The 57,671-nt window shown below is 42.0% G+C and carries 49 protein-coding genes (2 of these 49 cut by a window edge); 19 read left to right on the forward strand and 30 right to left on the reverse strand.

Annotation, left to right across the window (positions count from 1 at the left end):
• The 3 genes from GO816_RS04175 to GO816_RS04185 all read left to right on the forward strand — a co-directional run.
• Positions 1-845, forward strand: the final stretch of a protein-coding gene (locus GO816_RS04175; protein WP_157540077.1) for a 2-oxoglutarate dehydrogenase E1 component. The gene continues 1,969 nt to the left of window position 1, outside the view; only the last 845 of its 2,814 coding nucleotides appear in the window; its start codon lies beyond the left edge, outside the window; the stop codon is at positions 843-845.
• Between the two features lie 124 nt (positions 846-969).
• Complete coding sequence (odhB, locus tag GO816_RS04180; RefSeq protein ID WP_157540078.1) at positions 970-2,583, forward strand: 2-oxoglutarate dehydrogenase complex dihydrolipoyllysine-residue succinyltransferase; 1,614 nt, start codon at positions 970-972, stop codon at positions 2,581-2,583.
• A 120-nt stretch (positions 2,584-2,703) separates the two neighbouring features.
• Positions 2,704-3,927, forward strand: a complete 1,224-nt coding sequence (locus GO816_RS04185) for a DUF4272 domain-containing protein (protein WP_157540079.1) — start codon at positions 2,704-2,706, stop codon at positions 3,925-3,927.
• A 117-nt stretch (positions 3,928-4,044) separates the two neighbouring features.
• Here GO816_RS04185 and GO816_RS04190 read toward each other — a convergent pair whose 3' ends face one another.
• Positions 4,045-5,556, reverse strand: a complete 1,512-nt coding sequence (locus GO816_RS04190; RefSeq protein WP_198171410.1) for an alpha/beta fold hydrolase — start codon at positions 5,554-5,556, stop codon at positions 4,045-4,047.
• Positions 5,557-5,712: 156 nt separating this feature from the next.
• On the opposite strand from GO816_RS04190, the gene GO816_RS04195 reads away from it, so the two are divergent.
• Entirely contained in the window at positions 5,713-6,123 is a 411-nt protein-coding gene (locus GO816_RS04195) for a nuclear transport factor 2 family protein (RefSeq protein ID WP_157540080.1), read from the forward strand.
• Positions 6,124-6,217: 94 nt separating this feature from the next.
• On the opposite strand, the gene GO816_RS04200 is transcribed toward GO816_RS04195, so the two are convergent.
• The 4 genes from GO816_RS04200 to GO816_RS04215 all read right to left on the reverse strand — a co-directional run bounded on the left by GO816_RS04200 (position 6,218) and on the right by GO816_RS04215 (position 10,278).
• Positions 6,218-7,291 (reverse strand): SDR family oxidoreductase, encoded by a 1,074-nt coding sequence (locus tag GO816_RS04200; protein WP_157540081.1) that lies wholly within the window; start codon positions 7,289-7,291, stop codon positions 6,218-6,220.
• Between the two features lie 93 nt (positions 7,292-7,384).
• Entirely contained in the window at positions 7,385-7,966 is a 582-nt protein-coding gene (locus GO816_RS04205) for a Crp/Fnr family transcriptional regulator (protein ID WP_157540082.1), read from the reverse strand.
• 98 nt (positions 7,967-8,064) lie between these two features.
• Positions 8,065-8,916 (reverse strand): tetratricopeptide repeat protein, encoded by an 852-nt coding sequence (locus GO816_RS04210; protein ID WP_157540083.1) that lies wholly within the window; start codon positions 8,914-8,916, stop codon positions 8,065-8,067.
• A 36-nt stretch (positions 8,917-8,952) separates the two neighbouring features.
• Complete coding sequence (locus GO816_RS04215) at positions 8,953-10,278, reverse strand: APC family permease (protein WP_157540084.1); 1,326 nt, start codon at positions 10,276-10,278, stop codon at positions 8,953-8,955.
• Positions 10,279-10,387: 109 nt separating this feature from the next.
• On the opposite strand from GO816_RS04215, the gene GO816_RS04220 reads away from it, so the two are divergent.
• From GO816_RS04220 to GO816_RS04230, 3 genes are all read left to right on the forward strand, one after another.
• Positions 10,388-11,050, forward strand: coding sequence for a hypothetical protein (locus GO816_RS04220; protein WP_157540085.1), 663 nt, complete (start codon positions 10,388-10,390; stop codon positions 11,048-11,050).
• Between the two features lie 165 nt (positions 11,051-11,215).
• The gene (locus GO816_RS04225; protein ID WP_157540086.1) at positions 11,216-13,096 is read left to right on the forward strand and encodes a DNA topoisomerase IV subunit B; all 1,881 of its coding nucleotides are present in this window, start codon (positions 11,216-11,218) and stop codon (positions 13,094-13,096) included.
• A gap of 188 nt (positions 13,097-13,284) precedes the next feature.
• Positions 13,285-14,430: a BamA/TamA family outer membrane protein gene (locus GO816_RS04230; protein ID WP_157540087.1), complete on the forward strand. Its 1,146-nt coding sequence runs from the start codon at positions 13,285-13,287 to the stop codon at positions 14,428-14,430.
• Between the two features lie 10 nt (positions 14,431-14,440).
• Here GO816_RS04230 and GO816_RS04235 read toward each other — a convergent pair whose 3' ends face one another.
• Entirely contained in the window at positions 14,441-16,129 is a 1,689-nt protein-coding gene (locus GO816_RS04235) for an RluA family pseudouridine synthase (protein WP_157540088.1), read from the reverse strand.
• A gap of 66 nt (positions 16,130-16,195) precedes the next feature.
• Complete coding sequence (locus tag GO816_RS04240) at positions 16,196-17,479, reverse strand: DASH family cryptochrome (protein WP_157540089.1); 1,284 nt, start codon at positions 17,477-17,479, stop codon at positions 16,196-16,198.
• Between the two features lie 197 nt (positions 17,480-17,676).
• On the opposite strand from GO816_RS04240, the gene GO816_RS04245 reads away from it, so the two are divergent.
• The 6 genes from GO816_RS04245 (at position 17,677) to GO816_RS04270 (ending at position 23,711) form a co-directional block, all read left to right on the forward strand.
• The gene (locus tag GO816_RS04245) at positions 17,677-18,330 is read left to right on the forward strand and encodes a TetR family transcriptional regulator C-terminal domain-containing protein (protein WP_157540090.1); all 654 of its coding nucleotides are present in this window, start codon (positions 17,677-17,679) and stop codon (positions 18,328-18,330) included.
• A gap of 106 nt (positions 18,331-18,436) precedes the next feature.
• Positions 18,437-19,099, forward strand: coding sequence for an HAD family hydrolase (locus tag GO816_RS04250; RefSeq protein WP_157540091.1), 663 nt, complete (start codon positions 18,437-18,439; stop codon positions 19,097-19,099).
• Between the two features lies 1 nt (position 19,100).
• Positions 19,101-20,426 carry an ABC1 kinase family protein gene (locus tag GO816_RS04255; protein WP_157540092.1) on the forward strand — a complete coding sequence of 442 codons (1,326 nt, stop codon included), beginning with the start codon at positions 19,101-19,103 and terminating at the stop codon, positions 20,424-20,426.
• A 164-nt stretch (positions 20,427-20,590) separates the two neighbouring features.
• Positions 20,591-21,484, forward strand: a complete 894-nt coding sequence (locus GO816_RS04260) for an NAD(P)H-binding protein (protein ID WP_157540093.1) — start codon at positions 20,591-20,593, stop codon at positions 21,482-21,484.
• Positions 21,485-21,502: 18 nt separating this feature from the next.
• Positions 21,503-22,411 (forward strand): TIGR01777 family oxidoreductase, encoded by a 909-nt coding sequence (locus GO816_RS04265; RefSeq protein ID WP_157540094.1) that lies wholly within the window; start codon positions 21,503-21,505, stop codon positions 22,409-22,411.
• Positions 22,404-23,711, forward strand: a complete 1,308-nt coding sequence (locus GO816_RS04270) for a cryptochrome/photolyase family protein (RefSeq protein WP_157540095.1) — start codon at positions 22,404-22,406, stop codon at positions 23,709-23,711. The genes GO816_RS04265 and GO816_RS04270 overlap by 8 nt, the downstream gene beginning before the upstream one ends.
• On the opposite strand, the gene GO816_RS04275 is transcribed toward GO816_RS04270, so the two are convergent.
• From GO816_RS04275 to ggt, 4 genes are all read right to left on the reverse strand, one after another.
• Positions 23,708-24,649: an FKBP-type peptidyl-prolyl cis-trans isomerase gene (locus GO816_RS04275; RefSeq protein ID WP_157540096.1), complete on the reverse strand. Its 942-nt coding sequence runs from the start codon at positions 24,647-24,649 to the stop codon at positions 23,708-23,710. The genes GO816_RS04270 and GO816_RS04275 overlap by 4 nt on opposite strands.
• 10 nt (positions 24,650-24,659) lie before the next feature.
• Entirely contained in the window at positions 24,660-25,247 is a 588-nt protein-coding gene (locus GO816_RS04280; protein WP_157540097.1) for an FKBP-type peptidyl-prolyl cis-trans isomerase, read from the reverse strand.
• Between the two features lie 43 nt (positions 25,248-25,290).
• Positions 25,291-25,674 carry a MarR family winged helix-turn-helix transcriptional regulator gene (locus tag GO816_RS04285; RefSeq protein WP_157540168.1) on the reverse strand — a complete coding sequence of 128 codons (384 nt, stop codon included), beginning with the start codon at positions 25,672-25,674 and terminating at the stop codon, positions 25,291-25,293.
• A 119-nt stretch (positions 25,675-25,793) separates the two neighbouring features.
• A complete protein-coding gene (gene ggt, locus GO816_RS04290) occupies positions 25,794-27,470 on the reverse strand; it encodes a gamma-glutamyltransferase (RefSeq protein ID WP_449406776.1) in 1,677 nt (558 codons plus the stop codon).
• 188 nt (positions 27,471-27,658) lie between these two features.
• Between ggt and GO816_RS04295 the strand changes: the two genes are divergently transcribed.
• On the forward strand, positions 27,659-28,150 hold the full coding sequence (locus tag GO816_RS04295) for a hypothetical protein (RefSeq protein ID WP_157540099.1): 492 nt from the start codon (positions 27,659-27,661) through the stop codon (positions 28,148-28,150).
• Between the two features lie 64 nt (positions 28,151-28,214).
• Here GO816_RS04295 and GO816_RS04300 read toward each other — a convergent pair whose 3' ends face one another.
• On the reverse strand, positions 28,215-31,973 hold the full coding sequence (locus GO816_RS04300) for a S8 family serine peptidase (RefSeq protein ID WP_157540100.1): 3,759 nt from the start codon (positions 31,971-31,973) through the stop codon (positions 28,215-28,217).
• Positions 31,974-32,091: 118 nt separating this feature from the next.
• On the opposite strand from GO816_RS04300, the gene GO816_RS04305 reads away from it, so the two are divergent.
• The gene (locus GO816_RS04305; RefSeq protein ID WP_157540101.1) at positions 32,092-32,562 is read left to right on the forward strand and encodes a hypothetical protein; all 471 of its coding nucleotides are present in this window, start codon (positions 32,092-32,094) and stop codon (positions 32,560-32,562) included.
• Positions 32,563-32,566: 4 nt separating this feature from the next.
• Here the strand turns inward: GO816_RS04305 and GO816_RS04310 are convergent, their stop codons facing one another.
• The 4 genes from GO816_RS04310 to GO816_RS04325 form a co-directional block, all read right to left on the reverse strand.
• Complete coding sequence (locus GO816_RS04310; protein ID WP_157540102.1) at positions 32,567-34,366, reverse strand: AsmA family protein; 1,800 nt, start codon at positions 34,364-34,366, stop codon at positions 32,567-32,569.
• 130 nt (positions 34,367-34,496) lie between these two features.
• On the reverse strand, positions 34,497-35,168 hold the full coding sequence (locus tag GO816_RS04315) for a DUF4136 domain-containing protein (RefSeq protein WP_157540103.1): 672 nt from the start codon (positions 35,166-35,168) through the stop codon (positions 34,497-34,499).
• An 86-nt stretch (positions 35,169-35,254) separates the two neighbouring features.
• Positions 35,255-35,860, reverse strand: coding sequence for a DUF4136 domain-containing protein (locus tag GO816_RS04320; RefSeq protein ID WP_157540104.1), 606 nt, complete (start codon positions 35,858-35,860; stop codon positions 35,255-35,257).
• A gap of 129 nt (positions 35,861-35,989) precedes the next feature.
• Positions 35,990-37,645: an NAD+ synthase gene (locus GO816_RS04325; RefSeq protein WP_157540105.1), complete on the reverse strand. Its 1,656-nt coding sequence runs from the start codon at positions 37,643-37,645 to the stop codon at positions 35,990-35,992.
• Positions 37,646-37,712: 67 nt separating this feature from the next.
• On the opposite strand from GO816_RS04325, the gene gldB reads away from it, so the two are divergent.
• Entirely contained in the window at positions 37,713-38,756 is a 1,044-nt protein-coding gene (gene gldB, locus GO816_RS04330; RefSeq protein ID WP_157540106.1) for a gliding motility lipoprotein GldB, read from the forward strand.
• A 136-nt stretch (positions 38,757-38,892) separates the two neighbouring features.
• Here gldB and GO816_RS04335 read toward each other — a convergent pair whose 3' ends face one another.
• From GO816_RS04335 to GO816_RS04380, 10 genes are all read right to left on the reverse strand, one after another.
• Positions 38,893-39,102: a hypothetical protein gene (locus tag GO816_RS04335; RefSeq protein ID WP_157540107.1), complete on the reverse strand. Its 210-nt coding sequence runs from the start codon at positions 39,100-39,102 to the stop codon at positions 38,893-38,895.
• A gap of 68 nt (positions 39,103-39,170) precedes the next feature.
• The gene (locus GO816_RS04340; RefSeq protein WP_157540108.1) at positions 39,171-40,061 is read right to left on the reverse strand and encodes a DUF4349 domain-containing protein; all 891 of its coding nucleotides are present in this window, start codon (positions 40,059-40,061) and stop codon (positions 39,171-39,173) included.
• 159 nt (positions 40,062-40,220) lie between these two features.
• A complete protein-coding gene (atpG, locus tag GO816_RS04345; protein WP_157540109.1) occupies positions 40,221-41,114 on the reverse strand; it encodes an ATP synthase F1 subunit gamma in 894 nt (297 codons plus the stop codon).
• An 87-nt stretch (positions 41,115-41,201) separates the two neighbouring features.
• Positions 41,202-42,776 (reverse strand): F0F1 ATP synthase subunit alpha, encoded by a 1,575-nt coding sequence (atpA, locus tag GO816_RS04350; protein WP_157540110.1) that lies wholly within the window; start codon positions 42,774-42,776, stop codon positions 41,202-41,204.
• A gap of 38 nt (positions 42,777-42,814) precedes the next feature.
• Entirely contained in the window at positions 42,815-43,360 is a 546-nt protein-coding gene (gene atpH, locus GO816_RS04355; protein ID WP_157540111.1) for an ATP synthase F1 subunit delta, read from the reverse strand.
• A gap of 78 nt (positions 43,361-43,438) precedes the next feature.
• Positions 43,439-43,948: a F0F1 ATP synthase subunit B gene (gene atpF / locus GO816_RS04360; RefSeq protein ID WP_157540112.1), complete on the reverse strand. Its 510-nt coding sequence runs from the start codon at positions 43,946-43,948 to the stop codon at positions 43,439-43,441.
• Positions 43,949-44,099: 151 nt separating this feature from the next.
• Positions 44,100-44,306, reverse strand: a complete 207-nt coding sequence (atpE, locus tag GO816_RS04365; RefSeq protein WP_157540113.1) for an ATP synthase F0 subunit C — start codon at positions 44,304-44,306, stop codon at positions 44,100-44,102.
• A 50-nt stretch (positions 44,307-44,356) separates the two neighbouring features.
• Complete coding sequence (gene atpB, locus GO816_RS04370; RefSeq protein WP_317163580.1) at positions 44,357-45,418, reverse strand: F0F1 ATP synthase subunit A; 1,062 nt, start codon at positions 45,416-45,418, stop codon at positions 44,357-44,359.
• Between the two features lie 33 nt (positions 45,419-45,451).
• Positions 45,452-45,832 (reverse strand): hypothetical protein, encoded by a 381-nt coding sequence (locus tag GO816_RS04375; RefSeq protein WP_157540115.1) that lies wholly within the window; start codon positions 45,830-45,832, stop codon positions 45,452-45,454.
• Positions 45,829-46,026, reverse strand: coding sequence for an AtpZ/AtpI family protein (locus GO816_RS04380; RefSeq protein ID WP_157540116.1), 198 nt, complete (start codon positions 46,024-46,026; stop codon positions 45,829-45,831). Before GO816_RS04380 ends, GO816_RS04375 begins: the two co-directional genes overlap by 4 nt.
• Before the next feature lie 120 nt (positions 46,027-46,146).
• On the opposite strand from GO816_RS04380, the gene porW reads away from it, so the two are divergent.
• The 3 genes from porW to uvrC all read left to right on the forward strand — a co-directional run bounded on the left by porW (position 46,147) and on the right by uvrC (position 53,205).
• A complete protein-coding gene (gene porW, locus GO816_RS04385; protein ID WP_157540117.1) occupies positions 46,147-48,966 on the forward strand; it encodes a type IX secretion system periplasmic lipoprotein PorW/SprE in 2,820 nt (939 codons plus the stop codon).
• A 3-nt stretch (positions 48,967-48,969) separates the two neighbouring features.
• Positions 48,970-51,210 carry a penicillin-binding protein 1A gene (locus GO816_RS04390; RefSeq protein ID WP_157540118.1) on the forward strand — a complete coding sequence of 747 codons (2,241 nt, stop codon included), beginning with the start codon at positions 48,970-48,972 and terminating at the stop codon, positions 51,208-51,210.
• Between the two features lie 171 nt (positions 51,211-51,381).
• Positions 51,382-53,205, forward strand: coding sequence for an excinuclease ABC subunit UvrC (uvrC, locus tag GO816_RS04395; protein ID WP_157540119.1), 1,824 nt, complete (start codon positions 51,382-51,384; stop codon positions 53,203-53,205).
• 128 nt (positions 53,206-53,333) lie between these two features.
• Here the strand turns inward: uvrC and porN are convergent, their stop codons facing one another.
• From porN to porK, 4 genes are all read right to left on the reverse strand, one after another.
• A complete protein-coding gene (gene porN, locus GO816_RS04400; protein ID WP_157540120.1) occupies positions 53,334-54,278 on the reverse strand; it encodes a type IX secretion system ring subunit PorN/GldN in 945 nt (314 codons plus the stop codon).
• A 15-nt stretch (positions 54,279-54,293) separates the two neighbouring features.
• Complete coding sequence (gene porM / locus GO816_RS04405; RefSeq protein WP_157540121.1) at positions 54,294-55,829, reverse strand: type IX secretion system motor protein PorM/GldM; 1,536 nt, start codon at positions 55,827-55,829, stop codon at positions 54,294-54,296.
• Between the two features lie 42 nt (positions 55,830-55,871).
• Complete coding sequence (gene porL / locus GO816_RS04410) at positions 55,872-56,672, reverse strand: type IX secretion system motor protein PorL/GldL (RefSeq protein ID WP_157540122.1); 801 nt, start codon at positions 56,670-56,672, stop codon at positions 55,872-55,874.
• 68 nt (positions 56,673-56,740) lie between these two features.
• Positions 56,741-57,671 carry the 3' portion of a T9SS ring complex lipoprotein PorK/GldK gene (gene porK, locus GO816_RS04415; RefSeq protein WP_157540123.1) on the reverse strand. 377 nt of this gene lie beyond the right edge of the window, so the window shows 931 of its 1,308 coding nt (coding positions 378-1,308); its start codon lies beyond the right edge, outside the window; the stop codon is at positions 56,741-56,743.

A 57,671-nucleotide genomic window follows, 5' to 3' on the forward strand; every position in this document is an offset into this window, starting at 1 on the left:
CACTGGCTAACCCTAACGCACTTACTATTTGGGAAGCACAATTTGGCGACTTTGTTAATGGTGCGCAAATTATCATTGACCAGTACCTTGTTAGTGCCGAAACTAAATGGCAACGTGGTAACGGCTTGGTAATGTTATTGCCTCACGGTTATGAAGGCCAGGGCCCTGAACACTCATCAGCACGTATTGAGCGCTTTATGGAGCTTTGTGCTGATAATAACATTCAGGTGGCTAACTGTACCACTCCGGCTAACTTCTTCCACATTTTACGCCGCCAGCTACACCGCGATTTCCGTAAGCCATTAGTGATTTTCTCACCAAAAAGCTTACTGCGTCATCCGGCCTGCGTGTCAAAAATTGAAGATTTCACCAGTGGTGGTTTCCATGAGCTTATTGATGATACTTACACTGCCGATACCCAAAAGGTAAAACGCGTACTTTTCTGCAGCGGTAAAATTTATTATGAGTTACTTGACAAACAGCAGGCAGATAAACGCAGTGACGTAGCCATTGTACGTATTGAGCAACTTTACCCTACCCCTGTATTAGAGATGGAGGCAATTAAAGCTAAGTACAGCAATGCTACTGACTTTATTTGGGTACAAGAGGAGCCTGAAAATATGGGTGCATGGCCTTACATGCTGCGCCGTTTCCGCAAGAGCGAGTTGCAGCTGGAAGTAATTTCACGCAAGGAAGCAGGAAGCCCGGCTACCGGTTATTCAAAACAACATGCATCGCAGCAGTTGTACATTATCTCTAAAGCTTTTGAAGCCCCGGTTAGCCAGGATCAAAAAGAGAAAGTAAAAAAATCGACCAAGAAAATGGCCGAAACTAATGCAGATTAATTAGTTGGTGAATGGTGAGTGATGAGTAGTGAATAGTTGAATACGTGCTTTGTTAGCCGTCGAAACCATTCTCTACTCACTTCTCACTACTCACTAAACTCACAAACTACAATATAAAAACAACATGAGTTTAGAGATCAAAGTTCCGCCGGTTGGCGAATCTATTACCGAGGTAACCTTGTCGCGCTGGATTAAACAAGACGGCGATGCGGTTGAAATGGACGAAGTAATTGCCGAATTAGAATCGGACAAGGCCACTTTTGAGCTTACTGCTGAAAGTGCCGGAACTTTAAAAACTGTTGCCGCCGAAGGTGATACCTTAGCTATTGGCGCCGTAGTAGCCAGTATAGAAGATGGTGGCGCACCTGCTGCCGCTGCACCAGCGCCTGTTGATAAAAGCACCGCTGCCGCTGCTGATGAAAGCGCCCCAGGCCAACGTGCCGAAAGACCGGAAGCTGCTCAGGCTGAGCAAGCTCCTGCTGCTGAAGCTAAAACTTTAGAAATTAAAGTTCCGGCGGTGGGTGAGTCAATCACCGAAGTAACCCTGTCACGCTGGATTAAAAAAGACGGCGAACAGGTTGAAATGGATGAAGCCATTGCCGAACTGGAATCAGATAAAGCTACTTTTGAATTAACTGCTGAAAGTGCAGGTACACTTAAAACCATTGCCAATGAAGGTGATACCTTAGCTATTGGTGCTGTGGTTTGCTCAATAACCGGCGGTGGTGCTGCCCCAGCTGCTACGCCTTCTCAACAAGGTTCACAGCAAGGCCAAACGCCGGCTACAAGCAATGCTCCTGGTAACGAGGGTGGTTATGGTGGCGGTAATTATGCTGCCGGCACGCCATCACCTGCTGCAGGTAAAATTCTTACAGAAAAAGGTATCAGCCCTCAAAGCGTAAGCGGAACAGGTGTTGGTGGCCGTATTACAAAAGACGATGCTGTTAACGCACAAGCCGGAGCTAAAAAGCCTGAGGCTGCTGCACCAGCTACAAAACCTACCGCACAACCTGCATCAGCTCCAGCTGCATCAGGTGCCCGTGAAGAGCGCAGAGAAAAAATGACCAACCTTCGTAAAACAGTAGCCAAACGTTTGGTAGCTGTTAAAAACGAAACCGCTATGCTAACCACCTTTAACGAGGTAGATATGCAGCCGGTTATGGAGCTACGCTCAAAATATAAAGACAAGTTTAAAGAGAAACACGGTGTTGGCTTAGGCTTTATGTCGTTCTTTACTAAAGCGGTTTGCGTTGCCCTTTCTGAGTGGCCTGCCGTTGGCGCCCGTATTGAAGGTGAAGAAATTGTTTACAGCAACTTTGCTGATATTTCTATAGCTGTATCGGCTCCAAAAGGCTTGGTGGTTCCTATCATCCGCAATGCTGATGCCATGAGCCTTGCCGAAATTGAGAAAGCTGTGGTAACTCTAGCCGGTAAAGCCCGTGAAAACAAGCTGACCATTGAAGACATGACCGGCGGTACTTTCACTATTACTAATGGCGGTATCTTTGGTTCAATGATGTCTACTCCAATCATCAATGCGCCGCAATCGGCTATTTTAGGTATGCACAACATTATTGAGCGCCCTGTAGCTGTAAACGGCCAGGTGGTTATACGCCCAATGATGTACCTTGCCCTGTCATACGATCACCGTATTGTTGACGGCCGCGAATCGGTAAGCTTCCTGGTACGTGTTAAACAACTACTGGAAGACCCTGCACGTTTGCTGTTAGGTGTTTAAGTTGATTTTACTGAGTTATTCAGTTATCAAAATATCGAAAGCCCGGTTTTTACCGGGCTTTTTTTGTTGAACATTTAAATATAATTTAGGTTATTGATGTAACTATAATTGCCTTATAACATGATTTGTACCTTATATGCCCATCACGTTGGGTTTGAAAAAATCACTGCTATCATCAGGGAAATTTATCCTGACGGAAAACTATCGGAAAGTGCAAACGGCACCGACCATTTTGCCGATTTAACCATTAAAGGGGGCTTATTCGGCTCGTCAAAAGTCATTAAAGTATCTTACCGGCAAAAGCCTAAGCCATCCTATCAAATTGCCGAAGGAGATGACAGCGCATTTACCAACAACCTAAAAGGTCTTTACAATTATGTGGCTTCGCTGCCATCATCAAAACCTGATGTGCAAGCCCTATTGTTGCGTAAGGTTCAAACTTTAAATTGTGAGTTTACCGTAAGTGAAGATAAAGGTGAAACCAAAGAATTTAAAACGCTGATTGAACGTTTTGCACTTGAATTTGATGCTATCATTTTTGCTCAGCCCGATACGTCAATCAGCCGGTCGAAAGGGCAGCACTTTTTAGATAAGAACCTGAATTTACTTATTGACGGGCAGGGAGCCTGTGAAGTTGATACGCTGAAAGTGGAAATAGAAACAGCTCATTTTGATGCTGATCAGTCAGAGGTTACCGACGAACAAAAAACACGCAAGGAAAACAGCGAAGCCATAGTTAAGGCAAAAGGCATTAAGGTAAATATCAATTTGCCCTGTATCGAATCTGAAGATGAGGTTGCATTCAGGACGGCACAAGAAGTAGCCACCCGTGTAAGCGTTTTATCGGTAGTAAACTATGTAGCTTTTAATACTATACCACCAAACGTTGCTATTGATTATTTAAAACAACATAACCTGTGGGAGTATGCTACCCCTAAAGAAAAAGATTTTCTGCTGCAACCTACCGCCGAAAAGCAAACCGTTGAAACCTGGAAAGCCGAAGATATTTACATACTAATGTGGGCCTTAGGTAAGGTGAATACACTTGATTTTCCTGAAAACCTTTGCAACTTGAATGATATTGCCGATGAAGACCAACCCGTTGGCGGTGACAGAGATCCGTATACATTTATTAATGCTGCCAGAATCAGCCGTTCGCCAAAAGAGATATTAGATGCCGCCGACCTGTATTACAGGCTGGACTGGGCTTGCGTTGATGCGAGGCTAAACATGCAGGAAATGGAACAAGTTCATCCGGGTGTAGTGTATGAGCGGCACTATGCATTAAACTGGCTCATATCATATCAGAATGCTGAATGGGATGATGTGAGTTGCGATACCTAAATAACTTTGTTTGTGCAATCAATGTACACTTGTATTTTGAAAGAATATTGTATTGCTGACGGCCGCTAATTGGTAAGCTTGCTGGGAGCGCACATAGTGCAAATGAAAAGCAACTCCTTAATACACAACAACGTCCGGGTTAGACACCTGCACCTTTTTATACGGATTGTTTAAAAACTCACGCATCATTACATTCCATGTTGAGCCTCCCACACCGTGACCTTTTTTTAAAAACAGGAAGCTTTGCGCGTGAGGCATATAATGTTGTAAGCGCTGTATATAAAGCGGACTACAATTAGGATCCATTTCACCGTCGGCCATGAGTACCGGTTTTAAAGAGTAGTACGGTTGCTTGGTAGATGGTGTAACCGGGGGCGTAGGCCAACAATCGCACATATCTTTAATTACATCATTAATGCGATAGCGGGTGAGATAAGGGTATATATTGTAAAGTTGCTTAATAACATCCTGGCTATGGTAAGTGGCCTGGTCGGCACAATAAACCGATATACGCATACCATCAGGAGCCTGGTACTTTCTAAACAGGGCATCTAAATAAGATTTCACATAAGGCTTGTGATTTCCGTTAATCATATCGGTTATGATAAATGCTACATCATTACGGCGCTGGTTGTCGGACATGGCATTCATTATTTCGGCCAACAGCTCATTTTTGGTATAGGCGATATTTACAGAATCGGTTGTGCCTTTTTCAAGATAACGTAAGTAGAAAGTTTTACGCGCAATGCCGTTAAAGTATTCAAAAAAACGCTCCTTAAGATTTCGATAGCTTTGCTTGTCGGTCGAATCTTGCTCTACGTACTTAAATAAAGTAGTAAGCGACTGGTTAAAGTTCATAGGTTCATCTTCGTCAATGGCAGCAAACATAGGCAATGGAGAATCAAGCACTAAAGAGCGTATTCGCGACGGGTCTTTCTGTAAAACTGCGGTCATTAGGCCGCCGCTATACGAGCCGCCGTAAAGATTTACCGAATCAATTTTAAGCATCTTCAACAGGTCATGAATGTCTAACACGGTTTCGTCGGTAGTGTAACCTGCCAAGTCGATACCTTTCATTTCAAGCGTACGACGATACTTTTTAACTCCAACCAGCACCATACTGTCTTTGTTCAGGTTCTTGCGATACGATTCTCGGATGGCATTATCCAGATCAAATACCCTTAAATATGGCCACGCGTAACGTGTACCTCTTTGTTCAAAGGCGATTAAATCACGGTCTTTTATCAAATCACCTCTTGCTGCATTAAATATCCAAGATAACGAACTATTACCGGGCCCACCTGATGTGAATAATAGCGGGTCTTTCTTCTTGAAAGGATTTTTACTCTCCAATACAATGAACGGGAGTTTTACCATTTTTGAAGTTGTCTTTGAACGGTTTTCGGGCACGATAAGGTAACCGCATTTGGTTCTGAAACTGCTATCAATTTTTGCGAAGGGTACAGAGTATTCGGCTTTTACTAAAGAAGGAGCAGTTTTTAAGAAATTACTGTCAATCATAAAACGACAGTTACAAGGCTCCACTTTTGGAATGTATTTTTTATGTTGTGCCGTTGATGCATTACAAACCACACTCAATATAATGCTCAACAATAACCTGTTCATCATATAATAAATTTAATTAAACAGACGCAACGCAGACCAATTAGTTGCAATACTTACGTCTGTTTTTTTAATACGGCAAAACTACCACACAAACCATAATAACTACCACAAATCGCACTACAACGCAGGCTATCTTTGTATAAATCAAATAAATGCTTTATGGATAAGAGATACCCACTGCCTCCCTTCAATTACGAAACCGCTGTTGAAAAGATACAATTAGCCGAAGATGCCTGGAATAGCCAGAACCCCGAAAGAATTGCTCAAGCTTATACCATTGATACAGAATGGCGCAACCGGTCGCAATTTGTGAACGGACGTGCGGAGGTTATCGAATTTTTAAGCGGTAAGTGGGAACGTGAGCTTAACTATAAATTGCGCAAGGAACTTTGGGCTTTCACCGATAACCGCATTGCAGTACGTTTCGAGTACGAATACCAGGACCTTAGTGGTAATTGGTTCAGGGCTTATGGCAACGAGAACTGGGAGTTTAACGAAGATGGACTAATGGCTAAACGTTATGCCAGCATAAATGATGTGCCCATTACTGAAGCCGACCGCAGGCTGTAATTGCCGTAAATAATTACATAAGAGATACACTATAATAAAAGAGATATAATGCAAAAGCCCGGCAAAACCGGGCTTTTAACGTTTACACTTATTCTTACGGAATCAATTTTAACTCCCTTAACAAGGCAAAAAGTTCAAAGAATGATTCGCGCGTGTCTTGATAATGGGTAAAGCCCAGTTTACGGCTTTTCGACATGTCGGTCATTACCTCTAACGGGCGGCCAAGATCAAGGTCGGTGTGCCAGGCTGATGCCAGGCGCAACAGGTCGGTTTCCTTTAAGCCATGCTTTTGGGCAATTCTGGTCCATACTTCGGCATCGTTTGCCATTTCGGTTTCAAGCGGGTGTATGGTACCGTCAAAACCTGCGGCTTCAATGCCAAACCAGTCAGCTATTTGTTGCCAAAGCCAATTCCAACGAAAAATGTCGCCATTGGCTACATTAAAGGCCTGATTGCGGGCGGCGTCAGTGGTTGAAGCCCATATCATGTGTTCGGCCAGTAAACGGGCGTCCGTAACGTCCGATAGGCCGTTCCATTGCGCAGCCGAGCCGGGGAAGCGGAATGCACGCCCTGTTTCTTTACAAACACTGGCGTAGGTGGCCAGGGTGGTACCCATATTCATGAGGTTGCCCAGGGCGTAGCCAATTACAGTATGCGGGCGGTGTATGCCCCAGGTAAAGCCGTCGCGGGCGGCTGCGGCATAAACCACGTCTTCCTGCGCGTAATAAAAATTATCTAAAGTCAAACGCGGATGCTCCTCACGCACGGGTGTTAATGGCAAGGTTCCGGCTTTGGCGTAAGCATCAAAAGGTCCCAGGTAATGTTTTAACCCGGTAACCAGCGCCACATGTTCAACGCTGCCCTTGGCCGATAGTACATCAAGCACATTACTCACCAAAAGACTGTTTACCCTAATGTTTTCCGCTTCGGTATCGTTACGCATCCAGGCGGTAAAATATACGTGGGTAGGCACAATATCGGCTAAAGCCGTGGCAAGGCTATCCTTATCTAAAAGGTTGGCCGCAACCGTAATTAAGCCATTGATGTTACCATTGGGCGTACGCGATAAACCGTAGGTGATGATATTTTTGCTTAAAAGTTTTTTAGCAAGATTGCTGCCTGTAATGCCACTGGCCCCCACAATCAATGCTTTTATTGTATTTGACATTTGTTAAAATTTATAACATCAAAGTTAAAGACAACAAATTGTTGCACACTTGACGCTGCTTAAGAAATACACTTGATCTATATCAAGTGTATGCTATTTGCGCATGGCAATATTTTTCCTGATCCTGCTCAGGGTTTCGGGGGCAATGCCAAGGTAGGAGGCAATGAGGTTTTGCGGTATGCGTTCAATCATATCGGGGTTTGATTGGCTTAACCTCAGGAATTTTTCCTCGGCCGTATCAGTTACCGAACTCATTAAGCGCCGTTCTTTAGTTACAAGACTGTTTTGGTAAAGTATCCTGAAGTAGCGATCCATCATAGGTATGGCCAATGTTATGGCTTCATAATTTTCACGCGATAGCAGCAGCACTTCCGAATCCTCAATTGCATCGATATTAAACACAGCCGGAACACCTGTAAGAAAACTGTTAAAGTCGGATATCCACCAGCCTTCCCAGCCAAAAATGCTCATGTGCTCGTCGCCTTTGTCATCAACGTTGTAAGTACGAAGCAATCCTTTAGATACAAAGGCCAGGTTTCTGCAAACGTTGCCTTCCTGCAATAGGTATTGGCGTTTTCTTAACCTTTTTGGTACAAAGTAATTTTGCATCAGGGCTTTCTCCTGCTCGTTCAGGGTGACCTTTTCACTGATATGCGATAGCAAAATATCAAACATGCGGATTTAGATATCTCCTACAAAGATAATGCTTGTGCATGAATAGTTGCCTGTTACACCCTGTCTTGAAAAGCTATGTGAAGCAATTTGAAGATAACTTACTGCTGCCTTTTTACAATTTCTGCAACGGGTGAACCTGCCGGTGCCCAATTGCGCGCGTTATCTAACCATGTTTTATACTGCCCTTCATCTCCTGAGCGCTTGTAAGCGGCCGATAGGTTAAGTGCCATTTCGCTTTTTGTGTCCATTTGCTTATCTGTACATTGTTCTATTCCTTGTTTGTAAATTCTTATGCAATTAGGATAATCGGCCTTTTGTAAATACGAATAGCCCAACTCGCGTATAAGCATAATATCCTTTGGGTTGTAAGTCAAACCGGCGTTTAATATGCTTATCGCATTATTAAGCTGTCCTAGTGCATTGTAGGCATAAGCCATTTCAAATTCAAGTCCTTCAGCATGGGGTTTAACCGCGTAAGCCTTATGTAAATACAAAAGCGCAACTTCACAATCGTTTACGGCATTATACGTCCAGCCCCAGCGTACGTTATGAGCAACGGTGTCGGTATAATTGTAATAAAACTTTAGCCATGATGGCTCGGCGGGCAGGTTAAGTTCTTTGTAACGTGATGTTGGTATTAAAGCAACGTTACCCCAGTTAGGAGCTATACGATATTTTATTGATGAGTTTTTTGATATAGTGGTATCGGCTATATATTTACCATCGGCACCAACAGTAAATGTTCCTTTGGCATCATACGTAAAGCCGGCCTGTGTATCAATATAAATGTATCCGTAAGAATACTCCTTATCCTTTTTACTTTTAAAGGCAATCCATTGCTTTTCGCACCGGGTATAGCGCTTATCAAATTGAAGTGTATCAACTCTGTTGGATTGCCCAAACACACCCGAAGTAAGCGTGGTAAGCAGCAGTAGAATAATAGGTTTCATGATGAGGTTTTGATAGCACAATATAGCAAGTTAACTTTAATCAATTGCCGCTTTTGCCCGCCACTTTGCTAAATAAAAAATCATTAACCCGGTTGCAAAGGCGCCAAGGCATACCAACATGGCCTTAGGCTGAGCCATAAATATACTGATGATCACAAACCAGTAAACTACAATAAAAACTAGCGGCACTAATGGATATAGTTTTATTGTATAAATGCCGGTACCATCAAGTTCGCGGGTGCGTTTGCGCAAAATGAATATAGCAATGGCACCAAAACTCAGCCCAAGACATTCAAAAAAAATGGCGTAATTGAGTACCTCGCCAAATGAACTTACCACAAGTAAGATGAGCAGTACAGTGGCTACAAAGAAGCTCATACCAAATACCTGCGTTTGGGTACGCGGGTTTACGCGCTTGAAAATGGCCGGCAGTACACCATCTTCGGCCATGGCATAATACATTCTGGGTACCGACATAATGTTTACATTAACATAAGCCAATACCGATATAAACATGAGTATTGAAGTAATCTTTGACCCAATTGGCCCAAAAACAACCGAAGCCATTTTAGCTGCAAGGCCGGTATTTTGCTGCAAGCCGCCCATTCCTAAAACCGAGTAGTAAGCGTAATTTACCGCCATATATACCAAAATTACGATGGCAATACCCGCAAAAATCCCCTTTGGTATATTTCGCTTGGCATCTATAACGTCTCCGCCAAAATTTATAGTTTGCTGGTAACCGGTAAAGGTAAAAAACACAGCAACCAGTGCAAGCCCGAATGATGCAACCGTACTACCCTGCGGCATAACCGCCTGGTTTACCCGCGCACTACCTTCACTTAAAAAAACGGCCAGGCAAAGCAACGCAATCATTGCAACCTTAAATACCGTGAGCAAATTTTGCGTACGTGCGCTGGTTTTAATGCCCATAAAGTTTATAAAGTAAACTATAAGCACCATTACAATAGTGCTTATTTTGTTACCTGTTTGGTTTTGCATGGCCGGCGGCAACACTAAAGGGTTAAGGTATTCGGCGCCTATAAGTGCAACTGCTGCTACTGATGCTGTGGTGGCAACAATGGCCACCCAGTTTATCATAAAAGCAAATGCAGGGTGATAACAGTATGAAAACAGTTTATAAAACCCTCCGGTGGTTGGGTAGCGTGCACCAATTTCGGCAAAGGTAAATGCACCGCAAAGGGTTACCACACCACCAACAACCCAGGCAGCAAAAAACAAGTTTACACTGCCGGTTCTTAGGGCTACCTCACCCGGTGTTTTAAATATGCCGGTACCTATAATCAGGCTAACCACAATCATGGTAATGTCAAAGCGGTTTAGCCGGGGTTTTATACTCATTGTAGTTTTAGCTTACAGTTTTATTTTTCAATTAATATTATACATTTGCTTCCGCATACGTGCGTATCTTTGTTCCGCAAAAATTTAACTCATTGCCGGTTTAACATTAATGAAACACATTGCCAAGCAAATTACTCAAATAATGCTACTTGCTTCAGGTTTGCTATGCCTGGGTATGGCTGCTGTAAATGCGCAGGTAAAAGGTGTTAAAAAAAACAAGCCTGCAGCACGCGTTACCGCAAGTACTCCCCTATCAAACTTTACCAAAGAGGCATTTGAGGCTGGCATTGAATTTCACCTGCCCGAAGCGTTCAAAGAAGTTTCAGCTGCAAATAACGAAAACTTTTCTTTTGATTACGGCATGGAACTGCCGGGAAAAGATTTTGAGGTTTGGATGCAGGTGCACTCCTTAAAGCAAAACTGGGCAAGCTACGAGCAGGTTAAAAACGTTACCGGAAAAACCCTTGCCAACCCCGATTCGGCTTACCTTGAAGCCGCCCGTGCCCACGCTGCAGCGCTGAGTGATGATACGAGGTTTTTTACACGTAATTTACCTCCAAGTATATTAAGCGAGTACAATGCCGATTCGGGCAAAACATATTTGCTTAACCTGGCCGATTTGCCTGACACCAAGCATTACAAATACGCCCTCATTATAGCTGTGCAAAAAGACCACACAGGCTATATGCTGGCTGTTTGCCTCACCAACGTTAAAGGTCCCGACTTTTTTAAAAACATAAACAAAGCGCGCGATTGTATGCGTTTTAAATAGCAGCGCAACCTTGCCCATTGCCAATAATTTTAGTATGTTTGATGATAACAAAAGTTGTTATTACAAGGATACATTGCCATTTGCGCATATTATTGAATACCATTTCGTTGCATACTGATGGTGTAAGTTAATCCTTTCCTGAGGTAGCAATTAAACAGTTTTTACATGGCAGAAGGCATCAATTATAGTGAAGATAGTATACGGTCGCTTGATTGGAAAGAGCACATAAGGCTCCGTCCGGGTATGTATATAGGTAAACTGGGCGATGGCTCGGCTTATGATGATGGCATATACGTACTACTGAAAGAGATTGTAGATAACTCAATAGATGAGTTTGTGATGGGTGCCGGCCGCAGTATTGACGTAAGCATGAACGATCATAAAGTATCGGTACGTGATTACGGCCGGGGCATTCCGCTTGGTAAGGTAGTTGATTGCGTATCTAAAATTAATACAGGCGGTAAGTATGACAGTAAAGCCTTCCAAAAATCGGTTGGTTTAAATGGTGTAGGTACCAAAGCCGTAAACGCGCTTTCTACATCATTCACCGTACAATCATACCGCGACGGCCGCACCAAAATAGCCGAGTTTACCAAAGGCGAACTTGTGCGCGATGAGGCCGAAAAGGAAACCACACAGCGCAACGGTACAGCTATCAATTTTTATCCTGATGATAGCATATTCCGTAATTACCGCTTTATACCGGAGTTTGTACAAAACATGATATGGAACTATGTGTTCCTGAACGCCGGTTTAACCATCAACTTTAACGGAGAAAAATACTTTTCGCAAAACGGACTTAAAGATCTGCTTGATCGTAAAACCGATGCCGATAACATTCGCTATCCCATCATACACCTTAAAGGTGAGGATATTGAAATAGCCATGACCCACGGCCAGCAGTACGGCGAGGAGTACTATTCATTTGTAAACGGTCAGCATACCACGCAGGGCGGTACTCACCAGGCAGCCTTTCGTGAGGCTGTGGTAAAAACCATCCGCGAGCATTTCAAAAAAGATTTTGATGCTGCAGATATCCGGGCATCTATTGTTGCGGCTATTGCCATAAAAGTACAGGAACCGGTATTTGAATCACAAACAAAAACTAAGCTGGGCTCGCAAAATATTGGCCCCGATGGTCCCACTGTTCGTACGTTCATTAATGATTTCCTTACAACACAGTTAGATAACTACCTGCACAAAAACCCGGCGACAGCCGATGCTTTGCTGAAACGTATTTTACAATCAGAGCGTGAACGCAAGGATATTGCCGGTATAAAAAAGCTAGCCAATGAGCGCGCAAAAAAAGCATCATTGCACAACCGCAAACTGCGCGACTGCAAGGTGCATTTTGATGACAACCATGAGCGTAAACAGGAAACAACCTTATTTATTACGGAGGGTGACTCGGCAAGTGGTTCTATTACCAAATCTCGCGATGTGGCTACACAGGCGGTATTCAGCTTAAAAGGTAAACCACTTAACTGTTTTGGCCTAACTAAAAAGGTTGTGTATGAAAACGAAGAGTTTAACCTTTTACAGCACGCATTAAATATTGAAGATGGAATTGATGGCCTGCGTTACAATAATATTGTAATAGCAACAGATGCCGACGTTGACGGCATGCACATCCGTTTACTGATCATGACTTTCTTTTTGCAGTTTTTCCCTGATGTGGTTAAAGCGGGTCACGTTTTTATATTACAAACGCCTTTATTCCGCGTACGTAATAAAAAGGAAACTATTTATTGCTACAGTGACGAAGAGCGCAGAAATGCTATTGCCAAATTAGGCAACAAGCCCGAGATTACACGCTTTAAAGGTTTGGGTGAAATATCCCCGGATGAGTTTGGCCTTTTCATTGGAAAGGATATGCGCCTCGATCCTGTGATTTTAAAAGATGCTAACATTAAAGGATTACTTGAATACTTTATGGGCAAAAACACGCCAACCCGCCAGCAACATATTGTGCAAAACCTGCGGGTAGAAAAAGACGATGCCACCGTGAATCCGCTGGTTTCGGAACCGGAAGCTTTGGTAGCTTAAACAACTATACGAGGGCCTGCTAATGCAGGCCCTTTTTTTATATCAGTATTACAGTTTATTTTTAGCCTTTAATGGATCGATTGGTAGATTTACAGATACTGTCAACCTTACAACATAAAGCGTCTGTATGCAAACTTTGCAAACAATAAAGGTAACTTTGCCTTTAATCAACCTGCGGCTTTGCATAAATGAGAAAATACGTTACCCTGATATTGTTAGGATTGCTTTGTGTTACCAACGCATATGCGCAACCTAAATTCATAAAAACAATTGCACCTAAGTTTGTACGCAAAATGCTGTTTGAAAAAGACAGCAGCCGCAGCGCAAGCTTCTTTTTACTGCCGGTAATTAGCTCCGCACCCGAAACAGGCCTGGAACTTGGTGCCTCAACCCTATACTCTTTTTATACCGATACCAGCAAAGTAACCCGCGTATCAAACGTATTTGCCTACGGCACATTTACTACCGAAGGACAACAACGCGTTAGCGTAAGCAGCAGTTACTGGACAGCGCAAAACCGCTATCATTATACGGGGCTTATAAGCTATGTAAACTTCCCTTTCAACTTTTATGGCATTGGCAACAACACAGAAAAAAGCAGCGAGCAACGCATAAGCGAAAAAAGGCTGCGCATAAATTTTAGCGGAGAAAAAAGATTAGGTAACTGGTACCTTGGTTATGTTGCCGGCGGCTACAACTTTACTTACCGCATAGATAACACGGGGAAACCATTTGAAGCACAGCTTACCTCTTATGACCGCAATGGCGGCGCAGGTATTTTTGCCGGGCCAAACATAACGTTTGATAACCGTAATAATAACACCTACACTACCAAAGGCATGGTAGTAAATGCTTATTTAAATGTAATGCACGGCTTATTTGCCGATAATAACTATAAGGGCAGTTTTTTTAACATAGAATACGCCCAATTTTTTAGCTTAAGCAAACGGTTTATTGTTGGCTTAAACATCCAAGAACAAAGCTTACTGGGCAACCAAACGCCGTTTTACCTTTTACCCGAACTTGGCAACGACGAAATGATGCGCGGATATTATAACGGGCGCTACCGCGATAAAAACCTACTTGCCGGCCAAACAGAATTACGCTATCGCATTAGTGACCGAATAGGCATTGCTGCATTTGCAGGGACGGGAACAGTTTTTCGTAACAAACTCGATTTGAAACAATTTAAGCCTAATTATGGAGGCGGCCTTCGCTATTTCTTTGATACGGAGAAAGGTTTAACCATGCGTATTGATTACGGAGTTGGACAGCAAGCTGCTGGAGAAAAACGTCAGCAAGGCTTTTATATGAGTTTAGGAGAAGCTTTTTAAAGTTCTCAATTTAAAATTCCTCTGCAAGTTCAAAAGCCATCACCTGTGAGGTTTGCGGATGCAAAAACTCCAGGTAAGATGCCTGTAAGTGCAACCGTTGGCTATTTATACCATACAGGTCGTCGCCTACAATAGGTGCGTTAAGCCCTAACTCATGTGCTGAATGCATACGTAACTGATGTGTACGGCCTGTTAAGGGCCAAAAATACACTTTTGTAGTGGTAGGGGTACGCAATACCACCTTCCATTTGGTGAGGCTGCGTTTACCGTACTTAAAGCATACTAACTGCCTTGGTCGGTTTTCCAAATCGCCACGCAATGGAAGGTCAATCTCACCTTCATCATCATTTAATACTTTTGATAACAGCGCTGTATAACGCTTTTTCACCGTACGCTTTAAAAACTGCGCCTGAATAAATTTGTGAGCTTCCTTTGTTTTAGCAACAACCAAAAGCCCCGATGTTCCCATATCAAGCCGGTGGATAATAAGCGGCTCAATATTACCCAGCATCACTTTCAGCCGGCTGTAAACCGAATCTTCTATATATACACCGGGTACCGATCTTAAATCGGCAGGTTTATTCACCACAACAAAATATTCATCTTGGTAAACTATAGTCAAATCAACACCGTGTACATTATTATGCAGCAATGGGTTCTCATCAATCTCCATTCCCTCAAGCATATGTCCTAGTATAGGCTTACACTTGCCGTTACACGCCGGGTAAAACTGCTTGTGCTGCCTTACCTCTGATTTGGGCGCTGCGCCCCACCAAAACTCTGCCATGGCCAAAGGCTTATAACCATTTAAAAAAGCATATTGTAACAGCTTGGGTGTTGCGCACTCGCCAGCCGCCGACGGCGGTTTTTGAAAGGCAGTTACACTAAAAATATCATGCAGGCTTTTGGTTTGCCCCGCTTTGTTTAAAAATGAGTACTGCTCAAATAACTGTTGTTGCAATGCGCCCGAACGTTCTTTGCGCTCATTTTTTAGTACTTCAACTTTGTCGTCAAATAATTTTATTTCATTTGCTGTATTTTTCAGCAAGCTTTCATTGCTTTGGAGTAAAAGAGCAAGCCTGTGTTTATCATGCAAGCTTTGCTTAATAAGGTCGGCCTCAAAGTATGTGTACGCATCAGCATCCAACTCACTTTGCTGTGCCACACGCAAAGCTTTACGCTTTGCTTTGTTTTCCTTAAGTTCGGTTTTTAAGGCTTTAACATTAGCCTCACAGTCAAGCTTCAGTTTGGCCTGGCTTTCTTTCAGGCGCAAGTAAAACTCATCAACTTCCAACGCTTCTATCTTGGCGTTTATCTCGTTGATGATTTCCTGACCTTTCAAAAAAAAGCTACCCTCGGCCAGCATATCAAATACCGGTGGAACGAATTTATGATGATGATTTGAACCGGCTAGTTTACCCGAAAAGGCTGATAAATATCCTATGTTGCCTTCAGCATCCTGCACTACCAGCACGCCAAACATTTTGCCTATGGCGTTGCCTTCTTTACTATCATCAAGGCCAAAGTTATGGTCAAAATCATTTTGTGTTTTTAGGTATTGCTGCAACTCAGCAGCGGCTATTTCGGTTAGCTTATGGGGTTTGTAAAAAAACGGAAAAGTAAAATGCTCAGGTAAGGCAATGCCTTCTATGTCGAGCTTATTGAAATAATTAATTTTGCCGTTGTTACCGAGTGTCAATTGCCTAAAAGTTTGCTGATGCAAAAATAACGGTTTACTGATTTTGTAAAAAGATACCGGAAGCCCTTAAGCTACAGGTTGGCTGTTAAGCCATAGCTTTACGTATTCACCTTTGGGGTCAAGTTCGGTATACGCTTTAGGACTGAAATACCTGTTCTCACGTGGATCATTACCCACTCCTGCAATATAAGCCCAATTACCCCAATTACTTGCAGGCGAGTAATCAATCAGTTTCTCTTCAAACCATTGTGCGCCGCGGGTCCAGTCAACTTTTAAATCTTTAACCAAATATGCTGCAACAGCCTGGCGGTGTGCATTGCCAATAAAACCCGTAGCATTAAGTTCATGCATACTGGCGTCAACAAAATGAACACCTGTATCACCGCTTTTCCATTGCTCAAAAAGTTCTTCCTGATTATCGGCCAGTTCGGGGGCTGCTCCTTTAAAGCCTTCCGGATTAAAGAACCGGTGACTATGCTTTTTAAACATGAAGCGGAAGTAATCACGCCACAGTAGTTCAAGCATCAATGGGTGATTATTGATTTCCTGACCGTGTTTTACAACCTCCCAGTATACCTGCCTGGGCGATACACACCCCAAAGCAAGCCACGGCGATAGCTTTGATGATGCACTATTACGTGTACTTTTGGTATTACGTGCTGCGCTGTAGTTAGCAAAAAACTGCTCAAGCTGATGCCAGGCAATGGTTTCGCCTCCTTTAAATGAGTAACCTGCCCTTACATCCGCTCCGGGTGCAGGTAAGCCTAAATCGTCAAGAGTTGGTATTTGACCTGCATCTGCCAACGCTGGCATATTTATCAACTCAGGAGTGGCTAAACAGGGCCTTACGTTACTGTCGCGCTCAACTTTTTTCTTAAACGTGTTAAAGCTGTCAGGTATGTCCTTAATCGGAAAAGGTAAATCTTCTTTATGGTAAAGCGTATGGCCTATGAAATGCTTAAGGTTCAATTTCATTTTCCATAGCGCTGCTTCAACTTCTTCTGAAATGTTGGTTTCTTCTAATGCTACTTCTCTATGATGATAAACCTCATTTACCTCGTATTGCACAGCAAGCTGCGGTATAACCTCCGCAGGATTGCCATGGGCAATCAACAAATCGGCACCTAACTTTTGGAGGTTATGCCTTAAATCGGCAACACTTTCAATTAAGAACTGCGCACGGTGACTTCCCGTTTTTTGTCCGCCACCTGGTGTAACTGTAAAGTAATGGGGGTCAAAAACGTATACAGGTACTATTTTATCTGCCTTACGTGTGGCTTCGAGCAATATTTCATTGTCATGCACACGTAAATCATTTCTAAACCAAACCAGTATCGTTCTTTCGCTCATTGTTTATAACCAATCCAAATTAACAAACAAAAATGCTAATTTTCTAATTTATACAGCATAGTTACGGCATTATTTGACACCTTACCAACACTTGTGCATAACCTTAATCACATTCTAATTATTTGATTTTAAACCAGCCTCACACTATTTGGTTAATTATAACGTACATTTATATAAATCATCATATCAGATACACTATGGCTACTACCGAAAGCATTCAGAACGCCTATATTGATTATGTACTTACCGAGGGCCATGAGCCAAAATCGGTTTACCTGTTCGCCAAAAACAATGACATGAGCGAGGAGGAATTTTATCGCTTTTTTGGCTCATTTGAAGCAGTTGAACAAAGCATATGGGCAGATTATGCCCGCAAAACCATAACCGAAATAAAAACCCAGGAAATATGGCCGCAATACTCGGCGCGTGAGAAAGCTCTATCGTTTTTCTACAGCTTTTTTGAATTGCTTAAAAGCAGCCGCAGCTTTGCCGTATACAGCATCAGGAAGCATCCGCGTGGCATATCGTCACCAAGGGTACTTGATACGTTTAAAAATTTATTTGAGGGCTTTGCCGATGAAATTTTGCGCGATGGGCTGGATAGCGGCGAACTCACCGACCGTAAGTTTTTTGCCAAACGATATAAAGACGGGTTATGGATGCAATTTGGCTTTGTGCTGAATTTCTGGATCAATGATAATTCGGCAGGTTTCGAGAAAACTGATGAAGCTATTGAAAAAGGTGTGAACGTTACATTCGATCTATTTCAGCGTTCACCTATTGACAACCTTATCGACTACGGAAAATTTCTGGTAAAAAACGGAAATTTTAAGGAGAAAATGGGATTATAAAAGCCAGCATCAGCTTATTTAAAAAGGGAAATTAGCCCTTTAAATTGTAAATTTTAATTCAATATATTGAATAGCCTTACCACAAGGGTAAGGCCCGGAGGAACACATGTACGCTGCTATTTTTGATATGGACGGTACTCTTGTTGATAACAACCCATATCATTTCAAAACCTGGAAAAACCTGTTTGAACAATACAATCGCGTTGAGGTAACGCCCGAGCTGTATAATGAAAAATTAAGCGGCGTACCCGGAATGGTTATTATGCGTGAGTTTTTTGCTGATGACTATACCGAGGAGCATATGAAAGAAATGTTTGATGCCAAAACACTGCAATACAAGCAGGATTACGCACCATACGTGGCCCCGGTAAACGGTTTAGAACGTTTTTTAACCGAATTAAAACATGCAGGCGTAAAGCTGGCTGTAGCATCATCGGCAACGGCTTCAAATATTGATTTCATATTAAGCAAGCTGCCTTTCAAACACCTGTTTGACGTTATTATTGACGGCCCGCGTGTAAGCAAAGCAAAGCCAAACCCACAAATATTTTTGAAAGCAGCCGAAGACCTAGGTGTAAGGCCCGAAAATTGCGTAGTATTTGAAGATTCGCTTTCGGGTGTTAAAGCAGGTAATGCTGCAGGCATGAAAGTAATTGGTATTACTACCAGTCATACGGGTGAAGAGCTGCAACCTGTGCATAGGGTAATTACCGATTACAGCGAAATAACCGAGCGCGATATAGCAGCTTTATTTGAAGTTAACGATTAATATGAGCGAAGAGAAAGCCAGAGAGCAGAATAGTATACCTACCAGTAAAGTTGAACGGTCGGCAAAGTTTGTTAAAACCGGTTTTAAGGTTGGCGGTAACTATATTAAGCATTATTCAAAAAAACTCTTCAATCCAAACCTTGATAAAACCGAACTTAACGAAGATAATGCTGCAGATATTTATGCATCGTTAAGTGAACTTAAAGGCAGTGCGCTTAAGGTAGCACAAATGCTTAGCATGGATAAAAACATCCTGCCAAAAGCTTACGTTGATAAATTCTCGCAATCACAATACAATGCCCCGCCGCTGTCCGGACCATTGATTGTACAAACGTTCAGAAAATACTTTGGCAAATCGCCCGAGCAAATATATGATAAGTTTAACCTGCGTTCTACTAATGCGGCATCGATAGGTCAGGTTCATCAGGCTGAGCTTAACGGCCAAAAACTGGCAGTAAAAATACAGTATCCAGGTGTAGGCGATTCCATTTCTTCTGACCTTAAACTGGTTAAGCCATTTGCTTTCCGGCTGTTAGGCATGAGCGAAAAAGAACTCGATGTTTACATGCGCGAGGTGGAGGAACGTCTTTTAGAAGAAACTGATTATGAACTGGAAGTCCGCCGTTCGGTTGAGTTTTCAAATGCTTGTGCCAATCTTCAAAATATAGTATTTCCAACTTATTACCCTCAACTATCCAGCAAGCGTATAATTACCATGAGCTGGATTGACGGTAAACACCTTAAGGAGTTTTTGCAAACTAACCCGTCACAAGAGTTGCGTAACCAAATTGGCCAGGCCTTGTGGGATTTTTATAACTTTCAGCAACATGAATTGCGTGCTGTACATGCCGATCCGCATCCTGGTAACTTTTTAATAACTCCTGAAGGTGATTTAGGCATCATTGACTTCGGCTGTATCAAAGAAATGCCCGAAGATTTTTACGATCCCTTTTTCTCTCTCACATCAACAAACCTGCTTGATAACAAAGAGGAAACTATTAAAGCGTTCCGCAAGCTTGAAATGATTTTACCGGGGGATAACGCTCAGCAAATTGAGTTTTACTACAGCATTTATCACCAGATGATAAGCTTGTTTGCAAAGCCCTACATGGTCGGCACGTTTGATTTTGGCGAAACCGGATTTTTTGATGAGCTATACGGCTTTGGCGAGCAACTATCCCGTATGCCCGAGTTTAAACAAGCGCGTGGAGTTAAGCATTTTATCTATGTAAACCGTACCAACTTTGGTTTATATAATATTTTGCACGAGCTTAAAGCGCAGGTAAAAACTGATACTTACAAACCACACGTGGTACTTGAACATTAGTGGTAATCAAATTGACAAACAGCCTAATTTAGTTAAATAACATTTCAGCTTAACCAGCATGCTGAGTTATGTATTTCAACCGTTATTAATATTTCTCTAAGCAGATTTTAACATAAACCTACAATTTTAAAACCCCATCAATACTTTGTTGTTTCTTTACATTGATGAAGGTACTGCTAACGGGCGCTAACGGTTATATTGGTGCAAGATTGATTCCGGCATTGCTGGCTGAAGGCCATGAGGTAGTATGTTTGGTACGTGACAAGGCCTTATTTGAGAAGCAAACTGATTATGCTACACAGGTAACCATAATTACCGGCGATTTACTTCGCAACCGGGGTATGGAATCATTACCAACCGACATACAGGTAGCTTATTACCTTGTAAACGCATTACCACAAACTTCGGGTTTTGCGGGCTTGGAAGCCCTGTCTGCCGAAAACTTTATCAAAGCGGTTAATCAAACTCATTGTAAGCAAATTATCTCGCTTAGCGAAATCGATGACCATTTAACGGAAGCCGGCTTATCGCGCCTGCATGTTGAAGATATCTTGCGCCAGGCAGATGCAGCAATCACCATCCTGAAATCGACAATGATTATTGGTGAAGGCAGTATTGCGCTTGAATTAATGGAAGGCCTTACCAAAAAGTCGCCTGTATTAATTGCGCAAAAATGGGCTAAAGCGCAAGAAGAACCTATTGCAACAAGCAACGTTGTTGAATACCTTTCTGGTTGCTTACTTAATGAAGATACATTTAATGCCGAATTCCACATCAGCGGGCCAGAGGTACTAACGTTTAAACAAATGTTATTGCTGCACGGTGAGGTTTGCCGTAAACGAAAGGTAAGCATTATGACAATGCCTCAAGTGTCGGCAGCGCTATCTTCATACTGGCTTAATTACTTAACGCCTATAAGTTATTCGCATGCAAAAACATTGGTTGAAAACTTAAAGTATGACTTGGTATCGCGCGATGATGCCATTAAAAACATAATACCGCTTAAACTGAAAACCTTACGGGAAGCACTGCTTGAGACCATGCCGGTGAACAATTAAGATTTATATTTTTGGCTGATGCAAAAACATGTTTTAATTACGGGAGGCACCGGACTTATTGGACAGCAATTAACACAGCAACTATTAAACAAAGGTTACACAGTTAGCCACTTAAGCCGTAAGCCAGGTAACCATAAAAATGTAGCTACTTTTTTATGGGATTTACAAAAAAACGAAATAGATAAGCGCAGCGTAGATGGTGTTGACACCATTGTGCACCTTGCCGGAACCGGAATTGCAGATAAACGTTGGACGGAAAAGCGCAAAGCCGAAATTTTGGAAAGCAGGACCAAATCTATTGGTTTGATTTATGACCTACTGAAATCAAAGCCCAACCACTCCGTAAAACATGTTATATCGGCATCAGGTGTTGGCTATTACAGTGACAGAGGTGATCGGATTTTAACCGAAGATGATACACCCGCACATGACTTTTTAGGAAAATGCTGCGTTGAATGGGAAAATGCGGTTGATGATGGAAAACAATTAGGTATAAATGTTACCAAGTTTCGCACGGGCGTTGTACTCACTAAAAAGGAAGGTGCCTTGCCACAATTGGCTCTACCAGTTAAACTGGGAGTTGGCTCGCCGTTGGGAAGCGGTAATCAATGGGTATCATGGCTGCACCTACAGGATGCTGTAGGAATGTACCTTGATGCAATTGAAGGCAAATTACAACCTGGCACATACAATATGGCCGCGCCAAACCCTGTAACCAACAAAGAGCTTACCAAAGCCGTTGCCTGGCAATTAAAAAGGCCACTATGGGCGCCAAATGTTCCAGCCTTTATTATAAAACTACTTTTTGGCGAACTCTCAACCCTGGTTTTAGGCAGTACACGAGTTTCGACAAACAAAATTGAAGAGGCAGGCTATAAGTTTAAGTTTGCCCATTTAGCTGATGCTTTAAAAGATATTTATGGATAATAATACGCCGGTAACCATATTTTGGTTTCGCCGCGATTTGCGGTTGCATGATAACGCTGGTTTGTACAGGGCACTAAAAGCCAAAAACCCTGTATTATGCCTTTTTATTTTTGACCGCGATATTTTAGATAAACTGGAAGATAAAGACGACGCGCGCGTAACCTTTATTTACAACACCATTGAACAGCTTAACAAAGAGCTTGGCGAACATAAAAGTAGTTTATTAGTTAAGTATGATAAGCCCGAAAAAGCGTGGGAAGACATACTTGAACATTACAATGTAGCCGCCGTTTATACCAACCGCGATTACGAACCTTACGCAAAAGAACGTGATGGTAAAATAGGCGACATGCTTAAAAAGCATGACATTCCTTTTAAAACGTTTAAAGACCAGATAATATTTGAGCGTGAAGAAGTTGTAAAGGATGACAAGAAGCCTTACACCGTATTCACTCCTTATAAAAAACGCTGGTTAAAAACCGTTAACGATTTTTACCTCAAACCATACCCGACTGAAAAGTACTTCAAAAACCTCGCAAAAGTCGACGGACTGGAAATACCATCGCTAAAAAGCATGGGGTTTGTGAAAAGTGAACTGGAAATACCCGGAACCGAGTATGAAGACATTATTGATGATTACTCAAAAAACCGCGACATCCCATCAAAAAAAGGCACATCACATATAGGCATTCACTTAAGGTTTGGAACTATAAGCATAAGGGATGCGGTACGTACGTCATTTAAAAGGGAGCAAACCTGGATGGGTGAGTTAATATGGCGCGAATTTTATATGATGGCACTTGACTTTTTTCCAGATACGGCACACTCCGCCTATAGGCCTGCCTATGACAGAATTCAATGGCGTAATAACGAAGAAGAGTTTGAAGCTTGGTGCGAGGGTAAAACGGGCTACCCGTTGGTTGATGCCGGCATGCGCGAATTGAACACTACAGGGTTTATGCACAACCGCGTGCGTATGGTTACTGCCAGCTTTTTAATTAAGCATTTACTTATTGACTGGCGCTGGGGCGAACATTACTTTGCACGCAAATTACTTGACTACGAAGGATCAACAAATGTGGGCAGCTGGCAATGGGTAGCCGGATCGGGTACGGATGTAATGCCGTATTTCAGGGTTTTTAATCCTGAAGCACAGCTTAAGAAATTTGATCCGAAAATGGAGTATGTAAAAAAATGGGTTCCGGAGTATGGAACTGACCAATATCCGGAGCCCATTGTTGATAACAAAGAAGGTAAGGAGCGCGCCTTGAAAACTTACAAAGAAGCCGTTAAGGGTTAATTATTTTTAACTGTTAACAATTTAACTTCAAAGCGTAAGCATTGGAACGGAGCAACTGTTACAACGCCATTATCTACTCGTCCGCCAGTACCATAGGCAATGCCTGATGGCAGAAATAATGATATCTGCCCTCCGGCTTTAATCTTTTGTAAACCTTCGCCAAAGCCTTTTACTACACCATCAACGTTAAATTCAGTTCCTGCTTCAGAAGCATTTGAGCTGTTATCAAATTGGATGTTGTTCAAGTACGTTCCGGTGTACTGCGTAGTAACGGTTGATGTTGGAGTAACTACAACTTTACCCGTGTCAGGCTGTGTTCTTTTCCAAAACAAGCCTGAAGCTTCGCGCGTGTAGGTGCTTATATCTATTCCATTTGCAGTGGCATAGGTTTTTATACAAGCCTCATCATACACAGCAAGCTGCCTGTCATCCAAAACATTTACGTAATACTCAAGCGATGTATTACCCTTGATACGAGTTGCCCCAGTACCGTACCCACTTTGACCAAAAGCAAGCCGCGATGGTATAATAAATCTTGCACGTGTGCCTTTATACTTTGCTAGGTTACGGATAGCCAGCATAAGTCCTTTAGGCAAATCAACCCCAGTTGAACCTAAGAACCTGTAGCTATGATTAGCTATTGTATCACTTGAATTATAACTACCATCCAATGATTTTACTGAGTACACGTATGCAATCTGAGTAGAGTAATCAAGTGGAACAAGGTTTTTTGTAGGCTGAGACAGAATCTCATAATATATACCGGTAGTGTCACCATCGGTTAAATCGCGCTTCATGTTGGTTAAGTTGTTAGACTTAAGGTAACCCTCAATCTGCTGCTGGTCATAAGCTTTTATATCAATATCATTGCGTTCCTTACGACATGCACTTAATGCCACTACAGCCAATATTAAAAGCGTCGGATAAAATTTTCTCATTTATATCAAATCAATTCGTTACGTCAAAAACCTCAATTTCAAAATCAAGTACAGCATTTGCCGGTAAGCCAAGCACTGGTTGCTCATAAGGGCCATAACCGTAGGCTGATGAAACAAACAGCCTTACTTTACCACCTTTACCTACTTTGCGCAAACCAACCTGCCATCCTCTTATTACCTGCCCTAACACATACGATGGATGTATTTCACCGGTTTGTACAAAAAAGCGCGGCTTATCTAACTCTTTGCCTGTGTAGCCAACAGTTACGGTAGTTGAATTACTGTACAGCGGCGCAGTAGTACCTTCGCGCTCAACAACGTACCAAACACCAATGGTATCGGGCCTGCCAAGTATATTCTCTACGCGCTTTGCTTTTATGTTATTAGCAGCCAGATAGTTTTTAATCAAATTGCTATCAATAGCAACCTGGTCTTCATTAATTACGGCCGGATCATCAACCTTGTTACAGGCACTTAAAAAAAAGCAAATAAGTAAAGGGCAACAAATTAGTAATAACAGCTTGCTCATTACCGGTTTTATAAACGGCAAATTTACCTTTTTAATGAATAAAAACGGCAGGTTAACAATTTTTAACATTTGGAGAGAGATTATAACTTGCTTTAACGCAAATATTAACGCGTTATTCGGGATTATAATCTAAAGTGAGATCATTAATTTTTTTAAGTGCGTTGCTGAGTAACAGCTTTTCCTTTTCGGTTATGTGATCGTTTAGATAGGCATTAAACTGTTTAACCACGTTACGAGCCATCCTTCGTTTCTCTTTTCCCAGCTCGGTAAGGTAAATTTTAACCGACCGCTTATCACCCTCGTTTGATTGCCTGTAAATAAGGTCCATCTTTTCGAGTTGGCTTAGCATACGCGATAAGCTTGTAGATTTTAAGCCCAGCAACGCCGCTACCTGTGATACTGTAGTTCCCTCCTTCTCATCAATATTGATAAGCACATAGCCAATAGATTGCGTGATACCAGATGGGGCTACCAACTGATTGTAACGATTGGCCATATTTTGCCATACAATCTTTAAAAGGTAATCAATGGTTTCGTGATGATGTTTCACAGCAAACCAAAGGTAATTAAAAATGTAGCCGGCACAAATAAATGTAAAAGCTTGCCTAATTAAGATTACCAGCCTGCTTTGGTATCATCACCACGTGGATCTGCCCCACCGGCAAACCCGTCGAGGGTTACTACAATCATATCAACGCGTCCAATGTTGCCACGCGTTTTGAACTTATACCCCTTTCGTTGTAAAATATCAATCACCGGGTGCTTCAAGGCATCGTTTTCTGTTTGTATTTCATCGGGCAGCCACTGATGATGAAAACGCTTGGATGTAACCGCCTGCTGCGCATCCTGGTTAAATTCAACAACGTTCAGTATAGTTTCAAATACCGATGTAATGATAGTTGAGCCACCCGGCGTACCTACCACCATAAACAACTTTCCATCCTTTTCAATGATGGTAGGCGTCATGGATGATAACATACGCTTGCCGGGCTGTATGCTGTTAGCCTTTCCTCCCACTAAACCATACATGTTAGGCACTCCCGGCTTTGAACTAAAATCGTCCATCTCATTATTAAGCAGGAAACCGGCACCTTTAACAAATATTTTATTACCAAAAGAACCATTCAAAGTGGTGGTAATTGACACGGCGTTACCGTAAGCATCTACTATTGAAAAGTGAGTGGTTTGATCACTTTCGTATCCAGCAAAACTGCCCGGCTGAATAGCGCTGCTTGGTGTTGCTGCACTCCAGTTAAAACTACGCATCCTTTTATCAACATAAGCAGTGTTGAGCAAACTATCAACCGGAACCTTAAAGAAATCCGGATCGCCTAAGTACTTTGACCTGTCGGCGTATACACGTCGTTCGGCTTCTGTAACAAGTTGAACAGTTGAATCATTGTTATGCCCCCAACGGCTTAAAGGATACTTTTCTACACTATGCAATAATTGCAACAGTGCGATACCACCGCTTGAGGGCGGAGGCATGGTAATTACCTTAAAGCTTTTATAGTTACCGGTGATTGCTTTACGCCAAACAGAACGGTAATTATTCAAATCTGCCTGAGTAATAAGACCATTACCGGCTTTCATTTCATTAAGTATGTGTTTTGCAACTATGCCATTATAAAAGCCTGCACGTTTTTTATCACGTATTTGAATAAGCGTATTTGCCAGGTCGGGCAAAAAAAGCGTATCGCCTGCTTTCCAAGCTCTGGCTTTGGCAAAGTAATTTACTCCCTTCTCGTTAAGCTTATTAAATTGAGCCTGGCTGCTATTTATATCATTGGCCAGGTGCCGTGTTACTACAAAACCTTTGCTGGCCAAATCAATAGCGGGCTGAACCAAATCAGCCCATTTTAGCTTACCATATTTTTGATGTGCCTGCACCATGCCATCAACTGAACCCGGAACACCTGCGGCCTGATGTGTGTATAAACTTTTATCGGGTATGATATTACCGCTGGCATCAACATACATATTGGCCGATGCTGCGGCTGGTGCCTTTTCCCTGTAATCAAGCGTATTGGTTTCTCCACCTGCCGAACGGTATACCATGAAACCTCCACCACCAATGTTGCCCGCCTGCGGGAGGGTAACCGCTAAAGCAAATTGCACCGCAACTGCTGCATCAACAGCATTACCACCTTTTTTTAAAATGTTTAGTCCAACGGTTGCCGCATCAGGATAAGCACAAACAACCATTCCTTTGCGGTATTGCGCCTGCGCTACGTTAACAAATAGCATAAAAGCTATAACAACAAACTTACTCCAGCGGCCCTTTATGAACATAAACATTAGTTTTTATTTTCATCTAAATTAACACAATATCATTAAACCCTACAAAGCTACCCAGGTCAAAAAACTTCAAATTTTATCGTTGATATTCATTTACATACAGGCATACAAAAGTTATCTATATCTACAAATGGCATAAAATCTCAAATTTGCCGTTACTATTAATAATTAATTTACATCGAATGAAAAAAACAGCTCTACTTATCGCCTTCATTGCCTGCATTGTGCTTTCTCAGCAGTCGGCCAAAGCCCAATCATATAAATCGGCGGTTGGCCTTAAATTCGGAGGGTACGAAAACGGCCTATCGGGTAAATATTTTTTGAATGAAACAAACGCAATTGAAGGCGTTTTAGGCATACGCAAAAACGGCATTGTGATAACCGGCTTATACCAATTTTATCAAAATGCTTTCGACGTTGCACAATTAAGATGGTACTACGGCGCAGGTGCACACATTGGCGGCATGGGCGATGGCAGATATAAACGCTTTGGGGGCGACGATGAGTATTACAACGGCGGCATACTTTTGGGTGCCGATGCAGTGCTGGGATTGGAATATGTTATTCCGGAAAGCCCGATTGCACTAAGTGTTGATTTAAACCCGCGTTTGGAACTTGGCAGAGGACCATTCTTTGACCTTGCTCCCGGCTTAGGTATTAAGTACACTTTTTAACAAACATCAAAACATAAAGCAGCAATGGCCGGTAAGAATTTACCGGCCATTGCTTTTTGTCACTTTACTTAACAACAATTATTTTGGCAGAATATACTTTTTGCCCAAGGATAACCCTGAGCACATAAGTTCCGGCGGCAAAATTGTTTACCCTTATAACGTTGTTATAAAACCCGGCCTGAATATTTGCTTTGCTACTATACACTTCCTGCCCCTGAGTACTTATTAAGGATAGAGTTAAATCAGCAGCTTCGGGCGCAACAAAACTCACGTTTAAATCAGTTGCAGTTGGTACAGGATAAGCAGTAAGCTTTATTTCGGTTGGTGTATTAACCACCGCATCAGCCTTAATATAGGTATAAACCGGCGAAACTGCCGTACAGCCGGTAACCTGCACGTTACGTAGCTGATAGTTTCCACTTTGTTGTGGTATAAAGGTTGGTGATGTAGCTCCCTGAATAATAACACCATTTAAATACCACTGGTTGTTACTTGCCTGATTGGATTGTAAGGTGGTACCGTTTTGTGTAATTACCGGACCAGTTACCTGTACCGGCACACGATTAGCCGACGGACAACCATTGCTTCCAATCTTCACATCATAAAAGAAGTAGTAAAAACTACGGTACGCAGTAGTATCTGACGGGTTTGAGGCCAAGGTTGCGTTGTTTCCACGTATGCTGAACACGTCGTTTCCAAACGGATAGCCGTTTACACCCGCATTGCTACGGTAGAGTGTAGCGCCATTGGTGTAGCTTACGTTCAGGCGGTAAGTTCCCGGCTGGGGCAAAACAAGGTTCAGGTTATAAACCCGACCCTGGTCGGTAATGTCATCATTTTGGGCACCGCTTCCAGCAACCGAGCGTGTTGCCGTTACCGCAATGTTGCTTCTCGCCACTTCTTCGCCATTTGCATTGGTAGCTACCACACTAATATTGCCGGCGTTACCTACATATAAACGGGCACTTTGTATAACAATTGGTATTTTGGTGAACACCGTAACCGATTGTCCGAATTGATTGTACCCGCCTCCGGTGAATGCATACTTGGTAGCAGGGCCAACACTGGCACTGTAATCATTAAGTGCTGCATAATAGGTGTTGTTAACCGGTGCGGTTTTGGTGAACGCACTAGTACCCGCCGCTATTGGTGTACCGCCGGTTGGTACGGTGTACCACAGCACTGATCCCTCCCCGCTTCCGCTTAGCAAATACTGTTGTGTATCATCACAATAAACAGCCGACAAGTTTGTAGGAACAGGTATAGAGCCGATTACAATGTTAGCTGTGACGGTGTTATTAATTGCAACCTGGTCGTTTGCTAAGCTTGTAGTTGCTGTAATGGTATATGATGCGCCTGCAGTTGCGTTAAAGGTTCCGTTTAACACAAAATCATCTTCGGCTTGTGGAGCAAGTGTTTGCGTGTAAGTTTCGTTGAAAGTGATTACCTGTCCGCCGTTAGCCGGAGTTATGGTAACCGTTACCGGTATATTACTTACAGCAGTTGTACCATAATTTTTTAGCCTTACACTAACGTTTGACACGCCTGCGCAACCTCCGCCTACTGAATTATTTGTAACTCTCAAAGCGCCGACATCCCGGCTTGCACCGGTAAACTGCACCCTGTAGTCCTGCGTTTCGCCTTTGTTGTAACTGCCACATGGGTTTATGGTGGCTGTGTTATCTGTTTCAGTCATCACCACCCGCATAAGGCTGTAGTTTCCAGGTACAACCGTTGCCGGAACGGTAACATTTCCATTGAATGTTGATGTTCCGTTTATTACATTGGTTGTAGCAGCAAGTTCGGCTGTGGGGTCAAACGTACCGTCGCCATTCCAGTCAATAAATACCTTTGCTATTTTATTGAAGTTGGCACCACAAGTGCCTAAGGTTATACTTAATGGGTAGGTTACACCTTGCTCCAACTGTACAACTTGTGCGGTAAAGTCAGAATAAGTGGTGCAGCCCGCAGCAGGGGTATTATTAATATTTGATAGCGTAACATTATTAATGCGCGAGTCGGCGTTTGAAGTTGGTGCTGATGTGCAATAAGCAGTGCCTCCTACGCCTGTAACTATCATTGAATAGGGCTGATTACCTGTTTGTAATGTACCTTTATGCGTAACCCTAATGGTATAGGTTTTACCAGGTATAGCATTATCAAGATAAACCTGTTCAACATTGTCGCGCACGTTGTCGCCACGGGTTGCTGCATTTGCCGGCGTAAGCCAATTTAGCACCCAGGGGCTGTAAGTTGTGGTGCCATCGCTAATGCGTATGTCCAAATCATTAACCAGCTTTGGCGTCCGGTCGTTAAGCGTACCATCAGCAGCAACGGTTGCCTGCGGGTCGGTCCAGGCAATGGTGGCAATCAGCGGTCCGTTACCCGATGCTACCACCGTAATAGTTTCGGTTTGGCCTTGCTGCAGTGTTCGTTCGCTCATCTGGCTTTTAGTGCCTTTATCAGTTATAGCCTGTGCTGCCTTGCGGGCATCAAGCACTCCCCAGCCAAAGGTGTAATCGGGGCCAACGTTCCCAGCATCGAAAGCGGTATGGCAAACCAATCCTTTCAACGTTGCCGAACGCATGAAACTGCCGCTGTTTTTTTGCGCATAATACTCCTGCAAAAGATACAAGGAGCCTGTTACGTTTGGTGTTGCCATAGAGGTACCCGAAAGCGTAACGTAAGAAGTGTTGCTGCTGTTACCTGTAGATAACACCTGGTCTCCATCGCCACAAACATCAGGCTTAATGCGCCCGTCGTCCGTAGGGCCAATTGAACTAAACGATGTAACGCTTACCCCCTGCCGTGATGACGGGCCGTAAGGCAATTGGTTGATGGCTCCAACCGTAAGCACATTTTTAGCGTTGGAGAAACCGGGAATAATATCATAGCCGTTATTGCTGCTAATGTTTGCAGGCCGCGGACCTTTACTAATCATTGTTGGATCGGTACGGCTGGTAAAACCATAATAATTTGAACCAACTGCCGGGCCATTGTAACTGCGGTTATTACCAGAGGCCGATACAATTAAATAATATGGCGCATTTACAGCTACCTGATCCAACGCACGCGACTCGCTGTCATAAAAACCAAACTTGTAATCCTCATTATCTCCCGGTAATCCATACCACTCCCAACGCGCTTCATCATCGTTGTAATTCCACCCGGCTATGGTACCGTATGAATGGTTTGATAACAACAAGCCCGACGCCGCTGCGGTTATTTCGGCAATATCACTGTTGAAATCATATGATTGCAGGGTATTGGCACCAAATGACATGCCCTTGGCAGGTGCATAAACACCCCGGGCTATCATAGTGCCCGCCACGTGTGTTGAGTGCTGAGATACCGTTGCAGTTGGATTACGCAGGGTTATGGCTTTACCTGAAAACTCCTGGTGAGTGGTGAGCACCGAGCCGCCATCCCAAATAGCAAGTTTGCCATTCAAAGCCGTACTTGATCCTGATAGGTTTAAACCAAGATCGCCGCCGGTTTGTATACTATTGGTGCGTGTTGTAGCCGCAGCTATTACATTGCTGTAAGTTTTATAAAATACCGGAAAGCCAAGTGTGTTTATACGTTGTAAGGCAATTTCGGTACCGTCTTTACTTGTACGGCGTGTAACCCAATTGCGTTGTGGTGCCTGTAATAAAGCTTTTTGCAGCCCGGCAGCATAAGTTTCCTGAATTTGGACCGCCAACTGATCAAGCTGGGCTTTTTTTTCGGCTGTTACCAGCGGCTTTTGTGCCACTACATTAACTGTCCACAGCAAGGTAATTATACCTGCCCAAAAACTTTTGTGAAATTTACTCCGGTGCATATAATTGAAGCGATTATGGCTAACCGCCTATAAATTTCGACTAATTTAAATATTATCCTATAACATTTGCTGTTAAAAATATTGGCATTTAATTTATTATATTGCTTAAAACTTATACATGAGAAATCACTGGTATAAAACGCATAAACATGTAGTATTAGCGGTATTATGCTTTATACTAACAACATCATGCGTGCTTTCAAAACGTATGGTAGTTAAGCAGGGAATTAGCGGCACAGTAACACAAGTAACCGGCAACCAAATGCCATTGAAGGGCAAACCACAGAGTGCCGGCAAGCCAATAGTGGCCAATGTGTATGTTTTTGAAAATGTAAGCCTGAAAAACGCAGAGGGACAGATGCCGCTTTTTGCTAAAATTAATGCCAAAGAAATTGCCCATGTAAAAACTGACAGCGCCGGCAAATTTCAATTATCACTTCCGGTTGGAAAATACTCTTTGTTTGTTAAACTGCATAACCGATACTTTGCCGGCGAAACAGACGGCTATGGCAACATCAACCCAATTGAGGTGCAACTGAATAAAGTAAGTAACCGAAATATTGTGGTGAATATTGGTGCGGCCTACTAAAGCGTTAATTTTTATTTTTCAGCTTTTCAAGCTTCTTTCGGAATTCTTTATCTTCCTTTTCTTTTTGTTTGCGCGCCTTTTTATCAGCTTTTTCTTTCTCTTTCAAGCGCTTTTCCATATCCTGTTCATCCTGCTTGGGCGCCTTGCCCATAGCACTGGCTTTTATGCCGTTGAGTAAGGTAAACCATACGGTTTTAAAAAAGGGAAAGTTTGAAGGTCGTATAAACTTTAACGTAGCAACACGTGCAGCTTCTCCGGCTTTCTCGGGGTTATTGCTTTTCAATATCAATGAATTTGCAAAAAAGCTTAACAATGACTTTTGCTTGTAACCCTTTTCATTGTCTTGCTTTAACAGCTTTACTTTTAAATCATTATAGAGAAATTTCAAACTTCCGGCCGAAACCTTTTGAGTACTGCTAACCTTAAAATCAAGCGACTTCAAATTGCCCGATGTTATTTGAACCATACCCAATGGCATTACTGCCGGGTTAACTGCTTTTAAATCAAGCGCACCAAGGTGCCCTCTGTATGCATACTTGTAATCGGCATCGTTCAAATTAAAATCAAACCATAAATTGAATGAAGCTTTGCCCATAAATTGCGAATGCACATAGGCTTTACAAATATTATTTTTGCTAAGCGCATTTTTGTTATTGGTAATATTCAAAACGCGGGCTGTAATGTTAGTGAAAGCAATTGAGCCCGTTTTTTTTGATTGCTTGTGATACTCTTTGTATTTAACGTTAATGTTTTTGAGATAGACGGTATCAATTTTCACACGCTGCTTTATTTGCCTTACAGCCCAATGAGGAAAAGTAACCAGCCTATCGGTTACAGGTACAACTCCATTAGGATTGCTAAACACCTCAAACCTGCCTTGTGTTATTACTATACTTGAAGCACTAAAGCTATTCTGCTTATAATATTGCTCCAGGTTAATTTTGTTGAATACAACAGTATCCAGCTTTAAATCAAACCTGTCCTCTTTGCTCTTTTTAAAATACTGTGCCGATGGAAGAGGTTGTAAAATTATGCCGGTAGCTATAAGTTTTGAGGCTTGAGTGTGCAGGGTGAGCGACTGCAATTTATAGCTGTATAAGCCACCAGCCGATTTGCCTTCATAGTTTTTAATGCCTGCGCTTATATTTTTGCAAAACAAGGTACGGCTCGTATCTGACTGTGTGGCCGAATCGATCAAAAGTTCTGCTGCTTTTATATCGATATGTTTTATTACCGATGCAGACGGGCTTTTACCTGTATGGTCGGCATAATTAAATTGCACATCATTTAATTCTATGCCGCCTATATTAATGAGCTTTATATCATCTTTAATTTTTTGGTAAAGGGTGCGCTTATCCTTTTCTTTGGTGCCGGTTTTATTGCTGAGCTTATCAAGCTTGACAATTGCATCATCAATAGAAATTTGCTGCACGCTTACTTCTTTACTAAAAATGTATTTGAGGGCTTTAGCACCACTTACGGATACACGTGCGGCCTCAACAGTATACAAGCTTGCCGGAGCATTATTTTGGTCTTTTAATATTTCGTAAACATGGGTATCAGCCTTAAAAGTAATACCTGTAAGGCTAATGCTTCCAGTAAACACATTCAGCTGAACATCCTTTAAATTAATTTTATAAAGATTATTAGTTGCCTTACTTACCGACTTTTTTAACTTGCTTATAAGCATAGGTTTTAAAAAAGTATTTGCACCTAGTGTAGCAATAAGCAGCAGTGAAGCTAAAACAGCCAGAACAATCAGAACAACCTTAAAAACTTTACTTTTAAAAAAGGGAACTGCCATTACAATTGATTATGCACCTCAGCACCAAAAACGGCAGCTTGCAGCGGTATTAGCTCATCAATACAAGATCTTTAAACAAAAAAAGTTTGCCTTACAGACAAACTTTAAAAATTGCATTCGATAGCGATACTTATGACTTAACCGGCAGTCGTTTAAAAATGTCTTCAACTACCTTTGGTAACTCGGCAATGGCCTTTTGCGGATCACGACTTAACTCACCGCTACCGTAACCAATCCAAACAGGCTCCTGAGTACGTGCGTCAATTAACTCAATTGCCAGTACGCCTTCTTTAAAATGCTCCTGGCTTGGATAAGCGTATCCGCCTCCCCAGCCGCCCCAGCCACCATAAAACATCGGACTAAAGCGACCTCGCCAGCCCCAACCCCAGCCCCATCCAGGACCCCAGCCCCAACCGCCATAGTAAGGCGTGTAGTAACTTGTACGGGTACCCCTGTCAACAAGTGAATTAAAGCGTACCAACAAATCGGCGCCACCTTCTTTTAAGGTTAAGCCTTTAGCCTGTAAACTGGCTGCAGTGGCATCTTTAATTTTTTGGTAAGCAGCAGGGTTGTTAAAGTAACGGTTGTTGTTAACATAATTTAAGCGGGCACCCAAGTTGCGTTTATTACTTATAACGCTATCTGGCTTACGCGGCTTTAATTGTGGTGCAAACGCAAATGATTTATACTGCGTTAAACTGATATCATCGTGCCCGGCAGTATAGTAACGATAACCGGTAGAACAAGCTGAAAATGCGGATACCATAACCAACACCAGCCCAATATATAGTAACCTCTTCATGTATATAATTTATTAGTATTAGTTAGACAGGCGCAAGCCCAAAGGTTTAATGATTAAAGATTTTTTTTGCGCCCATAATCTGCAACTTATTTTACCTTATTAAGAGGCAGCTTTTTAATTATACCTTCCACTATTTTTGGTATATCCTCGATAGTGCGGGCAGCATTTTCAACCTCTCCTACACCATAGCCACGCCATATTACCTTGCGCGATTTACGGTTAATAAGGTCAATTATTAAAGTACCTTCTTTGTAAGGTATGCGCTCCACATCATTTCCTACATAAACCGGGTAGGGAGCACTATATGCGTAGTAGTAAGCCAGCCTGCCACGGTATAGCGCTGCCCGCGGATAATACCCGCCACCCACGTAATTGTATACAGGCTGGTCATACACACGTTCTTTGGTATCAACCATAACGCTGTACCGCACCAAAAGATCGGGATTTTTACTTTTTAACCGTAATCCGCGGCTTTCCAGCTGCTCGGTTGCCGACTCGTGAATTCGCTGATCAGCAAGCTCGTTATTATAAGCCACATTGCGCGTTTGCTTAACAGGCGGAAGCCAGGCAAAACTGCTGTAACGGCTCAATGTAGCTTCGTTACCACCAACCGAATAGTAGTTATAGCTTGAGCAGGCCGCTATAAGTGCTACAATGGAGAACGCAAGGGCTATGGTCAATATCTTCTTCATACTTAAGTGATTGTCTTAAGTATAAGCTGATACATGAGCAAATTGTTTAGATGAGCTATCTCTAAGACAATTTACATTCCCTTAACTACAAAAGCTTCGCAGAAAAAATCTATCTGTCGGTAAGTACGATTAAGACAGGTATTTTCCAACTATAGGCATACGGCGTCCCATGCCAAATGCTTTAGGCGACACACGTAAAATTGGTGGTGTTTGGTAACGTTTATGCTCAGCGGTGTTAACCAGTTTTATTACCCTACGAACAACAGCTTCATCATAACCTAATGCAATGATCTCTCCTGATGACAAGCGATTCTCTACGTACTGCATCAGTATGGTATCAAGCATATCGTATTCAGGCAATGAGTCGCTGTCTTTTTGATCGGGCCTTAACTCTGCCGATGGCGGCTTAACAATTGAATTCTGCGGTATAATTTCGGTATTGCGGTTAATGTAATTGGCTAACTGGTAAACCTGCGTTTTATAAACATCGCCAAGTACCGAGATGCCACCGCACATATCACCGTACAAAGTACCGTAACCTACAGCCGACTCGCTTTTATTGGAAGTGTTAAGCAAAATGTAGCCAAATTTGTTACACATAGCCATTAGCACAACAGCACGGCTGCGCGCCTGCAGGTTTTCTTCGGCAATATTAAATGGCAAACCCTCAAATTGAGGATGCAAAGCTGTTTCAAAAGCATCGGTTATCGATTTAATTTCAACCAGCTCCGATTTACAACCCAAATTTTTAACCAGGTCTTCTGCATCTTGAATTGAATGGCCGGTTGAATATTTTGATGGTAACAGTACTGCCATTACGTTTTCTGCGCCCAAAGCCTCAGCGGCTAAAGCGCAAACCACTGCCGAATCAATACCGCCTGATAAGCCCAGTATTGCTTGTTTAAAGCCCGACTTATAAAAGTAATCCCTGATGCCTAACAGTAATCCCTGATGTATTTGTTCAATATCACTCTGCCGCTCATCCATTACAGTTGCAGGCTGCTGCGGAGTAACTGTTGCATCATCATTTAACGTGTAATAAGTAATGGCTTCCTCAAAATAAGGCATCTCATCAACCAGCGAGCCGTTCTTGTCAAAAACAAGAGAGCCGCCGTCAAAAATGATTTCGGTTTGTGCACCAACCTGGTTTACGTATAACAGCGGCAATCCATATCGTTTTGCATTGTCGCCTAAAATGGCAATGCGCTCTTCATCATGATTGTAAGCAAAAGGTGATGCGGCAATATTGATCATTACGTCAGGCTTCTGCTCAATCAGCACATCCATAGGACGCGTAACGTATAGGGGATTCTCAATTGTGTTCCACAAGTCTTCACATATAGTTAACGCAATGCGTTTGCCCTTGTAGTCCACACAGGCAAATTCAGTTTCGGGTTCAAAGTACCTGTACTCATCAAACACATCATAGTTTGGTAGCAACGCCTTATTCACAATTTGCTGCACTTTACCATCATATATAAAGTAGGCAGAGTTATGTAAATCTTTGCCTCCTTTATTTTTTCTTTTATTTGGTGTGGGAATGCCTATAATACAGGCAATATCGGTACAGGCCGCAGCAATTTGCTGTGCCGATTGCTCGCACAAATCAATGAATTCTTTGAATTCCAGAAAATCGCGTGCAGGATAGCCGCCAATGCATAATTCGGCAAATACTACAACATCAGCGCCAGCATTACGGGCGCTATCTAATGCAGATAGTATTTTGTTGGTATTAGCTTCAAAGTTGCCAATATGATAGTTTAGCTGAGCCAGTGCAATTTTCATAATCAGATATTATAAACGGTATACTCAATAATATGAACTCAAAAGCAATATTTTTGTTGATACATTTATGAGAATACTCTACTCCAGCAAATTAAATCATTTTTGTGCTCTTTTTTTTATTGCAGTCCTACTTAGCGCATGTAAATCTGATAAAAAGAAGATTGATGTAAGCAACATCGATTTGGAAGTGCGCATTGAGCGCTTTGATCATGATTTTGATCAAATGCGGTCGAAACCAATGGTGCAGCAGGCAGCCGTTTTGCAGCAAAAATACGGGCCGTTTTACGCCGACTTTATTGAGCGCATACTGGAAGCTGGTAGTATTGCCGATACCAACTACCTTGCCAACATACGCCAGATTATTAATGGTAAACCGTACCTAGATCTTAAGCACGAGGTTGATTCGGTATTCCCCGATTTGAATAAGCAGAATGAAGCACTTACCGATGCCTTCAAACGTATAAAGTATTATTTTCCAAACAAGCAGTTGCCTAAAGTGTATGCCTACTTCTCGGGTTTCCAGGCGCAAACTACCTTGGGTAATGGCTACATAGGTATTGGGCTCGATCAATTTTTGGGTTCAAAGTCAAAATTCTACCCGGCGTTGGTAAATACTTATCCTCAATATATATCGCGCAGGTTTACGCCTGAAAATATTGCACCGCGTGTAATTGAGGGTATTATCAGGGAAGATATGTTCCCCGAAAAAGATGCCGATAAATCATTACTGGCAAAAATGGTTTACGAAGGCAAGATGATGTACTTAATGGATGTATTACTGCCCGACGTAGCCGACAGTGTAAAAATAGGTTACACTACAAAACAAATGGAATGGAGTAAGGCATTTGAAAGTAACATATGGGGATATTTTTTAGAAGAAAAATTACTGTACGAAACTGACTATCAAAAACTCCAGAAATATTTGAATGAAGCTCCCTTTACGCCGGGCTTGGGCGAAAAAAATGAATCGGCTCCTAAGCTGGCTATTTATACAGGGTGGCAAATTGTAAAGCAGTACATGATAAAACATCCTGATACTACCGTACAACAGTTATTGGCCCTTAATAATGCGCAAAAGATCCTTGATGAGGCCAGCTATCATCCTAAATAAATCACCAATGTGCCCTTTGGAGCTTGAAAACCTCATGCAGCAAGACAATAGCCGACTGCTATTCGTTAAATATTCCCATAAAAAAAGAGCTTACCGGCAATCAGTAAGCTCTTTTTTTTATATACTGGAATTAATATTAATCTCTTGCGCCTAATATTGCAAAAACACCTTTTAACGAAATGATGATACCAATTACCAAAATGATGTTTGAGATGCTGGTGAATATAAAACCGTGACCAAAAATTTCATCAAGGAAACGGAAAAATACACCTACTATACCAATAATGGTAGCTACTGATAAGATAACGTAAATGTTTACAGCATTAGCTTTTTGCATCGAACTCATGGTAATTGCTATTAGTTAGCGCAAAAATATAAATGTTTAACTAAAATGCAGCATTTGTTTACACATTTTTAAGCTGCGTTTGCAGATAAGGTTGGTTTTCGCTTGTATGCACGGTATACCAGTAAACCACCTATACCCAGCACAACAAATACCCATAAATGCATTAAGCCTATAAACAAGGATGCAAACAATTCCCATCCATCTGTTATGGCAAGCCATAAGCGGTTAACAATTGGTAATTGATAAGCACCTGTATTATTGTTGGCAATAATCTCCTGACTAATGGTGTTACTTTGATAAAGGCTTAATTCAACAACACTATATTTAATTGAATTATCAATACGAGCGTTAGCTACTTTCTCATCTGCCATGTCATCCTTAAGTTTTAACATAGCGTCAGTCTCTTTCACCGTCGGTTTCCACTTATCCTGTTTATGATCTATTATCATCCTGTTTTGATGCTTCAATTGATTGGAAAGGTAATCCAGAGTTTTATCTTCTATATCCATTTTACGCACATTGATGTAAACTCCTAAGCGGCTTACATCATTTAAAAATGACTCAAGGTTTTGAGGGGGCACCTGTACGGTTATGTCAGCTGTTAATGTAAAAGCAGCTATGTGTTTCAGTGAGTCAATATCGTTTGTTCGCATGTCTTCATCATTAGTAACAGTTGACTCCATGTTATAATGAGTAATCATACCACCATGTGTACGCGCAATTGTTCCAACCTTCTCTCCCGATGCTTGCACGTTGCTTACTTTAAAACGCATTTGGGCAGTTTTCACAATTTTTCTTCCGGCTTGCTCATTACTGCTAATTAATGTTTCGCTATTATCCGAAATTGTATCTGCCGAAGCTGAACTTTGGTCGGATGAGCTAGATTTATCCATTCCGCCTTTACAAGCTCCAAAAAGGCAAAGCACGGCCAGGAGCACCAATAAGTTACTCATTTTCATAACATTAAAATTTAAATGATTTTATTATTGATACCGCTTACCCACCAAAAGTAACCTATGTTATTTGCTTGTGACAGCTTTGTTACATTAATAAACAAGAGCGTAAAACAAAAAAAGCCGGACAGGCGCCCGGCTATTAGCATATATTCAAGTTTATAATTATCCGTTTGAAAGGGCAGCGGCACCGCTTACAATCTCTGTAAGCTCGGTGGTAATAGCCGCCTGGCGTGCCTGGTTATATGAAAGTTTTAAAGCTTTCAATAGGTCACCGGCATTATCAGTTGCCTTATCCATTGCAGTCATACGTGCTCCATGCTCAGATGCGTTAGAATCTAATACGGCACGGTACAACTGAATTTTAATGTTTTTTGGAATTAACTGCTCAACAATTGCCTTTTTTGATGGCTCTAAAATGTAATCAGTTTGATCGGCAGTGCTTTTGGTAGCTTTGGTGTCAGCTTCGGCTTTAGGTACAGGCAACAATTGCTCGGTAACAAGCACCTGCATTGCAGCATTGCGGAAGTGGTTATAAACCAATTCAACACGGTCATACTTACCATCAACAAAACCCTGCATTATAGCCTCAGTAATTTTTGATACGTTTAAGAAGTCAAGATTACTGTAAACTTCATTATTATCACCAATTACATTGTATTTGCGTTTGGTGTAATAATCCTGTGCTTTACGGCCTATGGCTACTATTGAAACGTTACCTGCCTGCAACTGCTCGCTGTACTTTTCGGCAATGATGTTGTTAGCGGTTTTAATGGCATTGGTATTGAAAGCACCTGCCAAACCACGGTTTGAGGTAACAACAACAACCAGTACACGAACCGGTTCGCGCTCCTGCAAATATGGTGAAGCGCCATCCTCAATACTTGCCGAAAGGTTTGCCAGCATTTCCTTAAGCTTGGTAGCATAAGGGCGTAACTGCACAATAGCGTTGGTAGCTCTCTTCAGCTTAGCTGCCGAAACCATTTTCATGGCCTTGGTAATTTGCTGTGTTGAGTTTACCGATGCAATACGGTTTCTTACTTCTTTTAAATTAGCCATGCTTTGTGAGTAGAAAGTATCGAGTAAAAAGTAGTAAGACTGCTTCCTGCTACTTTTTACTTTTTACTAAGTACTTAGTACTAAATATTAATATTTTGCTGTAAGTTCTTTAGCTACGGTTTCCAGTACGCTGGTTAAGCTATCGTCAAATTTACCCGCTTTAAGTGCTTTTAACACCTCAGGATGACGTAACTCCATTTGGCTGGTAAACTCGTTTTCGAATTCACGTACTTTGTTTACAGGTACATTACGCATTAAGCCTTTTGTACCTAAGTAAATAACAGCCACTTGTTTTTCAACCGATACCGGAGAAAACTGACCTTGTTTCAAAATCTCTACGTTACGTGCGCCTTTGTCCAATACGTTTTTAGTAGCGGCATCAAGGTCTGAACCGAATTTAGAGAAAGCCTCTAACTCGCGGTATTGAGCCTGATCAAGCTTTAAGGTACCGGCAACTTTCTTCATTGATTTGATTTGCGCGTTACCACCTACACGTGATACCGAAATACCTACGTTGATAGCCGGACGTACACCTGCGTTAAACAAATTCGATTCTAAGAAGATCTGACCATCAGTAATTGAAATTACGTTGGTTGGAATATAAGCAGAAACGTCACCAGCTTGAGTTTCGATAATTGGAAGCGCAGTTAATGAACCACCACCTTTTACCAAATGCTTGATTGATTCAGGTAAGTCGTTCATGTCTTTAGCAATCTCATCGTTGGCGTTGATTTTAGCGGCACGCTCTAATAAACGGCTGTGCAGGTAAAATACGTCACCTGGGTAAGCCTCACGGCCCGGTGGACGACGAAGTAATAATGATACCTCACGGTAAGCAACAGCTTGTTTAGACAAATCATCATAAACAATCAACGCCGGACGACCGGTATCACGGAAGTACTCACCAATAGCAGCACCGGCAAACGGAGCAAAGAACTGCATTGGAGCAGGTTCTGCAGCACTTGCAGCAACTACAATAGAGTAAGGCATAGCGCCGTTCTCTTCAAGGGTGCGTACAATGTTAGCAACCGTAGATGCTTTTTGACCGCAAGCTACGTATATACAAATTACAGGCTCGCCTGCAGCATAAAATTCTTTTTGGTTGATGATGGTATCAATACAAACCGCAGTTTTACCAATCTGACGGTCGCCAATTACCAACTCACGCTGACCACGACCAATTGGAATCATTGCATCGATAGCTTTGATACCGGTTTGTAATGGCTCGTTAACCGGCTGACGGTAAATTACACCCGGAGCTTTACGCTCTAAAGGCATATCATAAGTTTCGCCGGCAATAGGGCCTTTACCGTCAATTGGCTCACCTAAAGTGTTTACCACACGGCCAAGCATACCCTCACCTACTTTAATAGAGGCAATTTTGCTGGTACGTTTAATAGTATCACCTTCTTTAACACCTTCAGAAGAACCTAGCAATACCACACCTACGTTGTCTTCTTCAAGGTTAAGTACTATACCTTGCAAGCCGTTGTCAAATTCAGCCAACTCGCCGTACTGTACTTTTGTTAAGCCATAAACACGGGCAATACCATCACCTACCTGGAGTACGGTACCCACTTCTTCTAATTCAGATTCTGACTTAAAGCCCGACAACTGCTCACGCAGGATGGCCGATACTTCGTCTGGTCTAACCTCTACCATTTTAATTTTTTATTTTAGTATAAGTGTGTGTAATAATATTAAATCACCTTTTGGGTGAAATCCTTTTTCAAGTTTTTAAGGCTGGTTGCCACCGATGTATCAATCTGGCGGTCACCTACTTTTAAAACAAAGCCGCCAATAAGGGCTGGGTCAACTTTCTCTTTCAAAATCACCTCGCCGCCGGCTAAGGCTTTAACCTCGTTAATAATCTGTAGCCTGTTAGCTTCAGAAAGCGCAGTAGCAGAAGTTACGGTTGCCTTTACAATGTTCTTTTTCAAGTTGTATTGGTTTATAAACTCACCAGCAGTTGGATAAAGTAAGTCTGCACGGCTTTTATTAACCATTATCTTAAAAAAGGCATCAGTCGAAACATCTACCTTACCTGAAAATATGCCTTGCAGCACTTTCAGTTTTTTATCATGCGAAATAATAGGATTGCGTAAAACAGCCTGTAACTGGGTATTGGCCTTCAATGTTTCCACAAAAAAGGTCATATCCTGTTTAATAGCTTCCAAATTATTTTTCTCCTCAGCCAAATCAATTAACGATTTAGCGTAACGGGATGCAACTGTTATTTCAGACATATTGTTTAGTGGTGAATGGTTGAATGCAGAGTGGTTAATTGTTAAAGACTAACCGCCTACCATTTACTATTCACAAACTTATTTAATTTTAACTTCTTTTAATAAGTCGGCTACAAGTTCGTCTTGAGCATTTTTGTTGTCAAACTCTCTGCGTAATACCTTCTCGGCAATTTCAATAGAAAGCGTAGCCACCTGATTCTTAACATCAGCCATGGCAATTGCCTTAAGGCTGTTAATTTCAAGTTTGGCATTTTCTATCATCTTGTTACCTTCAATGTTTGCTACATTTTTAGCTTCGGCAACAATCTGATCTTTTAAAATCTTAGCTTCACGTAAAATCAAATCACGCTCAGCACGGGCTTCTTTAAGTAATTGCTCATTCTCGTTAGTTAAACGGGCCATTTCCTCTTTGGCGGCTTCCGCTTTAAGTAACGCGTCTTCAATTGAACGCTCACGATCGCTGATAGCGCTCATGATAGGTTTCCAGGCAAATTTAGCCAACAGGATAAGTAAGATGATGAACGCAACAGCAGCCCATACTACAAATCCTAAATGATCATTTAATAAACCTTCAAATAATTGTTCCATTTATATGAATATTGTTAGATAAACCAACACTTTATTTAACTTACAAATCCCTAGTTATAGACGCATAATCGCGAAAATTTAAAAGGGTTAAAAAACCTTACCTGCCGCCAACCGCTGCAAGTAAGGCTTTAGCTTTTGAGGCTGGGAAAAATTATTTACCCAACAATGCAACTACCACACCGAACAGAGCAACACCTTCGATAAGTGCAGCTGCGATGATCATTGCAGTTTGAATTTTAGAAGAAGCTTCAGGTTGACGAGCAATACCTTCCATGGCTTTGCCACCTACCTGACCGATACCGATACCAGCACCGATAACCGCTAAACCTGCACCTAATGCAGCAATACTTCCAGTCATGTTTGTTTAATTTAAAGTTAAATATAGTGTATAATTATTTACAAAAATTATTAATGATGATGCTCTTCAACAGCAGTACCGATAAACAGGGCGGTAAGCATGGTAAAGATGAAAGCCTGAAGAAATGCTACCAACAACTCCAACACATCCATAAATAATACGAACAGGATAGATACCGGCGCAATCCACAGTGTTTTAAAGATGAATATCAATGATATCAAACTCAACACAATGATGTGACCTGCCGAAATGTTAGCATACAAACGAATCATTAATGCAAACGGGCGCGATATAACACCAATTAGCTCCACCGGAATCATGATTGGGTATAACCAAACAGGTACCGGTGGCATAAATATGTGTTTCCAGTAATATTTGTTGGCACTAAAGTTAACCACAAGTAATACAATGAATGAAAACACAAAAGTGAAAAGGATATTACCGGTAACGTTAGCGCCACCCGGGAATATTGGCACCAAACCTAACAGGTTGTTAATCCATATAAAAAAGAATATGGTTAACAAAACCGGCATGTAACGCTCGTAACGGTAGCCAATGTTAGGGCGTGCAATTTCGTCACGCACAAACATAATTACAGGCTCGATGATTGACTGTAAACCTTTAGGCGCTTTACCCACACGTTTTTTGTATGATGCAGCAACACTAAAGAAGATGATGAACAGCAGTGTACCTGCAATCCACATAGCTAATACGTTTTTTGTAATCGAAAAATCGTAAATATGGCTTGATGCCTCTTTATCTACTTCTCCTTCGGCATTTACTACACGAATTTTGTCATCGATAAGCTTGTAAGTATAGTACTTACCCTGGTAAGCTTCATGACCGTGATGAAACCCTGCTCCTGAGAAAAACTCAGTTCCTTTGTCGGTAAATAAAATTATCGGTAGAGGCAACGAGGTTTCACCCCATAAATGCCAATAGTGTGAATCGGCAATGTGTTCAAGTATGGCAGTAGTAGGATTAAAGGCTTCCTGTTCTGCATTTTTGGCCTCAGCAGTGTGTTCTTCGTGCTGTATAGCAAAAGTTTTACACGTGGTTAGTGTAAAAAAGACACCTAAAATTAAGCTAAGGAAAAGTTTTTTTGAGTTCAAAATGTGCCTAAAATCCATCAATTTGTGAGATTTTTACTTTTTGTTTTGGACGCGCAAGTTACTCAACAAACTGTAAATTTCAAAGGCCGTATAAAATAAATACAGATAAAAATAGTTGAGTACAAAAACAATGTCATTTACCTTGTATTTACGCATATAAATAAGGGCAATTGTCATGCAGAAAATAAGCTTTAAAGTGGTGGCTCCTAAAAATATTTGTCCACCCAAAGTATCGTTTTGCTTTTGCCCCCAAATCACACCAAGGCATATCAAAAAGGTAAGCGACGAAAAAAACTGGAATATCAGCCAAAAGCCGGGTATAAGCAATTTTCCCTGCCCGGCATAATCAGCTATGGCAGGTGGTAGCGCAATTAACAAAGTACATATGCCAAAGGCAATAAAAAACCTTTTCAATCTTTAAGCGATTTAACAACCAGGTAAAGTGATATAAAAACACCAGCTAACGATAGTATGGCCGTTACCCAAAGTGTAGTGTGACCGCCGCGCTTATCAAGCTCATAACCGGCAAAGGTAAGTACGCCTATAATAAGTATCATTTGAAAAGCAATACCAGAGTATTTTATATAACTATTTACAGGTTTACTCATGAGTATGTTGCTATATATATTTTAACGAGGGTGCTTTTGTAAACTGAGTGCAAATTTACAAAACGGGTTACAGAGTATTTAGTAAATTAGCATGGCTTTTTAAAAACCATTACATTTAAGTTGAAGCGTAACTATATATATCTATATTCTTCTGTTTTACTAACGTTATTGCTGGCTGCCGGCTGCTCGCTTGAGAAAGAGAGTGGCTTTAACCGCCGGATGCAGAACCTGACAGCACGCTACAATATATTATTTAATGCTAACGAAATACTGCGAATTAAACAGGAAAGCTACGCTGCCTCATTCATTGATGATTATGATCGCGTATTAAATGTATACCAAGACACTGCATCGCGCCTTGCCACGGGCGAGAAAGATTTGGACGAAGTTGTAATAAAAGCAAACAACATCATTAGCCTTAAAGAGCAAAGCAATTATATTGATGACGCTTATTTGCTACTGGCTAAGGCCGCACACCTGCGGGGCGATTACTACAACGCGGTTGAATACAGTGGTTATATTATAAGATCGTTTAGTAAAAACGCCCAAATTGTACAGCAAGCCCGTGCCTGGCAAATACGTTCATTACTTTACCTTAATCAAACACGGCAGGCTAAGGCTGTTTTAGACACTGCTGTGAATAACATTAACGATAAGCAAAAGGCTGAGGCAGGTATGATATACGCCGCCGCCACGCAGCTTTACATTAATACCGAAAATTACGCCGAAGCTGTTGAAATGGTAAAAAACGCCATCCCCTTGGCCCAAAACAGGCAGCAGCGTTTACGCTGGACTTTTATTTTAGCACAGTTGCAGGAACTGACCCGCCAACCTGCTGATGCTTATGAAAACTATTCGCGTATTGTTAAAAGCAATGCGCCATTTGTAATGGCATTTAATGCCCAGCTTAACCGCATTCGCATTGATGACAGTAAAAACGGCCGGAACCTGAGCCGGGCCGACCGCTTAAAAAGCTTACTACGCAACGAGAACAACGAAGAGTTTAAAGATCAGATTTATTATCAGCTTGGCGAACTGGCTATAAGCTCAAATGAAACTGATGAAGCCATAAAAAATTACGGACTATCGGTAAAAAACAGTTTCAGGAACCAAAACCAAAAAGGGTTGAGCTATTTACGCCTTGCCGACATCAGCTTTAAAACCAAAGGCGATTATGTTGCCGCCCGGAAATATTACGATAGTACGCTTGTTAGTCTTTCGCCCAACTATCCGGGTTATGAAACAATCAAAACCAAGGCCGATAATCTTCAGCTTATTGCCGATAAATTGCAGATAATTGCCCGCGAAGACACCTTACAGGCCCTGGCAAAATTAGATACTGCTACACGCAGAATAAGAATTGAGGAAATGGCCCGGCAGGAAGAGGCAAAGCAAGCCGCAACTGCTACAGAAGTTAACACAAGCAATGCCGCCCTTGCAAACAACCTTAACAACAATTTTGCAGCTGTTGATATGAATAACGGTGCAGTGTCTAACAGCACCGATGCCAGCGGCTTTTATTTTGATAACACCGGAGCAATAAGCCAGGGCTTTACCGACTTTAAACGCAAGTGGGGAAACCGTAGGCTTGAAGACAACTGGCGCCGAAGCGTACGCAACAACAGCAACCTTACGGTTAATACCACAAATACATCACAAAACGTAGATGCAGGTGTAATAACGCCAAACATGCAAAAAAGCACTGCAGATGTAGTAACATCAGGCGTAAAGCAGGATTTGCTGCAAAACCTGCCCCTTACACCGCAACTGCTCGAAAGTTCAAATCAGCGTATATATAATGCCTATGTTGACTTAGCTGTTTTTTACCGTGATGTACTTAACGATAAACCAGAGGCTATTGCAACGTTTGAGCAACTGTTAAAACGTTTTCCGGATGATAAAAACCTTGCAGCAAACTATTACAACCTTTACCGTTTATATGCTACTGAAAATGCTGCCCGATCAGACGAGTATAAAGCTTTGATTTTAAGTAAATATCCAACCAGCACCTTTGCCAAAGTAATTACCGACCCTGACTACGCCCAGCGGCTGGATAATAAAGATGCTGAACTGAATGCATTTTACAACCAGCTTTATGATTTATATACACAAAGGCAATATCAGCAGGTAATAACCCGCTCTGATGAATTACTGCGCCAATACGCCGACAGCCGCATATCACCGCAACTGGCTTATTTACGTGCCCTTGCAGCCGGCCATCAGCAAAAGGTTACCCCTTTCCGTAGCGAACTTGTTCAAATTACCAGCCGCTATCCTAACGATGCCTTAATTACACCTTTGGTAAGACAACACCTTATATATATAGATGCAAACCAGGCCGAAATGGCAACCCGCCGTTTTGCCGTAATAGACAGCGATCCGAACGCCCCGTCATTCATCCCAGAGCCGGTTATTCAACCTAAACCACAACAACCTGCTTTAGCTGCCAATAACCTGCCAACTAAACAACCCGAAGCAAAAACCAACAAGCCAACCGTTGTTGAAAAAGCACCTCAACCGGCTAAGCCAACCGTTACAGCAACCGCTACGCCTAAAGCGCCGGTTGCTCCGCCATCAATTTTCAGTAATCGTGATAGCAGCAACTATCTTTTTGTAATTAATGTAAGCAGTGGTACAACTAACTTATCGTCTTCGCGTTTTGGAGTTGGGCAGTTCAACCGTACAGCCTATCAGGGCAGTGCTGTAAAACACCAGCTTAAGCCGGTGGGAGATGATAACCAGCTAATATATGTAGGACGATTTACAGGCATAGACGAGGTAAAGGAATATGCACGTAAAATTGTACCGTTATTACCGCAAATAATGAAGGTGCCTGCCGATAAATACAGCTTTTTTATCATCACTCAAGAAAATCTGGATAAATTAGCCGACCGAAAATTATTGGATAGCTATATTGAATACTATCAAAAAAACTTTTAACTGATGTTTGTAAAACTTACTCAACACGAAATAAAACGATATAACTGGATGATATGGAAAGTGGCCATTGCTTTCCTGCTTTTTATTGCACTGATATTTACGTTAACCGCGTTTGGTGTGTTTGGCAGCTTACCATCGTTCCGCGACCTGGAGAACCCGAAGAGCAATCAGGCATCAGAGATCATTTCATCCGACAAAAAGGTACTGGGCAAATACTTTGTGCAAAATCGCTCGAGCGTTACGTACAATCAAATTTCGCCTAATGTGATTAATGCATTAATTGCTACTGAAGACAATCGCTTCCTAAAGCATTCGGGTATTGATTTTGGCCGTACTTTTACCATTATTTTTTACAACTTAATAGGTAAAAAGCAGGGCGGCAGTACCATTACGCAACAGCTGGCATTAAATCTTTTCTCTGAACGCTCACGCAACTTCACTACGCGTATACGCCAAAAACTACAAGAGTGGGTAATAGCCGTGCAACTAGAGCGCCGCTATACCAAAGAGGAGATATTGACCATGTATCTTAATACGGTTGATTTTGGCGCATATAATACTTTTGGTATCAGCTCGGCTGCTGCTACGTATTTTAATACCACTCCTGACAAATTAACTCCCGATCAGGCCGCCCTGCTAATAGGTATGATTAACGGCCCGGGCATATACTCACCTATCCGCCATCCCGATAACGCAGTTAAGCGCCGCAATTTTGTTTTACGCCGCATGGCCGAAGAGAACTTTTTAAGCGACGGACAAGCTGAAGAATTTAAGGCAAAACCTATGGGCTTAAACTTTCACCCTACCGACCATAATGAAGGTTTGGCTACTTACTTCCGTTCGGTACTTAAAAAGGATGTACAAAAAATATTGAATGAGCAGGACCTGCATAAATCTGACGGTACCTCTTATGACCTTGACCGCGACGGTTTGAAAATATACACCACCGTTAACTACACCATGCAACAGTATGCTGAAGCAGCGCAAAAAGAATACATGAAGCAGTTGCAGGTGCAATTTAATCAGCATTGGAGAGGACGCAGCCTATGGAAAGGCATCCCTGATTTTAAGGCACGGCTTAACGAGGGCATGAAGCGTTCTGACCGTTATAGGGCGCTCAATCAGCAAGGAAAATCAGAAGAGGAAATATTGGAAGATTTCAATACGCCTGCACAAATGAACCTGTTTACCTGGCATGGCGATATTGATACCACCATGAAGCCGATTGACTCTATCGTTTATAGCAAATTGTTACTTCGTAACGCCATGATGAGCATGGACCCTAATACTGGCTTTGTAAAGGCCTGGGTTGGGGGTATTGATTACGAGCATTTTAAATATGACCAGGTAAAAATGGGTACCCGCCAGGTAGGTTCAACTGCAAAACCGTTTACTTATGCCGTAGCTATTGAGCAGGCTGCATTTTCACCTTGTATGCAGGTAAATAACGTACCCGATACTATTTACGGTTACGGTAAACCATGGTGTCCGCGCTCTAACCCATCTGAAACCGTTCAGGGTATGATTACTTTACGCAAAGCCTTAGCCCGTTCGCAAAACTGGGTTACCGCTCACGTAATGAAAGAAGTTGGCCCCGAGCCGGTAATGCAGCTTATTAAAAAAATGGGTGTTACCAGCAAAGTTGATCCCTATCCTACTATATGCCTAGGTGTATTTGATGCCTCTGTATTTGACATGACCGGAGCATACAGTGCATTTGCTAACGAGGGCTTGTGGACCGAGCCAACTTATCTGCTACGCATTGAAGATAAAAACGGCAATTTACTTTACGAGCATAAACCACGCGTAGTACAGGCCATGAACCCGCAAGCTGCTTACGTAATGACCTATATGCTAAAAGGTGTGGTTGATGAAGGTACAGGCTGGCGACTACGTAGTAAGTATGGCTTGCGTAACCCTATTGGAGGAAAAACCGGTACAACCCAAAATAACTCTGATGGCTGGTTTATTGGCATAACACCTCAACTGGTTACAGGCGTGTGGACAGGCTGTGAAGACCGTTCTATCCACTTTCGAAGTACTAACCTGGGTGAGGGAGCTAACACTGCGCTGCCTATATTTGCCCTATACATGAAAAAGGTGTACGCCGATGCATCGTTAGGCATCAAACAAAATGTTGACTTTGCGCAGCCGAAAGGCGGCGTAGGTATAACGTTGGATTGTAACGCTTATAACCAGCAGCAGCAAGGCACGGCCGAGGTTGATAATAAACTGGGCTTCTAAATCGGCTTCAAATATTTCAAGCTAAAAAATCAGTAATGCCGAAACATGTTTCGGCATTACTGATTTTATATAATAGCAGCCTAAACAAAACCGTTATATTCATTATTAATAATTAATAAACCTTGCTCCGCCGCTAATGTGTTGTGGGCGGATGGGTTGGGCTTTAGAACTATGTTCGATTACCGCGAAGCATTAAAGAAAATTCCACATAAACCCGGCGTATACCAGTACTGGGATGCCGAAAACCAATTGATTTATATTGGCAAGGCTAAAGACCTGCGTAACCGCGTTTCATCATATTTTGTAAAAGATCTCCAGCAAAATTCAAAAACCCGGATGCTGGTATCCAAAATACGTAATATAACCTTCACCATTGTTGATACCGAGGTTGATGCCTGGTTGCTTGAAAACAGCCTGATAAAAAAGCACAAGCCTAAGTACAATATTGATTTAAAGGATGATAAAACGTACCCATGGATAGTAATTAAAAAAGAAAACTACCCACGCATCTACTGGACAAGAAATATCATTCGCGATGGTTCAAAGTACCTGGGGCCTTATCCATCGGTTAGTATGATGCACACTATTTTGGGTGTAATACGCGAAACTTACCCGCTACGCACTTGTAACCTTGCCTTAACGCCTCAAAATATCAACGCCGGTAAATTCAAGGTGTGTTTAGAGTACCAATTAGGCAATTGCAAAGGTCCTTGTCAAAACTTTCAAACCGAAGAAGACTATAATAACAGTATTGAAGAAATACAGGATATATTGGGCGGCAAAATAGGCAACGTTGTTCGTAAGCTCAAAACTGATATTGAGGCAGCTGCAATGGATATGGATTTTGAGCAGGCGCACCGGCTTAAACGTAAGTATGACTTGCTCGAAAACTATCAGCATAAATCAACAGTTGTAAATTCATCAATTACCGATGTAGATGTGTTTAGTATTGCCAGTGATGAAAAGTATGCGTTTGTAAACTACCTTAAGGTGATGAACGGCACTATTATACAAACCCAAACCCTGGAAATGAAAAAGCGGCTGGAAGAAAGCGATGAGGAGTTGCTTACCATTGCTATATCTGAATTCAGGGTACGCTATAACAGCAAGTCGAGAGAAATTATTGTACCGTTTGATATTGAGCTTGATGACGAGAAGATAAAGTTTACTGTACCTAAGCTTGGAGAGAAAAAGAAGTTGCTTGATCTATCGCAAAAGAACGTACATTTTTTCAGGCGCGATAAAATGGAGCAGTATGAAAAGTTAAACCCTGATGTACGTACCGACAGGTTGCTTACGCAAATGATGAAGGATTTGCGCATGAACCAATTGCCGCGCCATATTGAATGTTTTGATAATTCGAACTTTCAGGGTAAGCATCCGGTATCGGCTATTGTTGTTTTTAAGGATGCCAAACCATCTAAAAAAGACTATCGCTTTTTTAATGTTAAAACGGTTGAAGGGCCTAATGACTTTGCTACCATGGAGGAAGCGGTACACCGTCGTTACCGCCGCATGCTTGATGAAGGGACCGAATTACCACAACTGGTAATTATTGACGGTGGCAAAGGACAATTATCTGCAGCCTTAAAAAGTTTACGTTTACTGGGCATTGATAAGCAACTTACTGTAATTGGCATTGCCAAACGCCTGGAAGAACTATTTTACCCCGGCGATCAGTACCCGATGTATCTTGATAAAAAATCGGAGACACTTAAGATAATACAACAGCTGCGCGATGAAGCTCACCGCTTTGGTATTACAGCGCACCGCAAAAAACGCGACAAGAGTACTCTAGCTACTGAACTTGAGTTAGTGCCTGGGGTTGGTCGCCTGTCTGCCGAGAAGCTGCTTAAATACTTTAAATCGGTTAAAAAAATTCGTGAGACTACTGTTGAAGAATTACAGGAGGTTGTTAATTTAAAGCAAGCACAGGCTGTTAAAAATTATTTTACACCTCAGCCATCTGAGGGAGAAAGCAGTACAGAGATATAAAAACGTAAGCATGTGCGGTTTTTTCATTGCAAATGCCCTATTGACCTTCGTTTAAAATATAATAAATATAAAGGCCCGGTTGATTGCTCAACCGGGCCTTTATATTTGTATGACTTAACCGAAATGGTTTAGTATTGCCACAAACCCAACTCCCAGTCCATCAAAGATTTTTTCACTTTTTCCGATTCGTATAACTTATCAATTCCCTGTGCGTAATCTTTAATACGTTCATCCTTTTGGTTTGACACTTTTATAATTACGCTGGCAAATAACCGCTTCATAAATACGTCGTCAAAGCTTAAACCGGTAGCATCATTGTTGCGGCTAATGGCTTCTTTTGATGCCAGTACCTGCCTTGCCTCCGGAAAGTAAATCCAAAATGCTGGCTGAAAATCGGTTTCAACACCGGCAGCTTTAAGCTTAATTAAAGGTGCTATACCAATAATACGAGGCTCAAAAACTGAACGTTGTCTGTCAAAAACCCAATCTTCCTTTATACGAAAACGTATCACACTATCGGCATTAAAGTCACCCGCTTGCATGCTCGAGCCAATTTTGTTACCACTATCGTCAAATTTGTCAACAATGGTACTATCAGCCATTTTGGAGCGCGCCTTACCCGGAGTAAGCGGATTAGAGAATGCATCACCATTCGGATCGTCTTTGCTTGGATTGGCGTCATAAGCAGTTAATTCACCAGCATCTACAGCTTCCATCAGCACATCAATCAAACGTGCTTTTGGCGAAGCCAGGTACTGGTTCATTTTCTCACGCAAATCAATTTCGCGCCATATGCGCTTTGCATACACAACGTCAGCTTCACGCAGGTTGGCATAAGGAGTTACCTTGGCACTTAGGATGTTAGCTTTTTTGTAAAAGCCATCCATAGGACGCTCAAAAACTTTGGCTTTTTTTGAAGTATCAACAGCCGGCTGTGCATTAAAAGTTGTGTTAGCCGATTGCGGAGCAGTTGCTACCGCCTTTTTTGCAGTTGTACGTTTACCACGTCTTTGAGCAAAAGCGCTCAGGCAAATTAAACTCAGTAGCCCCACCACAAAAATCTTACGTCTCATATGCATTGTTTAATCTTAATTTGCTGATATTATAACATCATCAAGTCCGCGTTGAGCACCATCAGGGCCAACAGCAATTACGTTGGTGAATATTACTTTACTGCCTGGTACTAATGATGCCATTGCACCACGCATCTGTCCAGACAATTGGTTACCCGATGTTGACATCAACATAGGATCTTGCCTTGGTTTAATAATAATCAGGTTAAAGCGCTGAATGCTGAAAGTAGCATCAAATTCAAAATCATCTAATTTAGCAAACACCCTGTCCTGAGCTTTTAAGTTTGCAGATGATGTTGAGCCACCGCTTTTGCCACCAAACATAACCTTTGGATCGGGTATACGTTTTACGCGGAATTTTGTTGCACCCAAAACCTGACTTTTTCCAGGAGACGCCTCGCCAGAAACTGTTATGTTCACAGTACCCGGAGATGATACACGGGCAGTGAATGATCCGTTTGAACCACTGATTGATCCACCGCTCATGCTTACGCGCAGTTTTTCTTTTGGTATACCCGGCGCAGAAATTGAAAGCGGGTTAGCAACACCAATGTACAATACGTTCATTTTCTCGGCAGCTACAGTAGCCGATGGACGAGCTACCTGGTATTGCTGCGGTGCAGTTTTGTATTCCTTTACAGTACCATCATTTTGACGAACGCGTACAGTACCTACCCAGGTACGCACACCCTCACCGCTTGTACCGGTGGTGTAAACACCACGGCCTTCTGATACTTGCAGGCGTGAACCGTTAACCGCAATTTCAGGGTTTGATTTTGAATCATAAGCTGTAAGGAAAACTTCGGCCTTGTAAGGCTGGCCGGCTATAATATAGCTGCTTGGAGCTACAGCAACAGCCTGAAATTTATCCAGGTTTACAACCGCCTGATCTACCTCACCTAAAATCTTTTTAACTACTTCCGACTCTGCGTTTTTTAAGTCAGACTGTACTTTAATTAACGAGGTCATGGCAGCGCCCATTGGTATACCATCACCAAAGTAAGCTTGTTCCCAGGTTAACTGAGGTTTGCCTTTTTTAGGTTTTGGAGCATCGGTTGCCAATGGGAGTTTAACACCAACACGCTCTTTATCAGTTAATAAAGCCATTAACTTCTCACGTGTTTCGTCAATCTTTTTGTGTAACTCCTCACCTTTTTTACCGTTGATCATAATTTCCGAAGAAAGATCAAGGTTATCGCGCTTTTTGTAATCGGCAATGTTTTCGTCTATACCGCCAGCTTTTTCGGCAAGCTCGGTTTTAATACCTTCAATATAGGTATGTAAACTGTTTGCTACAGCACTGGCTTGTTTAGCTTTATCATAAACCGGTTTAGCACGATCAGGTTGTTCTTTTAATTTAGTTTTCTCAAACGCATCAAAAGTATTATCAATACCTGCCTGTACGTTTGTTTTTGATGAAGCTAAACTATCACTAATGTTTTTAAAGGCATCTAACAGGTTGTCGGGCACGTTAAGCGCCACCAACCCTAATAAAACCAAGTACAGGATGCCTATCATTCGCTGCCTTGGGGTTTCTTTACCTCCAGCCATGTGGTTTGATCTTAATTAATTTTAAATAATAAGGTTAATTAATTAAGCACGTGGTTGGTTCATTGCGGTTAACATGTTACCGTAAATGTTGTTCAAAGAGCCTAAGTTTTTAGCTAAACGACCTACTTCATCTTTAAATGATTTCGAATCTTCTAACGACTCGTTGAAGTTGTTCATGGTTAATGACAGGTTTTGGTAGAACTTGTTCATTGATTTCAAGTGAGCACTTGAGTCTTGTAATTCAAGTTCGTATACCGCGTTAAGAGCCGATAAATTTTTAGCTAAGCTAGTTACCTGCTCATGGTATGCTTTTGAATCAACGCTTGTTGAAGCAAGTTCGGTTAAGCTTTCTGATGCTTTTGAGAATGCTACGCTCAGGTTATCATAACCACTGCTTGCAGTTTTAAGCTTTTGAGCAAACTCAGTAGTTGCTGCACCAGCGTCAGCTACTTTTGATATAGTTGCCACTTTATCACCAAAGGTTCTTAAGCCATCGCCAAGGTTACCTATCAATTCAGGGTTAATTTTTGCATCGGCCAGCATTTTGTCTAAAGCTGCAGTGTGGCCAGTGCTCACCTGTGCAGGCGCACTTACTCTTTTAACAGGTTCGCCGGTGTAATCGTCGGCTAATTCAGGGTAAGCTTTAGTCCAGTCAACTTCAACAGCCTCAGGTTGAAGACCTAATAAGAAGAATAACACAGCCTCGGTTAAAAGACCTACAGTAATGAAGATTTCAGCATAAGGCCAGTGCTGAATTTTAAATAACAGACCTATAATAACGATAGTTGCCCCGAACGACACTATGTTACCAATTCCAAATTTTCCTTTTGATTTGCCAGCCATAATTAATTGTTTTTTGTAGTTTTTAGATGTATTGTTTTTATTTAGAGTGTTTGCAAATGATTGAAAAATTAACGCTTGTCTTTAAAGTCGCGGCCAACAAAGTGTGATACCAGGCGGAAACCTATATAAGATTTTGCTGTATCCTGAAACTCATAACTGCGGGTTGCATTTTGTAAAAAGTAACCAATATCTTTCCATGATCCGCCGCGTACAACTTTACGTTTAAGTACTTCAGGGTCGGTTGCTTTAGCTTCGTAGTTAAACGTAGGCGACATATCATGCACAAATGTGGTAGCCGATTCATCAAAGGCTGATTGTGTCCACTCGGCTACGTTACCTGCCATGTTGTACAAGCCATAATCATTAGGGAAGTATGAACGTACGTTAACTGTGTAAGCGCCACCATCATCAGTATAGTTACCGCGGCCTGGTTTAAAGTTTGCAAGCAAACAGCCTTTGGCATTTTTAATGTAAGGACCACCCCAAGGGTAATCAGTACCAATGCGGCCACCGCGTGAAGCATATTCAAATTCAGCCTCAGTAGGAAGACTGTAAGGCAGGCGGTGTGGCGCCTTCATCTTATCTTTATAAGCATCGTTATAACGCGATCTCCAGATACTGAATGCGCGCGCCTGACGCCAGGTAACACCCACAACCGGGTAGTTTTGATAAGCAGGGTGTGAAAAATAACCCTCAACCATAGGCTCATTGGCAGCATATGAGAAATCATTTAACCAAACCAGCGTATCTGGATAAACGGGAACGGTATCGCGCAAGATGAAATCTGAACGCTTTTTGCTCTTATCAAAGCGTTGCTCTGATGCGCTACGCAACACCATCATGGCGTAGTTGTATTTAAGCAAGCGAACGTCAACCTCGTTACGGTCAAAAATGCGGTCGTCACCTTGATAAAACATACCGTCGAGCTTGCCATCATTTGACGCCTGACCTTTTTTACCGCCTGAGCGCCAAACCGGGTTACGTTTTACGTATTCCCAA

The organism is Mucilaginibacter aquatilis (genome assembly GCF_009755275.1).
Lineage (GTDB): Bacteria > Bacteroidota > Bacteroidia > Sphingobacteriales > Sphingobacteriaceae > Mucilaginibacter > Mucilaginibacter aquatilis.

Bases quoted from the DNA above. Each gene is read 5' to 3' on its own strand.
- odhB (WP_157540078.1), top strand. From the start codon at position 970: ATGAGTTTAGAGATCAAAGTTCCGCCGGTTGGCGAATCTATTACCGAG.
- GO816_RS04185 (WP_157540079.1), top strand. From the start codon at position 2,704: ATGATTTGTACCTTATATGCCCATCACGTTGGGTTTGAAAAAATCACT.
- GO816_RS04190 (WP_198171410.1), bottom strand. From the start codon at position 5,556: ATGATGAACAGGTTATTGTTGAGCATTATATTGAGTGTGGTTTGTAAT.
- GO816_RS04195 (WP_157540080.1), top strand. From the start codon at position 5,713: ATGGATAAGAGATACCCACTGCCTCCCTTCAATTACGAAACCGCTGTT.
- GO816_RS04200 (WP_157540081.1), bottom strand. From the start codon at position 7,291: ATGTCAAATACAATAAAAGCATTGATTGTGGGGGCCAGTGGCATTACA.
- GO816_RS04205 (WP_157540082.1), bottom strand. From the start codon at position 7,966: ATGTTTGATATTTTGCTATCGCATATCAGTGAAAAGGTCACCCTGAAC.
- GO816_RS04210 (WP_157540083.1), bottom strand. From the start codon at position 8,916: ATGAAACCTATTATTCTACTGCTGCTTACCACGCTTACTTCGGGTGTG.
- GO816_RS04215 (WP_157540084.1), bottom strand. From the start codon at position 10,278: ATGAGTATAAAACCCCGGCTAAACCGCTTTGACATTACCATGATTGTG.
- GO816_RS04220 (WP_157540085.1), top strand. From the start codon at position 10,388: ATGAAACACATTGCCAAGCAAATTACTCAAATAATGCTACTTGCTTCA.
- GO816_RS04225 (WP_157540086.1), top strand. From the start codon at position 11,216: ATGGCAGAAGGCATCAATTATAGTGAAGATAGTATACGGTCGCTTGAT.
- GO816_RS04230 (WP_157540087.1), top strand. From the start codon at position 13,285: ATGAGAAAATACGTTACCCTGATATTGTTAGGATTGCTTTGTGTTACC.
- GO816_RS04240 (WP_157540089.1), bottom strand. From the start codon at position 17,479: ATGAGCGAAAGAACGATACTGGTTTGGTTTAGAAATGATTTACGTGTG.
- GO816_RS04245 (WP_157540090.1), top strand. From the start codon at position 17,677: ATGGCTACTACCGAAAGCATTCAGAACGCCTATATTGATTATGTACTT.
- GO816_RS04250 (WP_157540091.1), top strand. From the start codon at position 18,437: ATGTACGCTGCTATTTTTGATATGGACGGTACTCTTGTTGATAACAAC.
- GO816_RS04255 (WP_157540092.1), top strand. From the start codon at position 19,101: ATGAGCGAAGAGAAAGCCAGAGAGCAGAATAGTATACCTACCAGTAAA.
- GO816_RS04260 (WP_157540093.1), top strand. From the start codon at position 20,591: ATGAAGGTACTGCTAACGGGCGCTAACGGTTATATTGGTGCAAGATTG.
- GO816_RS04265 (WP_157540094.1), top strand. From the start codon at position 21,503: ATGCAAAAACATGTTTTAATTACGGGAGGCACCGGACTTATTGGACAG.
- GO816_RS04270 (WP_157540095.1), top strand. From the start codon at position 22,404: ATGGATAATAATACGCCGGTAACCATATTTTGGTTTCGCCGCGATTTG.
- GO816_RS04275 (WP_157540096.1), bottom strand. From the start codon at position 24,649: ATGAGAAAATTTTATCCGACGCTTTTAATATTGGCTGTAGTGGCATTA.
- GO816_RS04280 (WP_157540097.1), bottom strand. From the start codon at position 25,247: ATGTTAAAAATTGTTAACCTGCCGTTTTTATTCATTAAAAAGGTAAAT.
- GO816_RS04285 (WP_157540168.1), bottom strand. From the start codon at position 25,674: ATGGCCAATCGTTACAATCAGTTGGTAGCCCCATCTGGTATCACGCAA.
- ggt (WP_449406776.1), bottom strand. From the start codon at position 27,470: ATGTTCATAAAGGGCCGCTGGAGTAAGTTTGTTGTTATAGCTTTTATG.
- GO816_RS04295 (WP_157540099.1), top strand. From the start codon at position 27,659: ATGAAAAAAACAGCTCTACTTATCGCCTTCATTGCCTGCATTGTGCTT.
- GO816_RS04300 (WP_157540100.1), bottom strand. From the start codon at position 31,973: ATGCACCGGAGTAAATTTCACAAAAGTTTTTGGGCAGGTATAATTACC.
- GO816_RS04305 (WP_157540101.1), top strand. From the start codon at position 32,092: ATGAGAAATCACTGGTATAAAACGCATAAACATGTAGTATTAGCGGTA.
- GO816_RS04310 (WP_157540102.1), bottom strand. From the start codon at position 34,366: ATGGCAGTTCCCTTTTTTAAAAGTAAAGTTTTTAAGGTTGTTCTGATT.
- GO816_RS04315 (WP_157540103.1), bottom strand. From the start codon at position 35,168: ATGAAGAGGTTACTATATATTGGGCTGGTGTTGGTTATGGTATCCGCA.
- GO816_RS04320 (WP_157540104.1), bottom strand. From the start codon at position 35,860: ATGAAGAAGATATTGACCATAGCCCTTGCGTTCTCCATTGTAGCACTT.
- GO816_RS04325 (WP_157540105.1), bottom strand. From the start codon at position 37,645: ATGAAAATTGCACTGGCTCAGCTAAACTATCATATTGGCAACTTTGAA.
- gldB (WP_157540106.1), top strand. From the start codon at position 37,713: ATGAGAATACTCTACTCCAGCAAATTAAATCATTTTTGTGCTCTTTTT.
- GO816_RS04335 (WP_157540107.1), bottom strand. From the start codon at position 39,102: ATGAGTTCGATGCAAAAAGCTAATGCTGTAAACATTTACGTTATCTTA.
- GO816_RS04340 (WP_157540108.1), bottom strand. From the start codon at position 40,061: ATGAAAATGAGTAACTTATTGGTGCTCCTGGCCGTGCTTTGCCTTTTT.
- atpG (WP_157540109.1), bottom strand. From the start codon at position 41,114: ATGGCTAATTTAAAAGAAGTAAGAAACCGTATTGCATCGGTAAACTCA.
- atpA (WP_157540110.1), bottom strand. From the start codon at position 42,776: ATGGTAGAGGTTAGACCAGACGAAGTATCGGCCATCCTGCGTGAGCAG.
- atpH (WP_157540111.1), bottom strand. From the start codon at position 43,360: ATGTCTGAAATAACAGTTGCATCCCGTTACGCTAAATCGTTAATTGAT.
- atpF (WP_157540112.1), bottom strand. From the start codon at position 43,948: ATGGAACAATTATTTGAAGGTTTATTAAATGATCATTTAGGATTTGTA.
- atpE (WP_157540113.1), bottom strand. From the start codon at position 44,306: ATGACTGGAAGTATTGCTGCATTAGGTGCAGGTTTAGCGGTTATCGGT.
- GO816_RS04380 (WP_157540116.1), bottom strand. From the start codon at position 46,026: ATGAGTAAACCTGTAAATAGTTATATAAAATACTCTGGTATTGCTTTT.
- GO816_RS04390 (WP_157540118.1), top strand. From the start codon at position 48,970: ATGTTTGTAAAACTTACTCAACACGAAATAAAACGATATAACTGGATG.
- uvrC (WP_157540119.1), top strand. From the start codon at position 51,382: ATGTTCGATTACCGCGAAGCATTAAAGAAAATTCCACATAAACCCGGC.
- porN (WP_157540120.1), bottom strand. From the start codon at position 54,278: ATGAGACGTAAGATTTTTGTGGTGGGGCTACTGAGTTTAATTTGCCTG.
- porM (WP_157540121.1), bottom strand. From the start codon at position 55,829: ATGGCTGGAGGTAAAGAAACCCCAAGGCAGCGAATGATAGGCATCCTG.
- porL (WP_157540122.1), bottom strand. From the start codon at position 56,672: ATGGCTGGCAAATCAAAAGGAAAATTTGGAATTGGTAACATAGTGTCG.